The 54,693-nt window shown below is 63.1% G+C and carries 57 protein-coding genes and 3 tRNA genes (1 of these 60 only partly in view); 22 read left to right on the top strand and 38 right to left on the bottom strand.

Annotated elements, in window-relative coordinates; translation table 11 throughout:
• From IYY11_RS10060 to IYY11_RS10045, 4 genes are all read left to right on the top strand, one after another.
• Positions 1 to 156: the end of a DNA-deoxyinosine glycosylase gene (locus IYY11_RS10060; protein ID WP_312029719.1), read on the top strand. Its footprint begins 333 nt before the window's first position; 156 of the gene's 489 nt are visible here — the last part of the coding sequence; its start codon lies off the left edge, out of view; it ends in the stop codon at positions 154 to 156.
• 46 nt (positions 157 to 202) lie between these two features.
• Positions 203 to 1,762, top strand: coding sequence for a methionine--tRNA ligase (gene metG / locus IYY11_RS10055; protein WP_312029718.1), 1,560 nt, complete (start codon positions 203 to 205; stop codon positions 1,760 to 1,762).
• Between the two features lie 261 nt (positions 1,763 to 2,023).
• Complete coding sequence (locus IYY11_RS10050; RefSeq protein WP_246719832.1) at positions 2,024 to 2,512, top strand: hypothetical protein; 489 nt, start codon at positions 2,024 to 2,026, stop codon at positions 2,510 to 2,512.
• Positions 2,513 to 2,625: 113 nt separating this feature from the next.
• Positions 2,626 to 3,432 (top strand): methyltransferase domain-containing protein, encoded by an 807-nt coding sequence (locus IYY11_RS10045; RefSeq protein WP_196403725.1) that lies wholly within the window; start codon positions 2,626 to 2,628, stop codon positions 3,430 to 3,432.
• A gap of 9 nt (positions 3,433 to 3,441) precedes the next feature.
• On the opposite strand, the gene IYY11_RS10040 is transcribed toward IYY11_RS10045, so the two are convergent.
• The 3 genes from IYY11_RS10040 to IYY11_RS10030 form a co-directional block, all read right to left on the bottom strand.
• Positions 3,442 to 3,810, bottom strand: a complete 369-nt coding sequence (locus IYY11_RS10040; RefSeq protein ID WP_196403724.1) for a VOC family protein — start codon at positions 3,808 to 3,810, stop codon at positions 3,442 to 3,444.
• A gap of 73 nt (positions 3,811 to 3,883) precedes the next feature.
• Positions 3,884 to 5,026 carry a CapA family protein gene (locus tag IYY11_RS10035; protein ID WP_196403723.1) on the bottom strand — a complete coding sequence of 381 codons (1,143 nt, stop codon included), beginning with the start codon at positions 5,024 to 5,026 and terminating at the stop codon, positions 3,884 to 3,886.
• On the bottom strand, positions 5,023 to 5,289 hold the full coding sequence (locus IYY11_RS10030; protein ID WP_196403722.1) for a hypothetical protein: 267 nt from the start codon (positions 5,287 to 5,289) through the stop codon (positions 5,023 to 5,025). Before IYY11_RS10030 ends, IYY11_RS10035 begins: the two co-directional genes overlap by 4 nt.
• 257 nt (positions 5,290 to 5,546) lie before the next feature.
• Here IYY11_RS10030 and IYY11_RS10025 point away from each other — a divergent pair, with 257 nt between their 5' ends.
• The 4 genes from IYY11_RS10025 (at position 5,547) to mazG (ending at position 9,201) form a co-directional block, all read left to right on the top strand.
• Positions 5,547 to 6,338, top strand: a complete 792-nt coding sequence (locus tag IYY11_RS10025) for a TatD family hydrolase (protein ID WP_196403721.1) — start codon at positions 5,547 to 5,549, stop codon at positions 6,336 to 6,338.
• Entirely contained in the window at positions 6,335 to 7,129 is a 795-nt protein-coding gene (locus tag IYY11_RS10020; RefSeq protein WP_196403720.1) for an MBL fold metallo-hydrolase, read from the top strand. Before IYY11_RS10025 ends, IYY11_RS10020 begins: the two co-directional genes overlap by 4 nt.
• 513 nt (positions 7,130 to 7,642) lie before the next feature.
• Positions 7,643 to 8,308: a cold-shock protein gene (locus IYY11_RS10015; protein ID WP_026222959.1), complete on the top strand. Its 666-nt coding sequence runs from the start codon at positions 7,643 to 7,645 to the stop codon at positions 8,306 to 8,308.
• 71 nt (positions 8,309 to 8,379) lie between these two features.
• Entirely contained in the window at positions 8,380 to 9,201 is an 822-nt protein-coding gene (gene mazG / locus IYY11_RS10010) for a nucleoside triphosphate pyrophosphohydrolase (RefSeq protein WP_196403719.1), read from the top strand.
• Between the two features lie 47 nt (positions 9,202 to 9,248).
• Here the strand turns inward: mazG and hflX are convergent, their stop codons facing one another.
• The 7 genes from hflX to dusB form a co-directional block, all read right to left on the bottom strand.
• Positions 9,249 to 10,613 (bottom strand): GTPase HflX, encoded by a 1,365-nt coding sequence (hflX, locus tag IYY11_RS10005; protein WP_196403718.1) that lies wholly within the window; start codon positions 10,611 to 10,613, stop codon positions 9,249 to 9,251.
• Between the two features lie 4 nt (positions 10,614 to 10,617).
• Positions 10,618 to 10,881, bottom strand: a complete 264-nt coding sequence (hfq, locus tag IYY11_RS10000) for an RNA chaperone Hfq (RefSeq protein WP_026222957.1) — start codon at positions 10,879 to 10,881, stop codon at positions 10,618 to 10,620.
• A gap of 229 nt (positions 10,882 to 11,110) precedes the next feature.
• Positions 11,111 to 12,478, bottom strand: coding sequence for a sigma-54 dependent transcriptional regulator (locus IYY11_RS09995; RefSeq protein ID WP_196403717.1), 1,368 nt, complete (start codon positions 12,476 to 12,478; stop codon positions 11,111 to 11,113).
• Positions 12,478 to 14,766, bottom strand: coding sequence for a PAS domain-containing sensor histidine kinase (locus IYY11_RS09990; protein ID WP_196403716.1), 2,289 nt, complete (start codon positions 14,764 to 14,766; stop codon positions 12,478 to 12,480). Before IYY11_RS09990 ends, IYY11_RS09995 begins: the two co-directional genes overlap by 1 nt.
• A gap of 55 nt (positions 14,767 to 14,821) precedes the next feature.
• The gene (gene ntrC, locus IYY11_RS09985; protein ID WP_196403715.1) at positions 14,822 to 16,294 is read right to left on the bottom strand and encodes a nitrogen regulation protein NR(I); all 1,473 of its coding nucleotides are present in this window, start codon (positions 16,292 to 16,294) and stop codon (positions 14,822 to 14,824) included.
• Between the two features lie 28 nt (positions 16,295 to 16,322).
• Entirely contained in the window at positions 16,323 to 17,495 is a 1,173-nt protein-coding gene (locus IYY11_RS09980) for a nitrogen regulation protein NR(II) (RefSeq protein ID WP_196403714.1), read from the bottom strand.
• A complete protein-coding gene (dusB, locus tag IYY11_RS09975; protein ID WP_196403713.1) occupies positions 17,492 to 18,541 on the bottom strand; it encodes a tRNA dihydrouridine synthase DusB in 1,050 nt (349 codons plus the stop codon). Before dusB ends, IYY11_RS09980 begins: the two co-directional genes overlap by 4 nt.
• Before the next feature lie 100 nt (positions 18,542 to 18,641).
• On the opposite strand from dusB, the gene IYY11_RS09970 reads away from it, so the two are divergent.
• Positions 18,642 to 19,853 (top strand): bifunctional 2-C-methyl-D-erythritol 4-phosphate cytidylyltransferase/2-C-methyl-D-erythritol 2,4-cyclodiphosphate synthase, encoded by a 1,212-nt coding sequence (locus tag IYY11_RS09970; protein WP_196403712.1) that lies wholly within the window; start codon positions 18,642 to 18,644, stop codon positions 19,851 to 19,853.
• A gap of 240 nt (positions 19,854 to 20,093) precedes the next feature.
• Here the strand turns inward: IYY11_RS09970 and IYY11_RS09965 are convergent, their stop codons facing one another.
• The gene (locus IYY11_RS09965) at positions 20,094 to 21,212 is read right to left on the bottom strand and encodes a pentapeptide repeat-containing protein (protein ID WP_196403711.1); all 1,119 of its coding nucleotides are present in this window, start codon (positions 21,210 to 21,212) and stop codon (positions 20,094 to 20,096) included.
• Positions 21,213 to 21,655: 443 nt separating this feature from the next.
• On the opposite strand from IYY11_RS09965, the gene arfB reads away from it, so the two are divergent.
• Entirely contained in the window at positions 21,656 to 22,081 is a 426-nt protein-coding gene (gene arfB, locus IYY11_RS09960) for an alternative ribosome rescue aminoacyl-tRNA hydrolase ArfB (RefSeq protein ID WP_123176070.1), read from the top strand.
• 190 nt (positions 22,082 to 22,271) lie between these two features.
• Entirely contained in the window at positions 22,272 to 22,781 is a 510-nt protein-coding gene (locus IYY11_RS09955) for a CinA family protein (protein ID WP_196403710.1), read from the top strand.
• Here IYY11_RS09955 and IYY11_RS09950 read toward each other — a convergent pair.
• Positions 22,766 to 23,236 (bottom strand): type II toxin-antitoxin system RatA family toxin, encoded by a 471-nt coding sequence (locus tag IYY11_RS09950; RefSeq protein ID WP_196403709.1) that lies wholly within the window; start codon positions 23,234 to 23,236, stop codon positions 22,766 to 22,768. The genes IYY11_RS09955 and IYY11_RS09950 overlap by 16 nt on opposite strands.
• A 127-nt stretch (positions 23,237 to 23,363) precedes the next feature.
• Here IYY11_RS09950 and IYY11_RS09945 point away from each other — a divergent pair, with 127 nt between their 5' ends.
• The gene (locus IYY11_RS09945) at positions 23,364 to 23,858 is read left to right on the top strand and encodes a hypothetical protein (RefSeq protein ID WP_196403708.1); all 495 of its coding nucleotides are present in this window, start codon (positions 23,364 to 23,366) and stop codon (positions 23,856 to 23,858) included.
• Between the two features lie 224 nt (positions 23,859 to 24,082).
• Here the strand turns inward: IYY11_RS09945 and lipA are convergent, their stop codons facing one another.
• The 5 genes from lipA to IYY11_RS09920 form a co-directional block, all read right to left on the bottom strand.
• Positions 24,083 to 25,063: a lipoyl synthase gene (lipA, locus tag IYY11_RS09940; protein WP_196403707.1), complete on the bottom strand. Its 981-nt coding sequence runs from the start codon at positions 25,061 to 25,063 to the stop codon at positions 24,083 to 24,085.
• Between the two features lie 36 nt (positions 25,064 to 25,099).
• The gene (locus IYY11_RS09935) at positions 25,100 to 25,429 is read right to left on the bottom strand and encodes a hypothetical protein (protein WP_196403706.1); all 330 of its coding nucleotides are present in this window, start codon (positions 25,427 to 25,429) and stop codon (positions 25,100 to 25,102) included.
• 212 nt (positions 25,430 to 25,641) lie between these two features.
• A complete protein-coding gene (dnaE, locus tag IYY11_RS09930; RefSeq protein WP_196403705.1) occupies positions 25,642 to 29,103 on the bottom strand; it encodes a DNA polymerase III subunit alpha in 3,462 nt (1,153 codons plus the stop codon).
• A gap of 148 nt (positions 29,104 to 29,251) precedes the next feature.
• Positions 29,252 to 29,584, bottom strand: a complete 333-nt coding sequence (locus IYY11_RS09925) for a hypothetical protein (RefSeq protein WP_196403704.1) — start codon at positions 29,582 to 29,584, stop codon at positions 29,252 to 29,254.
• Between the two features lie 159 nt (positions 29,585 to 29,743).
• On the bottom strand, positions 29,744 to 30,082 hold the full coding sequence (locus IYY11_RS09920; RefSeq protein WP_026222954.1) for a phasin family protein: 339 nt from the start codon (positions 30,080 to 30,082) through the stop codon (positions 29,744 to 29,746).
• Between the two features lie 236 nt (positions 30,083 to 30,318).
• Between IYY11_RS09920 and IYY11_RS09915 the strand changes: the two genes are divergently transcribed.
• The gene (locus tag IYY11_RS09915; protein ID WP_196403703.1) at positions 30,319 to 31,989 is read left to right on the top strand and encodes a serine hydrolase; all 1,671 of its coding nucleotides are present in this window, start codon (positions 30,319 to 30,321) and stop codon (positions 31,987 to 31,989) included.
• A 44-nt stretch (positions 31,990 to 32,033) separates the two neighbouring features.
• Here IYY11_RS09915 and IYY11_RS09910 read toward each other — a convergent pair whose 3' ends face one another.
• Positions 32,034 to 32,759, bottom strand: coding sequence for a DnaJ domain-containing protein (locus IYY11_RS09910; RefSeq protein ID WP_196403702.1), 726 nt, complete (start codon positions 32,757 to 32,759; stop codon positions 32,034 to 32,036).
• 10 nt (positions 32,760 to 32,769) lie between these two features.
• Positions 32,770 to 33,477, bottom strand: a complete 708-nt coding sequence (locus IYY11_RS09905; protein ID WP_196403701.1) for a VWA domain-containing protein — start codon at positions 33,475 to 33,477, stop codon at positions 32,770 to 32,772.
• A 119-nt stretch (positions 33,478 to 33,596) separates the two neighbouring features.
• Between IYY11_RS09905 and IYY11_RS09900 the strand changes: the two genes are divergently transcribed.
• Positions 33,597 to 34,187, top strand: coding sequence for a DUF2478 domain-containing protein (locus IYY11_RS09900; protein ID WP_196403700.1), 591 nt, complete (start codon positions 33,597 to 33,599; stop codon positions 34,185 to 34,187).
• On the opposite strand, the gene IYY11_RS09895 is transcribed toward IYY11_RS09900, so the two are convergent.
• Positions 34,180 to 35,211, bottom strand: coding sequence for an amino acid ABC transporter substrate-binding protein (locus tag IYY11_RS09895; RefSeq protein ID WP_196403699.1), 1,032 nt, complete (start codon positions 35,209 to 35,211; stop codon positions 34,180 to 34,182). The genes IYY11_RS09900 and IYY11_RS09895 overlap by 8 nt on opposite strands.
• A 75-nt stretch (positions 35,212 to 35,286) precedes the next feature.
• Between IYY11_RS09895 and metC the strand changes: the two genes are divergently transcribed.
• Both metC and IYY11_RS09885 read left to right on the top strand, forming a co-directional pair.
• Entirely contained in the window at positions 35,287 to 36,471 is a 1,185-nt protein-coding gene (metC, locus tag IYY11_RS09890; protein ID WP_196403698.1) for a cystathionine beta-lyase, read from the top strand.
• 74 nt (positions 36,472 to 36,545) lie between these two features.
• Entirely contained in the window at positions 36,546 to 36,899 is a 354-nt protein-coding gene (locus IYY11_RS09885; protein WP_196403697.1) for a hypothetical protein, read from the top strand.
• Between the two features lie 5 nt (positions 36,900 to 36,904).
• On the opposite strand, the gene IYY11_RS09880 is transcribed toward IYY11_RS09885, so the two are convergent.
• From IYY11_RS09880 to IYY11_RS09835, 10 genes are all read right to left on the bottom strand, one after another.
• Entirely contained in the window at positions 36,905 to 37,375 is a 471-nt protein-coding gene (locus IYY11_RS09880) for an NUDIX hydrolase (protein WP_196403696.1), read from the bottom strand.
• A complete protein-coding gene (locus IYY11_RS09875; RefSeq protein WP_196403695.1) occupies positions 37,372 to 38,370 on the bottom strand; it encodes an inorganic phosphate transporter in 999 nt (332 codons plus the stop codon). Before IYY11_RS09875 ends, IYY11_RS09880 begins: the two co-directional genes overlap by 4 nt.
• A 9-nt stretch (positions 38,371 to 38,379) precedes the next feature.
• Positions 38,380 to 39,024, bottom strand: coding sequence for a DUF47 domain-containing protein (locus tag IYY11_RS09870; RefSeq protein WP_196403694.1), 645 nt, complete (start codon positions 39,022 to 39,024; stop codon positions 38,380 to 38,382).
• Between the two features lie 105 nt (positions 39,025 to 39,129).
• On the bottom strand, positions 39,130 to 39,873 hold the full coding sequence (locus IYY11_RS09865) for a DUF2865 domain-containing protein (RefSeq protein WP_196403693.1): 744 nt from the start codon (positions 39,871 to 39,873) through the stop codon (positions 39,130 to 39,132).
• Positions 39,874 to 39,901: 28 nt separating this feature from the next.
• Positions 39,902 to 39,978: transfer RNA gene (locus tag IYY11_RS09860), tRNA-Arg, on the bottom strand.
• 80 nt (positions 39,979 to 40,058) lie between these two features.
• Positions 40,059 to 40,135 (bottom strand) — tRNA-Arg (locus tag IYY11_RS09855).
• A gap of 9 nt (positions 40,136 to 40,144) precedes the next feature.
• The gene (locus IYY11_RS09850; RefSeq protein ID WP_026222953.1) at positions 40,145 to 40,453 is read right to left on the bottom strand and encodes an ETC complex I subunit; all 309 of its coding nucleotides are present in this window, start codon (positions 40,451 to 40,453) and stop codon (positions 40,145 to 40,147) included.
• Between the two features lie 64 nt (positions 40,454 to 40,517).
• Positions 40,518 to 40,594 (bottom strand) — tRNA-Pro (locus tag IYY11_RS09845).
• 83 nt (positions 40,595 to 40,677) lie between these two features.
• Complete coding sequence (locus IYY11_RS09840; RefSeq protein ID WP_409455242.1) at positions 40,678 to 41,139, bottom strand: DUF192 domain-containing protein; 462 nt, start codon at positions 41,137 to 41,139, stop codon at positions 40,678 to 40,680.
• A 40-nt stretch (positions 41,140 to 41,179) separates the two neighbouring features.
• A complete protein-coding gene (locus tag IYY11_RS09835; protein ID WP_246719830.1) occupies positions 41,180 to 41,791 on the bottom strand; it encodes a cold-shock protein in 612 nt (203 codons plus the stop codon).
• A 403-nt stretch (positions 41,792 to 42,194) separates the two neighbouring features.
• On the opposite strand from IYY11_RS09835, the gene IYY11_RS09830 reads away from it, so the two are divergent.
• On the top strand, positions 42,195 to 43,664 hold the full coding sequence (locus IYY11_RS09830; protein WP_210331298.1) for an aspartate aminotransferase family protein: 1,470 nt from the start codon (positions 42,195 to 42,197) through the stop codon (positions 43,662 to 43,664).
• Positions 43,665 to 43,701: 37 nt separating this feature from the next.
• Here IYY11_RS09830 and IYY11_RS09825 read toward each other — a convergent pair whose 3' ends face one another.
• Positions 43,702 to 44,592 carry a branched-chain amino acid aminotransferase gene (locus tag IYY11_RS09825; RefSeq protein ID WP_109025110.1) on the bottom strand — a complete coding sequence of 297 codons (891 nt, stop codon included), beginning with the start codon at positions 44,590 to 44,592 and terminating at the stop codon, positions 43,702 to 43,704.
• 135 nt (positions 44,593 to 44,727) lie between these two features.
• Between IYY11_RS09825 and IYY11_RS09820 the strand changes: the two genes are divergently transcribed.
• The 3 genes from IYY11_RS09820 to IYY11_RS09810 are packed head-to-tail and all read left to right on the top strand — an operon-like array spanning position 44,728 to position 47,420.
• A complete protein-coding gene (locus IYY11_RS09820; RefSeq protein ID WP_196403692.1) occupies positions 44,728 to 45,294 on the top strand; it encodes a MarR family transcriptional regulator in 567 nt (188 codons plus the stop codon).
• Positions 45,291 to 46,031, top strand: coding sequence for a response regulator (locus IYY11_RS09815; RefSeq protein WP_196403691.1), 741 nt, complete (start codon positions 45,291 to 45,293; stop codon positions 46,029 to 46,031). Before IYY11_RS09820 ends, IYY11_RS09815 begins: the two co-directional genes overlap by 4 nt.
• Before the next feature lie 18 nt (positions 46,032 to 46,049).
• Positions 46,050 to 47,420, top strand: coding sequence for an ATP-binding protein (locus IYY11_RS09810; protein ID WP_196403690.1), 1,371 nt, complete (start codon positions 46,050 to 46,052; stop codon positions 47,418 to 47,420).
• A gap of 12 nt (positions 47,421 to 47,432) precedes the next feature.
• Here IYY11_RS09810 and IYY11_RS09805 read toward each other — a convergent pair whose 3' ends face one another.
• The 4 genes from IYY11_RS09805 to IYY11_RS09790 form a co-directional block, all read right to left on the bottom strand.
• Positions 47,433 to 48,107, bottom strand: coding sequence for a TetR family transcriptional regulator (locus IYY11_RS09805; RefSeq protein ID WP_196403689.1), 675 nt, complete (start codon positions 48,105 to 48,107; stop codon positions 47,433 to 47,435).
• Positions 48,108 to 48,184: 77 nt separating this feature from the next.
• Positions 48,185 to 49,000 (bottom strand): pyrroline-5-carboxylate reductase, encoded by an 816-nt coding sequence (gene proC, locus IYY11_RS09800; protein ID WP_196403688.1) that lies wholly within the window; start codon positions 48,998 to 49,000, stop codon positions 48,185 to 48,187.
• Positions 48,997 to 49,500, bottom strand: coding sequence for a YbjN domain-containing protein (locus tag IYY11_RS09795; RefSeq protein ID WP_018408237.1), 504 nt, complete (start codon positions 49,498 to 49,500; stop codon positions 48,997 to 48,999). The genes proC and IYY11_RS09795 overlap by 4 nt, the downstream gene beginning before the upstream one ends.
• Positions 49,501 to 49,871: 371 nt before the next feature.
• The gene (locus tag IYY11_RS09790; RefSeq protein ID WP_196403687.1) at positions 49,872 to 50,366 is read right to left on the bottom strand and encodes a L,D-transpeptidase; all 495 of its coding nucleotides are present in this window, start codon (positions 50,364 to 50,366) and stop codon (positions 49,872 to 49,874) included.
• 344 nt (positions 50,367 to 50,710) lie between these two features.
• Between IYY11_RS09790 and IYY11_RS09785 the strand changes: the two genes are divergently transcribed.
• Complete coding sequence (locus IYY11_RS09785) at positions 50,711 to 51,586, top strand: methyltransferase domain-containing protein (protein WP_196403686.1); 876 nt, start codon at positions 50,711 to 50,713, stop codon at positions 51,584 to 51,586.
• Here IYY11_RS09785 and IYY11_RS09780 read toward each other — a convergent pair.
• From IYY11_RS09780 to IYY11_RS09770, 3 genes are all read right to left on the bottom strand, one after another.
• Positions 51,583 to 51,942, bottom strand: coding sequence for a protease inhibitor I42 family protein (locus IYY11_RS09780; protein WP_196403685.1), 360 nt, complete (start codon positions 51,940 to 51,942; stop codon positions 51,583 to 51,585). The genes IYY11_RS09785 and IYY11_RS09780 overlap by 4 nt on opposite strands.
• A 70-nt stretch (positions 51,943 to 52,012) precedes the next feature.
• Entirely contained in the window at positions 52,013 to 52,675 is a 663-nt protein-coding gene (locus tag IYY11_RS09775; protein ID WP_196403684.1) for an isoprenylcysteine carboxylmethyltransferase family protein, read from the bottom strand.
• Positions 52,676 to 52,741: 66 nt separating this feature from the next.
• Positions 52,742 to 52,963, bottom strand: a complete 222-nt coding sequence (locus IYY11_RS09770) for a hypothetical protein (RefSeq protein WP_196403683.1) — start codon at positions 52,961 to 52,963, stop codon at positions 52,742 to 52,744.
• 749 nt (positions 52,964 to 53,712) lie between these two features.
• On the opposite strand from IYY11_RS09770, the gene IYY11_RS09760 reads away from it, so the two are divergent.
• Positions 53,713 to 54,693: TolC family protein (locus IYY11_RS09760; RefSeq protein ID WP_246719828.1), on the top strand; the 981-nt coding region annotated here is incomplete at its 3' end.

Here is a 54,693-nt window from a genome sequence, read left to right as displayed (position 1 = left end):
AGCCTGTATCAAAGGCTGGTTCTACCCGAACTGTCGGTGCGCGCGGCGGCGATTGCTTCACGCCGACTGCCCTCGACGAGTCCCGCACATGCAACGCTGACATTCGCCCAAAAGCAGGAAAAATGGCGATCCGCACTCGCCCCATTTCTCGATTAGCTCTAGGGCGCTTCCCCGCGCCCAAAAACCGCGCTAGACCCGAGCCATGCCTGAACGTCCCCCTTACATGATCTCGACGGCCATTCCCTATGCGAATGGCGCGCCGCATATCGGCCACGCCTATGAGCGCATCGCCACCGACGCCTTCGCCCGATGGAAGCGGCTCGACGGCTATGACGTGCTGTTTGTCACCGGCATGGACGAGCACGGGCAGAAGATGCAGCGCACGGCCGAGAAGGAAGGGCTGACGCCCCTGGCGCTCGCCGACCGCACGGCCGCGCAATTCGCCCGGATGGGCGAGGCGCTGAACGCCCGCGCCGACGACATCGTGCGCACGACGCAGGCGCGCCACAAAGAGACCGTGCTCGAAATGTGGCGGCGGATGGAGGCGAACGGCGACCTCTATCTCTCCAAATACGCCGGCTGGTATTCGGTGCGCGACGAGGCCTATTACGACGAGGACGAACTCACCGAGCGGGACGGCAAGAAATTCGCGCCGACGGGCACGCCGGTCGAATGGGTGGAGGAGGAAAGCTGGTTCTTCAAATTGTCGGCCTATGCGGAGAAATTGCTCGCGCATTATGCGGCGCATCCGCATTTCATCACGCCCGAACACTACAGAAACGAGATCGTCGCCTTCGTGAAGCGCGGGCTGACGGACCTCTCGGTGTCGCGCACGACCTTCGACTGGGGCATTGAAATTCCGCCGAGCGCACACACCAGCGCCAAGCATGTGATGTATGTCTGGGTCGATGCGCTGACGAATTACGTAACAGCTACAGGATATCTTACGGAAGGCGGAAATAGAGCGCGCTTCTGGCCGGCCGACGCGCATGTCATCGGCAAGGACATCACCCGCTTTCACGCCATCTACTGGCCGGCGTTCCTGATGTCCGCAGGCGCGCCTCTGCCCAAGCAGGTCGTCGTGCACGGCTTCCTGTTCTCCAAAGGCGAGAAGATGTCGAAGTCGGTCGGCAATGTCGTCGATCCGATCGATCTGGCCGAACGCTATGGCGTCGACCAGCTGCGCTACTTCTTCCTGCGCGAGATTCCCTTCGGCCAGGACGGCAATTATTCGCACGAGGCGATCGTCAACCGCATCAACGCCGATCTCGCCAATGACCTCGGCAATCTCGCGCAGCGCTCGCTGTCGATGATCGCCAAGAACTGTATGGGCGCCGTACCACGTAAACACGCGCTTACGGACGCGGACAGAGACATTCTCGCGCAGGCGGCCGACGTTCTCGCAAAAGCGCGCGCCGCCATGGAGGATTACGCGCCGCACCACGCGCTGGCGGAAATTTTCCGTATCGTCGCCGAGGCCAATCGCTATTTCGCCGGGGAAGAGCCCTGGGCGAAGAAGAAGAGCGACCCTGCGCGGATGGAGACGATTCTCTACGTCACCGCCGAGACGCTGCGCCGTCTGGCGATTCCCCTGCAGCCGTTTATGCCCGAGTCCGCCGGCAAGCTTCTCGATCTCCTGGGCGTCGGCCCGGACGAGCGCGATTTCGCGCATGCCGAAGAGACGAACGCCCTGCAGGAGGGCGCGCCGCTGCCGCCGCCGACGCCGGTCTTTCCGAGATTTGTGGAGGAGGAGGCGAGTTAGTCCCGCTCCAGCAGGCGGGGAGCCGCCGCCGCACTCGCCATGCGCTCACCATAATCAGCCGTTTCAAATGGCGGCGGCGCAGCGGCGCGCAAATGACCTTCGTCATTGCGGGCTTGTCGGCCAAAGCGCGGGCGTGCAATTATGCACGTCCGGGCTCCTTGTGAAGGAACTCGCGCCGCTCGGTCGAGCGCCCGCGCAACAATATCCGCCTTCGTTGTGTCGTATCTCGGACGGCTCTTTTCTTACAGAGGAACTCATGGAATGGCGCGTGGCATTTCAACAATTCTGACGGCGGTTATCTTCGGCGCGATCGGTTTCGGGCTCGGCATCTACGCTGCGCCGACCGAAGGCGTCGCCAATCTGAAAGCCGCGATCGAGGGCCGGTTCAAACCGGCGCCCGCCGAGGACGCTGCGCCGGCCGAAGCCCCGGCGACTCCCGCCGAGTCGGACGCGGCCGCCCAACCCGACGCCTCGGCCCCGCCTGAGACGCCTCCGGCTGAGCAGCCGGCGGCCGTAGAGGCTCCAATGGAGAGCGCGCCTGCGCCCGCTCCGGCGCCGTTGACCGAAGCGCCGCCGCCGCCTCAAGCCGCGCCCATGGCGATGCCGGAGGCCGCTCCGGCCCCGGCCCCAGAGGCAGTGGTCGAGCAGCCGGTCAAGCCGAAGCCCAAGCCCAAGCCCAAGCCTAAGCCCAAGCCCAAGCCGAAGCCCGCAGCTCCGGTCGAGGCGCCGGCTGAACAGCCGGCGCAGTAAGCGCCAGTCGCCGCCGCCCGGCCCCTGTTTCGCTCACGAGCAGGGGCGGATCGCGCGGCGGCGCCTGGCTCGCTCCAGGCGCTTCTGTCTCTGCTCAATGAAGGAATGTCGCCGTGACCAGCGACACAGCGCGCTTCGTCGGCGACATTCCCTTCTTTTACGACCGGGGCCTCGGCCCGGTGCTCTTCGAGGATTACGCCGCCGATATCGCCGACCGGATGGCCGCGAGCGCCCCCATCGACGTGCTCGAAACGGCGGCAGGCACGGGAATCGTCACGCGCAAGCTGCGCGACGCTCTCGATCCACAAGCGAAGCTAACCGCAAGCGACCTCAATGCGCCGATGCTCGAAGTGGCGAAGACGAAGTTCGGCGCCGCCGAGCACGTGATTTTCCGTTCGGCCGACGCGACTGCCCTGCCGTTTGACGACGAAGCCTTCGACGCAATCGTCTGCCAGTTCGGACTGATGTTCTTTCCCGATAAGGACCGCGCGCATCGTGAGGCGCGACGGACTCTGCGACCGGGCGGCCGATATCTCTTCAGCGTCTGGGATGCGCCACGCTACAATCCTTTCCCTCGCCTGGGGCTCGAGGTGATCGAACGATTTTTTCCCGGCGATCCACCGCAGTTTCTAGCTTTTTCCTGCGCTGAGGTTGATCCTATCAAGGAATCGCTGCTCGACGCCGGCTTCACGGACATCACCATTTCCGTAAGGTCGCGCGTCAAGGAGGTCACGGATCCGACGTCCTTCGCGAGGGGACTCGTTTTCGGCAGTCCGCTCTTCGAACAGCTCCGCGAGCGCGGCGGCGTGCGCCCGGAATCGCTTGTCGAGGCCCTGGCCGAGCGGCTCACGCAAGAACTCGGCGAGAACCCCATGCGCCTGCCGATGCAGGCGATATTCTATGAGGCCAGGGCGGCATAGGGGCGCGCGCTACTGCGGCTGCGTCATCAGCTCGAGCACATGGCCGTCGGGGCTTTTGAAATAGACTCCTCGGCCGCCGTTCCAATCGTTGAGCTGACCGTCCGTGAATCGACCCGGCGCGCTTCCGAAGGCGACGCCTTCGTCCTTCACGCGCCGGAAGATCTCATCGAACTCATTGTCGCTGACGTGGAAGGCGTAATGGTTGGAGCCGAAGCCCTCATCCTTGTCGAACAGCAGGGTGAGCTCGCTATTGAGTTTCACCGGCGCGAAATGGCCCTTGGCGCCGTCGTAGCGCAGACCGAAAATCCGTGCGAACCAGCGCGCCGCGGCGTCATTGTCGCGTGCCGGCACGATGGTGTGATTGAGAATGATGGCCATCGATTAAGCTCCGCCGATCTCTTGATGGATTTCAGATGGGGAGCCGCAGCCTTCCTGTCATGAGCGTCGCGGCTCATTTGCCGCCGGACCAGGAAGCTGACAGCGCGCCATCTGGTTGGCGCCGGACACGAACGCCGAATAGGGCGCTCTCGCGATCGAGCGTTTGCGCGAGCCATTCGGCGTCGGCGGCTGACGCCCGTTCGAGACGAAAGCGCCGGACATGCAGCGGGATCAGTCTCAGTTGGATGAGATCGCCGTTTGTAGCGAGATCGACAAAATACATCAGGGATAAATCGCCGCGATAGCGTTCGTAGCCGCTGATGCCCTCGTAGTCGTTCAGGAAATCGCCGCAGCCATAAAGCGCCAGACGGTTATGATGGACTTCGAATCCCTTCGCATGATGTGACGAATGTCCGTAGACGACGGACGCGCCGGCGTCTTCGATCAGCCGATGCGCGAATTGTCTGTGGGCGTTCGAAACGCCATAGCCCCAGTTCGAGCCCCAGTGGATCGACATCACCAGAATATCTTCGCTGCGCGCCGCGTTCCGCGCCAGATCGCAGGCGAAGGCGGCGCTTTCCGCAGAAAGGTCGGGCAGAAGATTGACGCCGGGCGACGACGGCGTCGCCGCCCAGTCGAGAGGCGTCCCGCTGTCGGGCAGGGCGAAGGACAGCACGACCACCCGGCCCTTGCTCGGGATCTCAATAATCGCCGGCCGCTGCGCATGGCCGGCGGAGCGTCCGGCGCCGGCGACGGCGATATTCAGATGCTCGAGCGCGCCGAGCGTCTCGAGGAGGCCGCTAGGCCCCCAATCCAGAACGTGGTTATTGGCGAGCGCGCAGCAATCGATCCCGGCTACGCGCAGACATTCCGCATTCTGTGGACTGACGCGATAATTGATCGCCTTGTGTTCGGCCGTCTCGCTGCGCGTCACGCTCGTTTCGAGATTGACGATGCGCGCGTCAGGCGCGTGCGCTTCAAGCTCGGCGAGCGCGTCGCCCCAGATATAGGAAAGGTCGGCCGGCCGCGGAATCGGCCCAGACGCCGCTTCGGCCAAACGAACATATTCTTGCGCCGACGAAACATATTCCTCATAGAGCTTCGGCGGGCAGGGCGAGGGCAGGATCTGATCGACGCCTCGGCCGATCATCACGTCGCCGCACAGGAAAAGCCTTGCGGTCTGCGCGCCTCCGCGCGGCGGCGCGGCGACGCTCATATCGTGGGCGGAAGATTCTCTTCGTCGTCGCCGGCGACCAGTGAGACGATTTCTCCCGCAACGTCCTTGAGCGGCGCGCCGGCGCCGAAGACGTCCCGATCGCCCGACATCCACATCGCCGCCTCCTCGACGTCAGCGATCGTCGGCCGCAGGTCCATGATCGCCGACAGCGTCGCGTCGTCGATGTCGCCGAGGACGTCCGTCACGTCCTTGATCGTCGCCAGCGGGCGGCCGTCGCCGTCCTGCGCGGAAGACTGCGTCAAGTTTTTGCTCCTCGCGCTTGCAACGTCCCGCCCGAGCTTGATCCGTTACGGTCTCGCATGATGCCGGCGATGAAAAAGGCGCGTTGCATAGCCAAGAAAATATAGCGCCGCGCATCTTAGCCGCGAAGGAGCCCCAGGCTAAATATTTGTGTTTTACGCCACCCGAGCCATATTGCCGCATAGGTCCAAACGCGTCATCAAGCACTCGGCGCGCGCGCCCGGGGCCATTCCGTGTTGCTCTTTCCTGACCGAGTCTGATGCTCATCGATACCCATTGTCACCTCGACTTTCCCGATTTCGCGCCCGAACTCGCGGAGACGATCGCCCGCGCCAAGGCGCGCGGCGTCGCGAGAATGATCACGATCTCGACGCATCTGTCGCGCTTCGATCGCGTGAAGGCCGTCGCCGAAACCTATCCGGAGGTCTTTTGCACCGTCGGGACGCATCCGCACCATTCGCACGAAGAGGCCGAGCCGACCGTCGAGGCGCTGGTGACTTTGTCGCAGCATCCAAAATGCGTCGGATTGGGCGAAGCGGGCCTCGACTATCACTATGACCATGCGCCGCGCGACGTAGCGCAGCGCATCTTCCGTATTCACGTCCAAGCCGCGAGGGAAACCGGCCTTCCGCTGGTCATCCATACCCGCGACGCCGACGACGACTGCGCCGCGATTCTGAAGGACGAAATGGGGAAGGGGGCTTTCCCCGCCCTGCTCCATTGCTTCACGAGCGGGCCCGCGCTCGCCCAAACGGCGCTGCAGCTCGGCCTCTATATTTCCTTTTCTGGCGTCGTGACCTTCAAGAACGCCGAATATCTGCGCGAGATCGCCCGCGACGTGCCGCTGGAGCGCATGCTGGTCGAAACTGACGCGCCCTTCCTTGCGCCGACGCCGCATCGCGGCAAGCGCAATGAGCCGGCCTTCGTCGTCGACACCGCGCGCGTGCTCGCCGACGTCAAGGGAATCAGCGCCGCCGAACTTGCAGTCGCCACGACCGAGAATGCGCTGCGGTTGTTTTCCAAAATGCCGCCTCTGGACGCCGTCGCGTGAGCCTCAGAATCAGGATTCTCGGGTGCGGCTCGTCGGGCGGCGTGCCGCGCGTCGGGCAGGGCTGGGGAAAGTGCGATCCGGCCAATCCGAAAAACCGGCGCCGACGCTGCTCGATTCTCGTCGCGCGCGGCCCCGCCGACGCAGCGACGCAAGCGCTCGTGGACACCGGACCCGATCTGCGCGAGCAACTCATCGACGCAGACGTCAAGCGGCTCGACGCGGTCTTCTATACCCATCCCCACGCCGACCACACCCATGGCGTCGACGACTTGCGCGGCCTGGTCATTCTGAGCGGTCGGCGCATCCCGGCCTATATGGACGAGCCGACTTCGCGGTCATTCGCCACGAAGTTCGACTACATCTTCAAGACGCCCCCGGGCAGCTTTTATCCGCCGCTGATGACCGAACATCGGCTGCATCTTGGGCGCGCCGAGACGATCGACGGACCCGGCGGCGCGATCGTCGCGACGCCTTTCCGCCTCGACCATGGCGACATGGACGCGCTCGGCTTTCGCTTCGATAACGTGGCCTACACGCCGGATCTTCACGCGATTCCGCCAGAGAGCGTTCAGTATCTGGAAGGGCTCGATCTCTGGATTATCGACGCGCTGCGCCATCAGCGGCACGGCACGCATCTTTCGGTCAGTCAGGCGCTGGAGTTCATCGCGCATTTCAAGCCCAAACGCGCCGTTCTGACGGATCTGCACGTCGATCTCGATTACGACGCGCTGGCCGCGACGCTGCCGGAAAACGTCACGCCGGCATTTGACGGAATGGCGCTCGACGTCTGACTCGCGGACGCATCACCAGAAATGATATCTGTTAGTTCCATAATATCGATTATGCGAATCGTGGATGAGGGATGCGGCTGGCGCCGTCCGCTCTTGCCTTTCGCTCGTCTGAGATTCTGCGTCGACGTCATGCCGGACGGAACGCGGCGGGCGTCCTCGGATGACGCTTCGTGTTGACACTGCGGCGCGTGTGCAGCGCATGGCGCGTCAACCCCACACGCGGAGCTCATCTAAACTCCTGCAATCGCGAACATTCCCGCCGGCGCAGGAATTTGACCTAGATGTCAAACCGTGGCGACTGTTTGGATTTTTGGATCACCCCACGGAATTCGCTGGCCTTAGGGGGCGAAACTCTGGTAAAAGGCTCGCTGCGCGGGACTATATGGCATTCAAGAGGCACATCATCGTCGTTTCCGGGCGGGCGCGTTTTTTGAGACGCGCCAACTGGAGCGGTTGGGCGCACAAGGTTGGCATAGCGGTCTTGCCGTTTTTGGCGGAGACGAGCAGGTAGACATGAGCAAAGGTAGAGATTTTCGGGGCCCCCGCAAGCGCGGATTTGATGACGACGCTCCGTATAGCTATGATTCGCCGCGCACGAGCCGGGCGCCGCGATCTCCCTTTGGCGGCGGATTTCCAGATTCGCCGCCTCCGATGTCGAACGAGCCAGCAGTCGACGCCATCGTGAAGTGGTTTAAGACTGACAAGGGCTTCGGCTTCGTAGAGCTTGCCAATGGCACCGGCGACGCGTTCCTCCATATCGGCGCTGTTCAGGCGGCGGGATACGACACGCTGCCGCCCGGCGCGAAATTGCAGGTGCAGGTCACGAGCTCGGTGAAGGGCCAGCAGGTGGCGCGCATTCTCGAGGTCGATTTGGCTGGCGCCGCTGAGCGGGCGCCGCCGCCGCCGCCGCGCGCAGGCGGCGGTTTTGACAGCCCCCGGCCCCGTCGTCAGGCGCCCGATCCGTCGACCGCCGTTCCGGTCGCCGGCAAGGTCAAATGGTTCGACGAGACGAAAGGCTTCGGCTTCGTGCAATCGGACGACGGCGGCAAGGACGTGTTCGTCCATATTTCGATTCTGGGCCCATCCGGCGTGAACCGGCTCGCCGAGGGGCAGCCAGTCACGATGCAGGTCGTCGATACGGCGAAAGGCAGAGAAGCGCTGTCGATCATCCTGGATTGAGCCTCGCTCCGTAGATCCGTGCGCCGCGATCCTCCTTGAGGGCCGCGGCGCTTTTCTTTTGGGAAAACCTCATGTCCGGTCGACCGCACGGCGACGTCGCCAGACTGATCGAAATCATGGCGGCGCTGCGCACGCCCGGCAGCGGTTGTCCCTGGGATCTCGTTCAGGATTTCCGCTCGATCGCGCCCTACACGATCGAGGAAGCCTATGAGGTCGCTGACGCCATCGAGCGCAACGATCTAACCGATCTCAAAGATGAGTTAGGCGATCTCCTCTTGCAGGTCGTCTTCCATGCCCGAATGGCGCAGGAGCAGGCCGCTTTCGCCTTCGAGGACGTCGTCGACGCGATCTGCGACAAGCTCATTCGCCGGCATCCGCACGTTTTCGGCGACGCCCAGTCTCTTGACGCGGACGGCGTGACCACGCAGTGGAGCGCAATCAAAGCGCGCGAGAAGGCGGCGAAGCAAGGCGCGCCGCCGGCCAGTTTGCTTGACGGCGTGCCGCTCGCCCTGCCCGCGCTGACGCGCGCCCTCAAGCTGCAACAAAAGGCCTCCGCGGTCGGCTTCGACTGGGACGACGCGCAGCAGGTTCTGGGCAAAATCCGTGAGGAAACCGAGGAGGTCGCCGCGGAACTCGCGACTCCTGGCGCGGAAGCTTCGCCGGCGCTTGAAGAGGAGATCGGCGATCTGCTGTTCGTGGTCGCCAATCTTGCGCGTCACGCCAGGGTCGATCCCGAGCAGGCGCTGCGCTCCGCCAACACGAAATTTGAGCGGCGCTTCCACCATATCGAGCAGCGTCTCAAGGAGATGGGCCGTTCGCCTGAAGCAGCGTCTCTCGACGAGATGGAAGCCCTGTGGGTCGAGGCGAAAGGCGCGGAGCGCAAGCCGCGCTGACGGCTCTCGCGGACGTCTGAATATTGCGGCCCCGCCCGTTAGACGATTTAGCGCTCCGCGCCGGCTTCGCGGATCATTTCGGCCTGCGGAAAGCGCCTCGCGAGGCCCTCCGAACGTTCAGGATCGATACGAACGACGAGATGGACGCCGCCCTCCGGCAACGCTTCGCGTTCGAGCACTTCGGTATGGGCATGAAGCCAGGCGAGCCCCTCGCCGTCGGCGACGTCGAGGTCCATTTCAAATCGAACCCGTCCCGCCGCCAGGGTGGACTCGATCCTTGCCAGCAACGCATCGAGCCCCTGCCCGGTCAAGGCTGACACCAGCGTCGGTCGCCGTTGAGGCTCGATCCCGCTCACCGCGAGTTGCAGGGCCGAAAGCCGATCCGGATCGAGCGCGTCGATCTTGTTCCAAACTTCCAAAATCCGCCCTTCAGCTTCGCCTTTGAGACCGAGTTCGCTCAGGATCGACTCGACGTCCTTCGCCTGCGCTTCCCAATCTTCGTGCGCGACGTCGCGAATATGGAGAACCACGTCGGCGAGCGTCACTTCCTCGAGCGTCGCCCTGAAGGCCGAGACAAGCATGGTGGGCAGATCGGAGATGAAGCCCACCGTGTCGGAGAGCAGAATGCGCGCGCCATGCGGCAGTTTGATCTGGCGAAGCGTGGGATCGAGGGTCGCGAACAGCATGTCCTGCGCCAGCACCTCGGCCTTGGTCACGCGGTTAAAAAGCGTGGATTTTCCGGCATTGGTGTAACCGACGAGCGCGACCACCGGATAGGGAACGTCGCGCCGCGTCTTGCGATGCAGCGCGCGCGTGCGCTTCACCTTGTCGAGATCGTGCTCGATGCGCCGCATCCGCTCCTCGATCAGGCGCCGGTCCGTTTCGATCTGCGTCTCGCCGGGGCCGCCGAGAAAGCCGAAACCGCCGCGCTGGCGTTCAAGGTGGGTCCAGGAGCGGACGAGCCGCGACTTCTGATAGGCGAGATGCGCGAGCTCCACCTGCAGCGCGCCTTCCTTGGTTCGGGCGCGCGCGCCGAAGATTTCGAGAATGAGCCCGGTCCTGTCGATGACCTTGGCGTCCCACGCCCTTTCAAGATTGCGCTGCTGCACGGGCGAGAGCTGGCAGTCCATGCTCACCAGCGCGGCGTCCTTCGACTTGACGAGTTCGCCGATCTCTTCGACCTTGCCCTTCCCCAGATATGTCGCCGGTCGAACCTCGTTCAGCGATATGGGGAGTTGACCGACGACATCGAGGTCGATCGCCTCGGCAAGCCCCACCGCCTCCAAGAGACGCGCCGCCGTGTCGCGCGCACGCGCCGCGCCGCCTTGAGTCGCATAGGGCCCAATGACCAATGCACGGGCCCCGGCGCCGTTCGGCGTCGTCCCGTGATCTTCTCCGCTGTCAGCCTTCAATCGCCTACCGCTGCTTGTCGGCCTGGCCCTCGTCGTCGCCCGGCTCAAACATTTGTATGGGGTGTCCGGGCATGATCGTCGAGATGGCGTGCTTGTAGACGAGCTGAGAATGCCCGTCTCGTCGCAACAAGAGGCAAAAATTATCGAACCAGGTGACGATTCCCTGGAGCTTGACGCCATTGACGAGGAAGATCGTGAGCGGGACTTTATTCTTCCTGACGAAATTCAAAAATGTATCTTGCAGATTCTGCGAACGCTCTGACGACATCGGCTGTCCTGTTCTTTTTTGTGAGCCGAGCGGAATGACGCCGCCCCCAGGGGATCGTTCTTCTTTTTTCGCCGCCGTGGTCATTAGAACCTTTCAAATGGCGAAGCGCAAGGCGCAAGTCGTGCGCTTTCCGCCGCCAATTCATGGCAAGAGTTCGGCTTTAACTCCGCGCCGATCCTCGCCGCAAACATAATGCAACGCCTTAAGTAGCTTATCTAAGTTAATGTTTCTATGACTCTACCGACAGCGACTTAAGTTTTCGGTGTAAGGCGGAGCGCTCCATGCCGATGAACTCCGCCGTTCGGGAGATATTCCCGGAGAAGCGATTGAGCTGAGCGACAAGGTATTCGCGCTCGAAAACCTCCCGCGCCTCTCTGAGTGGCAGGCTCATCAGTTTTTCGCCGCGCACGCCGGCCGGAGTCGCCGGCACGAGTTCGCCGACATCGGCCGGAAGCATTTCGGCCGTGATCGTCCCGCTGGAATCGCCGGACGTGAGGATCATCAAGCGCTCCACATTATTTCTCAACTGTCGGATGTTGCCGGGCCAGTCATGCAACTGCAGGATAGCGAGGGCGTCTTCCGAGATCCGTCGGCGCGGCATGCCGGAAGCGAGCGACATGTTCTCCATGAAATAGTCGATGAGCGCCGGGATGTCCTCGCGCCGCTCCGCCAGCGAGGGAATCCGGATCGGCACCACCGCGAGGCGATGAAATAGATCCTCGCGCAGCGTTCCCTCTTCGATCGCCGACGCGAGATCGCGCGCCGAGGACGAGATAATGCGCACGTCGACCTCGACCTTGTTCGATCCGCCGACCCGCTGAAAGGTCTGATCGACCAGCACGCGCAGGATTTTCGCCTGGGAATCCTTCGGCATGTCGGCGATTTCGTCGAGAAACAGCGTCCCGCCATGCGCCTCCTCAAGCGCGCCGACCTTGCGCTCGCCGTCGGCGCCTTCGCGGCCGAACAGCTCGATTTCCATGTTCTCCGGCGTGATCGTGGCCGAATTGATGACGACGAATGGCCCGCCGGCGCGACTCGACGCCTCGTGGATGCAGCGCGCGGCGAGTTCCTTGCCTGTCCCAGGCGCGCCGGTGATCAGCACGCGTGAATTCACAGGGGCGACGCGGCCAATGAGCTGCTGCAGCTGATGCGCCGCTGGGGAATCGCCGACGATGCGGTCGAAGGCTCCCGCGCGCTGGCGCAGCGCGGATAGTTCGCGCCGCAGCTGATAGGCTTCGAGCGCCCGTTCGGCGACGAGCACCAGCCGATCCGCCTTGAAGGGCTTTTCAATAAAGTCGTATGCGCCGATCTTGATCGCGCTGACCGCGGTTTCGATATTGCCGTGGCCCGAGATCATGACGACGGGCAAGCCCTTGTGCTGCTTCTGCGCGAGTTCGAGCACCTGGAGGCCGTCCAGCCGAGACCCTTGCAGCCAGATGTCGAGAAAAACGAGATGCGGACGCCGGCTCGCGATCGCCGCGAGCGCTTCGTCGGAGTCTTTGGCGGTGCGGACTCCGTGCCCTTCGTCGCTCAGAATTCCGGCGACAAGCTCTCTGATGTCCTCTTCATCGTCGACGATCAAAATATCGCTGGCCATTATACCCCGCTCTGTCCCGGCACACTTGCATGCGCCGGCGCTTTTTCAGCCTGTGCGTCAGCCGCGCGTGACTCCTCTTTCGAGGACGTCTCCGCGGCGAGGGGCACGATGAGCCTGACGCAGGCCCCCCGACCCGACGGCGCGTCCAGCAGCTCCAGCCGGCCTCCATGATCCTCGACGATCTTGGCGACGATCGGCAGACCCAGTCCGGTGCCGTCCGATCGCGTCGTCATGTAAGGCTCGAGCAAGCGCTGCCGGTTCATCGCCGGGAAGCCCTTACCATTATCGATCACGTCGATTTCCGCCATGCGATCACGCACATTCAATTTGATTTCGACTCGTCCCTTTACTTGAGCGTCTTTATCTTCACGTGCGGCGACGCCTTCGACGGCGTTCTTCACGATATTGGTGAGCGCCTGCGACAGCAAGCGGCGATCGAACTGTGCGATGACGGGCGTCTCAGGCAATTCTTCGACGATATCGAGATCGGCGTTACCGACGCGCATGAGGAACGCGACCTGCCGAATGCATTCGTTGAGATCGTCGCGCGCCGGGCGCGCCTTCGGCATACGCGCAAAGGAGGAAAACTCGTCGACCATACGCTTGATGTCGTCAACTTGGCGCACAATCGTGTCTGTGCATTGGTCGAAAATTTCTCGATCTTCCTGGATGACCTTGCCGTATTTGCGACGCAGCCGCTCGGCCGAAAGCTGAATCGGCGTCAACGGATTCTTGATCTCGTGAGCGATGCGCCGTGCGACGTCCGCCCAGGCGGAGGTGCGCTGCGCCATCACGAGGTCGGTGATGTCGTCGAGCGTCACGACGTAGTTGTGATGTCCCGCATCGGCGCGCGCCGAGGTCACTCGCACATTCAAGGTGCGCTCGGCGACGCCGCGCTTGATGATGATCTGGCTTTGAACGGCGCGCGGAAAAACTTCCGCCGCGTCCTTCAGGATGGGGACGATCTCCGGCAAGACCGACGCCACCGGGGCGCCGACGGTCGCCTGCCCCGTCGGGTCTACGAGCGACAATTCCTCGGCTGAGCGATTAAGAATCGTGACGACGCTTTCCGAGTCCACGCCCATAACCGCGACCGGCACGCCGGAGAGCACGGCCTCGGTGAATTCGCGACGTTCGTCATTGATCCGATTGGCTTCGATCAGCCGGTTTTGCTGAAGATTGAGCTCGGTCGTCATATTATTGAAGACGTCGCCGAGGCGCGCCAAGTCGCCATGCTGCTTGTCGACGTTGACGCGAACGTCGAGATTGCCGGCCGATACCTCGTCGGTTGCGGCGATCAGGTCCCGGATCGGCGTCACCAGCCGATCGGCGAAATCCAGTCCGAACCAAATGGACGACAGCAACATGATCGTCGTCAGGAAGGCGTACATCAGCACGAATGCCCGCTGCACGGCGGCGCGATAGGCGTCGAAGACGTCATAACTGCTGATCAGGTTCTGGGCCTGTTTGGGAAATTCCACGGCGATCGGGTCAATTGGCCGGGTGACGTAAAGGAACGTGTCCTGAAAGGCGTTGAGCGCGCGCAACGCGACGAAGCTCTTGCCGTCATCGATAACGAGGCACAGAGGCTCCCCGCGCCGCGCGTCGTCGAACTCGGATTGCGGCGGGGCGATGATGATCGAGGCGGCGTTCTGCGCCACGTCGACGCGGTCGAGAATTTCGCCGTTGGATTTCACCAGCGCCGCGACGGAGAAGCCCAGAAAATACGCTCGTGACTGAAATATTTGATGAAAATACGGACGGTCCGAGTTGTAGAGAATGGCCGCGCGATCGAGGTCCGAAGCCGTGAGCTGCGCCTCCTGCAGTAGCGCCCGGCACTGACTCTCGCGGAACACGGCCGCGGCTTCCGCCGTATTGTGGACGAAGACCTTGACGCTCGACATGAAGGCAGGATTGAGCACACGCTCCAGCGTCAGCGATCCCGCCACGGCGAGCAGAATCGCCGGAATCAAAGCAATGACCGCGAAAAAGCCGACCGTGCGCACGTGAAGGCGCGCCGCCGCCTCGCCGCGCCGCCAGACGCGGTAGAGGCGCCAGGCCTTGACGACCACCATCGCGAGCAGGACGGCGACGAAGACGCCGTTGATGATGAGCAACGGCAAGAGGCGGTCGTCTGTCGGCGATATCGCGCCGAATTCGGCAACGACCAGGAATGTAGCCAAAGCGCAGCCGACGGCGCCGATCACGATGATCGGGCCGAACCAGCTGCGAAATGGCGTTCTGCCTTTCGCCTTTGGCGGAGAAGCCGAGTCTCCGGTCAGGGCCATGGCGCCTGTATAGGCTCCGCCCGCGCCGGTTGCAATTGAACGGCCAGAAGAGTCGCTATCGCGGTGAACGCATCAGGCGGATGTCGAGATCGTTGACCTTCTTGCGCAGCGTATTGCGGTTCAGTCCGAGCAATTCCGCCGCTTTGATCTGATTGCCGCGCGTCGCCGCAAGCGCCGCGGACACCAGCGGAATTTCGATCTCGCGGATGATCCGGTGATAGAGGCCGGGCGGCGGCAACTGATCTCCGCAATCGCGGAAGAGCTTGGCGAGGTGGAGCTCGACGGAACTCGAAAGCGTTTGTCCGTCGGACAATTCTTGCGAGGTCGCGGCGGCGGCTGAGCCTTTGTCGCCCGGGTCGGCCTGCCGAATCTCATGTTCGAGCTCGGTCTCGACGAGCTGATCGGAAATGACTTCCTGCGGGTGCAGCGCGGCGAGCCTGCGGATGAGGTTTTCGAGCTCGCGGATATTGCCCGGCCAGCGATATCTCTTCATCCGGTCGAGCGCGGCCTGGTCGATGTATTTCTGCGGCAGTCCTTCGCTCGCCGCCACCTTGAAGAAGTGATGGACGAGGTCGGGGATGTCCTCCGCGCGCTCGCGCAGCGGCGGCAGCCGAAGCGGCACGACGTTGAGGCGGAAGTAGAGATCCTCGCGGAACAGGCCCTGCTGGATCAGGATCCGCAGATCCTTGTTGGTGGCGGCGATGATTCGGACGTTGGTCTTGATCGGCGTGCGTCCGCCCACGGTCGTGTATTCGCCCTGCTGCAGCACGCGAAGCAGCCTGGTCTGCGCCTCCATCGGCATGTCGCCGATCTCGTCGAGAAACAGCGTGCCGCCCTCGGCCTGCTCGAAGCGGCCGGCCGATCGCTGGTTGGCGCCAGTGAAGGCGCCCTTCTCATGGCCGAAGAGTTCGCTTTCGATCAGATCGCGCGGAATCGCCGCCATATTCACGGCGACGAAGGGGCCCTTCTTGCGCTTTCCATAGTCGTGCAGGGCGCGGGCGACGAGTTCCTTGCCGGTTCCCGACTCGCCATTGATCATGACCGTGAGGTCGGTCTGCATCAATCGCGCGAGCGAGCGATAGATTTCCTGCATTGCGGGGGAGCGGCCGACGAGCGGCATGCCCTCGATTTCGTCGTGGCGGTCGTCTTCGGGCCGTTTGCGGGGCTCGGCCATGGCGCGGCCGACGATGCCCACAAGCTCCTTGAGGTCGAAAGGTTTGGGCAGATAGTCGTATGCGCCCCGCTCCGACGCCCGAATGGCGGTCATGAACGTGTTTTGCGCGCTCATGACGATGATCGGAAGCTCAGGACGAAGCTTTTTGATGCGCGGCAGAAGCTCGAAAGCGTTCTCGTCGGGCATGACGACGTCGGTGACGACGAGGTCGCCCTCGCCCGACTGCACCCACCGCCACAAGGTCGCGGCCGCGCCGGTGGTGCGCACTTCATAGCCCGCGCGCGAAAGCGCCTGCGCGACGACCGTGCGTATGGACGCGTCGTCGTCAGCGACCAGAATTTCTCCTCGCGTCATTGCTTCGGTCTCCCGCCTTTGCGAGATGTCATACACGCCGTTCCTCACGTTGATCGGGCCGCTTTGCCCTGTACATCGGCATCAAAACCCGAAACGTTGTCCGTCTGGGGAGGGACTCGCACTCCACGATGCCGCCGTGGTCGTTGACGATCTTCGCAACCAGTGCAAGTCCGAGGCCAGTTCCTGTCGACTTGGTGGTGACAAAGGGATCAAAGAGATGCGCGGCGATGTCTTCCGGAACGCCGGGGCCATTGTCGCGCACACAGAATTCGAGCGGCAGTCCAATGGGGCTTTTCTCGCCAAGCGCGCGCAGGCTGACCCCGGGCCGGAAAGCGGTCGAGAGTTCAATCTCCCCATCGACGGCTTCGCCGACGGCTTCCGCCGCGTTCTTCACGAGATTGAGGAACGCCTGCACCAATTGATCGCGGTTGGCGTAAACCGGCGGCAGCGACGGATCGTAGTTCTCGACGAAGCGAACGTTGCGGGCGAATCCGCTTTGGGCGACGCGCTTCACGTGGTCCAGCACCGAATGGATGTTCACCTGCTCGCGCTGCAATGGACGCGCGTCGGAAAAAACCTCCATCCGGTCGACTAGACGCACAATCCGATCGGTCTCGTCGCAGATCAGCCGGGTCAGCGCGCGGTCCTGATCGCCGAGCGCCGATTCGAGCAGTTGTGCGGCGCCGCGAATTCCGGACAGCGGATTCTTGATTTCATGCGCCAGCATCGAGGCCAGCCCAGAAACCGAGCGAACGGCGCCACGATGCGTCAGTTGCCTGTCTATTTTGTCGGCAATTGTCCGCTCCTGCAGCATGACAAGCACGAGCCCGTCGCCTTCGGGCAATGGCGCGCAATGAACGTCGACGCGTCGGTCGACTTCCTGGCCTGGGCGGCCGAGATCGACCTTGTATTCGTTGATCGTCGCGCCACGTTCGCGAACCTGCTCGATGAGCGCGGTGAGCGGCGATCCGAACGGCAGCAGCCGATCGAGCGACTGACCGATGAGCAGAGGCTTGCCGAGTTCGAAGAAGGCCTCCGCGGCGGCGTTGGCGTCCTCAATGACGCCATCGCGGGCGACGGTCAGAATCGCGTTGGGCAGAGCCTCAAGCATGCATGATCGGCCGGCGTCATTGATAATCTTGAGCGGCTCGTAGCCGCCGCAATGCGCGCTATTGCGTCGAGGGCGGTCGAAAACGCTCATGCCGCGATCCCCTGCTCTGCCGGCTGCGCCCTCAGAAAAATCTGCTCAATCAGCCGCGCCGCTTCGTCCGGCGAATCTGTGGTGACCAGCGCGTGACGCGCATCGGCTGCGGCATGTCCCGCCAAGCGACCCACCAGGCGATCGACATAGGCGGCGAGATGTTTGCGCGCGTGCCTCAACCCTGCCGATGCGCCCATCGACGCCAGCAGGCCTTCGAGGTGTTCGCGCGCGATTTCGGCGCGCTGCGCCAATGTGGGCGGCGCGCGCCGTTCGCCGGTCTGCAGAAAATGCGCGATATCGCCGACGATCCAGGGTTGCCCCAGGGCCGCCCGTCCGATCATGACTCCGTCGGCGCGCGAATGCTCAAGCATTTCGACGGCGTCGTCTTCGCCGGCGCAGTCGCCATTGGCGATCACCGGAATTCGCACGGCCGCTTTCGCCGCCGCGATCGCCCGCCAATCGGCGCGGCCGGCATAAAACTGCTGGCGCGTGCGCCCATGCACGGTGATCATCGCGACGCCTTCGGCCTCCGCGCGGCGCGCCAGCTCCGCGACGTTTCGGGTCGCTTCATCCCATCCCAGCCGCATCTTGACGCTCAGCGGCACGCATATTGCCTCGCGTGCTGCAGCGATCAGCCGCGCCGCTTGATCGAGATCGCGCATCAGCGCGGCGCCCGCGAGGCCTCCGGTGACACGCTTGCAAGGACAGCCCATGTTGATGTCGATCCAGTCAGCTCCAGAGGATTCGGCGCTTCGCGCGGCGGCCGCCATTTCCGACGGCTCGCGCGCGGCGATCTGAATGACCCGCGGCCACTCGCCGGCGCATTCCAGCCGCATCGCCGTTTCACGATCGCCGCGGGCGACGCCAGCGGCCGTCACCATCTCGCTCACCGTCGCCGACGCCCCCAGACGTGACGCGATGCGGCGCATGGTCGGGTCTGTCACGCCGGCCATCGGCGCGAGCAGCGCGCGACCCGTCAGCGTGATCCCGCCAATGCTCAAAGACGAAGGGGCAAAGCCAACGCCTAGTTTTTTGGCAATAGCCATCTTGCCCACATCATAAGCAGTTCCCTTCGCACTTGCAACATAGCATTTCTCTGGCCCGTCTGCATTTGACGGCGTTGGCGAAAACCGACAGAGAGCGGCCATGGGCGCCGCTCACGTCATTCCTTCCATCGCCATCCTGATCGTCGCCGGAGGCCGCGGCGCGCGGGCGGGCGACGGCCAGCCCAAACAATACCGGCCGCTCGCCGGCATGACGCTGCTCGCCCGCACGCTGCATGGGCTGCATATGGCCATGCCCCAGGCCGCGCTCAAGGTCGTCATCCATAAAGACGACCTCGAGCATTATGCCGCGAGCCTCGCGGAGCTTTGCCCTTCCGATCGGGCGCGGCTCGCGCCGCCGGCCTTCGGCGGCGCAAGCCGGCAAGAAAGCGTCAGGAACGGCCTTGAGGCGCTCGCGACTGAAGGCGCGCCGGACATCGTGCTGATTCACGACGCGGCGCGACCTTTCGCGGACGCCGCGCTCATCGCCCGCGCGATCGAGGCGGCCACGATCCATGGCGCCGCCGCCCCCGGCGTGCCGCTCGCCGACACGATAAAGCAGATCGACGCCGCCGGCGTCGTCGTCGCGACGCCCGACCGCGCGAGGCTCCGCGCCGTGCAGACGCCGCAGTCGTTTCGCTTCGATCTCATCATGTCAGCCCATCGCGCTGCGGCCGCCGGCGGGCGCGACTATACCGACGACGCCATGATCGCCGAAGCCGCCGGCGTGAAGGTGCATATTTTCGAAGGCGACGCCGCCAATTTCAAACTCACGACGCAACAGGACTTCGCCCGCGCCATGGAGCAGTTGAAGCAACCCGCATTCGCCGATCTGCCCGACATCCGCATGGGTCAGGGCTATGACGTCCACGCCTTCGGGCCAGGCGATTCCGTCTGGCTCGGCGGCGTCGCGGTCCCGCATACGCATGGCCTCGCCGGCCATTCCGACGCCGACGTGCTGTCCCACGCCATCACCGACGCCATTCTCGGCGCCATCGCCGAGGGCGACATCGGCGCGCATTTCCCACCGTCCGATCCGCAATGGAAGGGCGCGGCGTCGTCGATCTTCCTGGCGCGCGCCTGCGAACTCGTGCGCGCGCGCGGCGGCGCGATCGCCAATGTCGACGCCACGATCATTTGCGAATCGCCGAAGATCGGCCCGCACCGCGAGCGGATTCGCGAAAGCCTCGCGGCGACGATGGGCCTCGACCTCGGCCGCGTCGCGATCAAGGCGACGACGACAGAGCGGCTGGGATTTACCGGCCGGCAGGAAGGCATGGCGGCGCTGGCGATCGCGACGGTAAGGCTGCCGTGAGAGGATGACGTGTCATCCGGCGCGACGTTGCGCGCGATCGGGAATCTGGACGTGGCCAATATGCTCGAGTGTTGCTCTGGATTCCCGATCAGGCCTGCGGCCTGTCGGGAATGACAAGCGGAGCGTAATTGCGAGCGAAGCGAAGCAATTCGATTGTGCTAAGAAGTCTGGGTCGCTTCCCGTGTTGCTGCGCTCGCGACCGCAATGCCAACTATTACGAAGAGACGCGCATTATTCGGCCTACGGATCGTCTCCTGCACGGCTAACCTCCCCCAGGCCACTCTCGCTCCAATGCGCTGGTCGGACGAATTCTTTGGGAATCCTTGTTCTTTCGTCGCCGTAGGCACCATCGAGCTGTCTTTGTGCCAAGCCTTTCGCTCCGCGGAAATCTGCCCCATGCACACAGGCTTCACCGAGATGTGCCCTTTCTAGGTTCGCTCCTGACAGGTTTGCACCCTCTAGGTGGGATCTCTCTAAATCTGCACCATTTAAATACGCGCCACTGAGCGTCGCGTCTTGAAGGTTGGCTTGCCAGAGAATCGCGTCTTCAAGATGGGCGAATGATAAAAACGAGCCTTCTAGATGCGCATCCCTGAAAAATGCACACTTAAGAAATGACTTTTCAAGGAGGGCTCCTTCAAGGTTTGATCTTGAAAAATTTGACTCTTCAAAGTTCAGTCCCCGTAAGTTGACACGAGCGAGATAACAGCCAGCAAAATCGAATTCATTAAACCTGACGTCACCCGCGTCCACTTTCGTACGTTCGATCTCTCGTTGTTTTTCCGAACGCCGACCGATGACTGTCAAAGCAGCTTGAATATCAACGCGAGGCCGTAGTTGCACTACGTGTATCTTAGGCTGCGCCTTTTCTTCATCTGATTCACTGTTAGGTGTCTTCGTTAGGATTTCTTCTACGCCAACCGAGCTTAGTCTCGGGCGTTCGGCATTTTGTCGCACATATGCAGATAAGATTTCGGTTATTTGACGATGCAACGGCGGGTAGTCCCGTGCGAGTTTTTCGAACGCATAAATCGCGCCGAGCCGGACTTCGACATGAGGGATGGTTCTCAATCCCCTATGTTCCGATTTATGCTCTCGCGTCGCACCCAGTTGATCGACCGCTTTCATCAACAGACTTGTGTAAAGCTCCTCCTGAGCGATGTGCCTCTGCCGGTCGGCGATCCATGTTCGCCAGATGAGGAAAGGCGCGCCAACGAAAGCACCCACGCCGACAATGAATTTATTGACCTCTTCCGCGCTCCCAAATCCAATCAAATAGACGGCGCGCGCAACGACAAAGAGCCCAAAGAAGCTGGCGCATACGGCAAACCATTTCGGCGGGTCTTTGAGAAAACTCATCGCCGCCGATATGGGCCAGCCGTGTTCCGGTAAGGCCGACCACAATTCGCGCCATTTCCTCAAATTGAACCTCATTAGCCGCCTGAAAGTGATTCGATAGATCGTGCGAATCTTACTTGCGTACCGCACCAAGGCGAGCCGCCAATTCCTTTCCTCCCCAATTTACCGCCAGTCGCATCGTCCAAACGACGACCGCGCGGCGGATTGTCATTCCCGACGCGCGCTTGCGCGCGATCGGGAATCCAGAGGCGCAACAAGTATCCTCGTTATTGCTCAGGATTCCCGGTCAGGCCTGCGGCCTGCCGAGAATGACGCCCGAGACATCCTGCCTGCCGGCCATGACACAAAGCTTTGCGAGTGGTTGCTTCCCCTGCGGCGCGGACGCAATGACGACGGGCCCGCATGACCTGCTATAAACCGGCTTTGCAGACCCGAGGCCCGCCATGATCCGCGTGACCGATAGAATCGCGCTCCACGAATGGGAAATCGTGGAGGAATTCGCGCGCGCGTCGGGGCCCGGCGGGCAAAATGTGCAGAAGGTCGAAACCGCCGTGCGGCTGCGCTTCGACATCCGCAATTCGCCCAGCCTCGCCGATGACGTGAAGGCGCGGCTGGCGCGCCTCGCCGGCCGGCGGTTGACGAAGGACGGCGTCATCCTCATCGAAGCGCGCCGCCATCGCACGCAGGAGCGCAACCGCGCGGATGCGCTCGATCGCCTCATCGACCTCATCCGCATCGCCGCGGCTCCGCCGCCTCCGCCGCGAAAGAAAACACGTCCGACGCTCGGCTCGAAAATCAGGCGGCTCGACGGCAAGAAGCAGCGCGGCGACGTGAAGGCGCTGCGCGGCAAGCCGACACATGAGTTATGATCAGGCTGATCCGTGTTAGGCCATGTCATTCCCGGCAGGCCGAAGGCCCGACCGGGAATCCAGGACCGATCCAAGAACGCTGGTTTTGCTCTGGATTCCCGATCGCGCGCGTTGCGCGCGTCGGGAATGACACTTGAGCCGTTCAAAAGATTTCGTATGAGATACGTAATGCGCATTTACGAGATACGTAATGAGTGAACATACGACTTACATAAAAGCTAATGCGCTTCTCGACAGAGCCCGCGCCAAAGCCCTGCGTCTGGCGAGCGCCGAATCCTGCACCGGCGGGCTCGTCGCCGCGGCGCTCACCGAAATCCCAGGTTCGTCCGACGTGTTTGACCGCGGCTTCGTCACCTACTCCAACGCCGCGAAAGCCGACATGCTGGGCCTCGCGGACGCCTTGCTCAAAGCGCATGGCGCCGTCAGCGCCGAGGTCGCGCGCGCCATGGCGCTGGGCGCCATCGATCGTTCGCTGGCCGACGTCGCTGTCGCGGTGACGGGCGTCGCCGGACCCGGCGGCGGTTCGCCTGAAAAGCCGGTGGGGCTGGTTCATTTCGCCTGCGCCCGGCGCGACGGCGGCGTCGACCATGTCGAGCGGCGCTACGGACCGCTGTCGCGCGCCGAGATCCGCGCCGCCTCCGTCATGCAAGCGCTGGACATGATGATGGACGCCGTCGACGCGGCTCAGCGGCGGCCGTAAACCTCGTCGGCGCGCGTGGCGAAAGCGTCCGCATATTTGTGGAACGCGCGATCAAACATCGCGCCCATCACAAAGCCAAGCGCCGGACTCTTAAATTCATAGGCTATAAAGAACTCGACCATCGACCGCGGCGCGCCGCCGCTCACCGCCGGCTCGTCGCGAAACGTCCAGCGATTGTCGAGTTTTCGAAACGGTCCCTCGGCGCACTCGACGCGGATGTCCAATTTGTTGGAGTCGCAGCAGACGCGGCTCACATAGCGCTCGCAGATCGCTTTGAAGCCGACCTGCATCTCGATCAGCGACACCTCGACCCCAGGCGAGATCTCCGATCGTCGGCGGATGCGGACGCCTTCGCAGAGGGGCACGAATTGCGGATAGGATTCAACGTCGCGCACCAGAGCGAACATTTCTCCTGCGCTGTGCGGGACGTAGCGACGGTTGCGAAAACTCTTCATGAGCCAAGCTTCTAGTTCATTGACGAGAGCGGCAAAAGTCGCGCCGTCATGCGGCTGGAACAATTGCGTCGCATCGCAGTTCTATCGACGAGCTCTCGCTGGCTCCTAATATTCTACGGAGGAAACAATGGCCAACAAATCCGATTTCACACCCGATGAATGGAAAAAACTGCTCGAATCGCCGCTGCTGGCCGGCTTCGCCGTAAGCGCCGGTGATCCGAGCGGCTTTATCGGCACCCTGCAGGAGGGTTTCGCGAGCGCCAAGGCTTTGGCCGCCGCAAAATCCGATCCGAACGCCGATGCGCTGATCAAGGCGGTGGTCGACGATCTGCTCACGCCGGACGGACGCGCCGCGGCCCGCGACGGGGTGAAGGGCGTTGTCGACGGGGCCAAAGTGGAGGAGTTCAAGGATCGGGCGCTCGTCGAGCTGCGCCGCACCGCCTCCATCCTCGATTCAAAGGCGCCCAGTGAGTCGAAGGCGTTCAAGGACTGGCTCAACCATATCGCCAATCTGGTGGCGGAAGCGGGCGTCGAGGGCGGCTTTCTGGGCTTTGGCGGGGTGAAGGTCACCGACGCCGAACGCGCGACCCTGGCGGAAATCTCCACCGCGCTTAGCGCTTAATCTACCTCCGCTTTTCGGGGGAAAATTGCAAAATCGGGGGAGGAGCGAGCCCCCTCCCTGTCCCTCCCCCGCTGCGCGGGAGAGGGGACGCAAATGAGCCGCATTTCGGAAAGCTCGATGAAGCGCCGACTCTAACTCCCTCTCCCGCGAAGCGGGGGAGGGCTGGGGTGGGGGCCTAAGCCGCGCCCACATGTTAATTCCGCATGTCCGCGTCGACCCCCCGTTTACCGTTCCGCGAGCCGCTGTTCGCGCGCCGCGCGCAGCTTGGCGAAATCATCACCGGCATGATGCGACGAGCGGGTGAGCGGCGAGGCGGCGACATAGAGAAAGCCCTTCGCGTAGGCGAGCGTCTTATAGGACTCGAATTCCTCCGGCGTCACGAAGCGCTCGATGGCGTGGTGCTTGCGCGTCGGCTGCAGATATTGGCCTATGGTGATGAAGTCGATGTCGGCCGAGCGCATGTCGTCCATCACCTGCATCACTTCGAGACGGCTCTCGCCGAGCCCCACCATGATTCCGGATTTAATGAAAAGCGAGGGGTTCAGCTCCTTGGCGCGCTGAAGCAATCGCAGCGAGTGGAAATAGCGCGCGCCCGGCCGCACGGTGACATAGAGCGACGGAACGGTCTCGAGATTGTGATTGAAGACGTCCGGGCCCGCCGCCACCACACGCTCCAGCGCGCCAGGCTTCCTGAGAAAGTCCGGCGTGAGCACCTCGATCGTCGTTTGGGGACAGGCCGACCGGATGGCGGCGATGGTCTCGGCGAAATGACCGGCCCCGCCGTCATCGAGATCGTCGCGATCGACGGACGTCACGACGACATGCGAGAGGCCCAAAGCCCGCGTGGCTTGGGCGACCCTGCCCGGCTCGGTCGAGTCGAGCGGCGTCGGCAGGCCGGTGGCGACATTGCAGAACGCGCAGGCGCGCGTGCAGATCTCGCCCATGATCATGAAGGTGGCGTGCTTTTTCTCCCAGCATTCGCCAATGTTGGGACATGACGCTTCCTGGCACACGGTCGTGAGCCCGGCGTCCTTCAACAGGCCGCTGGTTTCCGCCCAGGCCTTCGAACCCGGCGCCTTGACGCGAATCCACGACGGCTTGCGCAGAATGGGCGCGTCAGGACGGCCCGCCTTTTCAGGATGACGCAGAGGCGGCTCCCCCCGTTTCTTTCGGGGGTCGTCGTTCAAGAGATCAAGCACGGTCAAGGGCGGAGAGTCTCCTCTCTCACCAAGCTAGGCATATCAATGGCGGACGGCAATGTCCTCGGGAGATCTATCGGCGTGAGGCAGCGCCCGGCACGCGACGCAGAACAGCGCCGCGCCGACCGCGCCGGAGATCAAGACCGCATCTGCGCATCGCTGCCCCACGCCGGCGCGAACGGCGAGTTCGGCCGCCACCCATGCCCCCGTCACCCCCGAGAGCAGCAAAGCCCCGGCTCGCACGTCGGCGTGCATCACATGCGAGAGCTTTGTCGTACTCCAGCCGATAAGCCCGCCAATGAGCAGGAGGGCGAGGAATTGCGCGTTGGGCGCGCCAACGATCGCGGCTGCGGCGGAGAGCAACGCGTCCATGAGTGCCTCCCGGCGGGGTGAGGAAGGATGCAATTAGAGCTAACGGCCCATTAACGATCTTAACGGGCTTTTGTTCCCAGCGTTCCCATGGAAAGATCAACCCTGCGGCGCGCCCCTGCTCGCGAACGCCAAGCTGCTTCACGGCAATAAATCTTATTTCGAAAAATCAAAAGTTTATAACTTAAACTTATAGTTTAAGTTTAACTGGTGCCCTATAGATATTCGACTTCCAAAACGCCCGGTATGGCGCGCAGCGCGCCAGCGACGTCCGGAGTGATCGGATAGCTTCCGGGCAGTCGGATTTCAATTTCCTCCCGCCCCGAATCGCGCTTCAAAAGAATCGACACCTCGCCGTCGCCGCGGCCGGTAAGCCGCGTCTTGATCCCGTCGAGCGGCCCCTCGTCACTGACCACGACCCGCAGTCCCTTCTGCGCGCGCGCCGCCGCCGCCGCCAAAGGTTCGACCGAAACGATGCGCGCCCGGACGTCCTCGCCCTCAACCGCGGCGGAGAGGGTCACGAGCACAGCCGCGCCCTTCTCCAAAAGGTCGCGATATTGGGTCAGCCCCTCCTGGAAGAGGATCGCCTCATATTGTCCGCTGACGTCCGAGAGCTGCAGTATCCCCATCTTGGACCCGGACTTGGCGCGCCTTTCGGTTCTGTCCAGAACCACGGCGGCGAGCCGGCCCGCAGTGGCGCCGCGCTTGACCGAGGCGGCGAATTCGCTCCAGCGAGACACGCGGATCTTGGGTAAAAGGCCGGCGTAAGCGTCGAGCGGATGGCCCGAGAGGAAAAAACCGGCGGCTTCATATTCGCGTCGCAGCGTCTCGGCTGCGGGCCAGGGCGGCGTCTTTGGAACCGCAAGGTCCGCAGCCTCGGCTTCGCCAAAGAGCGCATTTTGTCCGGCCTTGCTGTCCTCGGCGTGCCTGTTCGCGGCGGCGAGCATCGGCTCGATCGCCGCGAAAGCCCTGGCGCGATTAGGTTCGATTTCGTCGAAGGCGCCGCAGGCCGTGAGGCTCTCCAGCGTCTTCTTGTTCACTTCGCGCGGGTTCAGCCGTCTCGCGACGTCGGCGAGGCTGGCAAACCGGCGCGCCCCGCGCGAGCGCACGAGAGACTCGGCCTGCGCTTCGCCCACGCCCTTGAGCGCCGAAAATGCGTAGCGGATCGCGAGCCTGCCTTCGGCGCCCGGCGCAACGTCGAAGTCGACGCCCGACTCATTGATCGACGGCGGTTCAACCGCGATGCCCATGCGCCGCGCCTCGTCGCGGAACTCCGCGAGCTTGTCGGTCTGGCTCTTGTCGAAGGTCATCGAGGCGGCGAGGAACTCCGCCGGATAATGGGCTTTCAGATAGGCCGTCTGATAAGTGATGAACGCATAGGGCGCCGAGTGTGATTTGTTGAAGCCATATTCGGCGAATTTGGCGCAGGCGTCGAAAATCGCGTCGGCGATGGGTTTGGCGACGCCATGTTCCGTCGCGCCGGAGACGAAGCGTTCGCGCTGGGCGTCCATCTCCGCCTTGATCTTCTTGCCCATGGCGCGGCGCAGAATATCCGCCTGCCCCAGGCTGTAGCCGGCGAGATCCTTGGCGATCTGCTGCACCTGCTCCTGATAGGTGATGACGCCGAACGTCTCCTTCAGGATCGGTTCGAGCTCGGGATGATCATATTCGATCGGCTCGTCGCCAAGCTTGCGGGCGCAATAGGTCGGGATATTGGCCATGGGGCCCGGCCGATAGAGCGCGACAAGCGCGATGAGGTCCTCAAAGCGGTCGGGGCGCATATCGACCAGCGCCTTCTTCATGCCGGCGCTTTCCACCTGGAACAGGCCGACCGTCTCGCCGCGCCGCAGCAATTCGAAAGTCGGCTCGTCGTCGAGCGGGATGGCGGTGGGATTGATAGAAACTCCGCGCTTTTCGAGCAGCGAGACGCAGGTCGAGATGACGGTCAGAGTCTTAAGGCCCAGAAAGTCAAATTTGACCAGACCGGCGGGCTCCACCCACTTCATATTGAACTGGGTCGCCGGCATGTCGGATTTTGGGTCGCGATAGAGCGGCGTCACCTCATGGAGCGGGCGATCGCCGATGACGACGCCCGCGGCGTGTGTGGAAGCGTTGGAGTAAAGCCCCTCGAGCGAGCCGGCAATTTTGAATAGGCGGCGAACTCGCTCGTCCTCTTCGACGGCCTCGCGCAACTTCTCTTCGCCAGCCAAAGCCTCAGAGAGCGTGACGGGCTTCGCCGGATTCTGCGGCACGAGTTTGGCCAGCTTGTCGACCTGGCCTAGTGGCATTTCCAGCACACGGCCGACGCTGCGCAAAACCCCGCGCGCTAGAAACGAGCCGAAGGTGATGATCTGAGCGACCCGGTCGGCGCCATAGCGGCGCCTGACATAGTCGATCACCTCGCCGCGACGTGATTGGCAGAAGTCCACGTCGAAATCCGGCATGGAAGTGCGCTCTGGGTTGAGAAAACGCTCGAAGAAAAGCCCGAAGCGGATGGGATCGAGATCCGTAATGGTCAGCGCATAGGCGACGAGCGAACCCGCGCCGGAGCCGCGTCCCGGTCCGACCGGAATTCCCTGGGATTTGGCGTATTTGATGAAGTCGGAGACGATGAGGAAATAGCCCGGAAAGCGCATCTTCTCGATGACGGAAAGTTCGAAATCGAGCCGCGCGGCGTATTCTTCCCGCGTTCGGCCCGGCGCCGGCCCATGCCCGGTAAGGCGCTGCTCCAGCCCCTCGATCGCTTGCCGGCGCAGCTCCTGCGCCTCGATGTCGTCGAGAGAGCCCGCGTCGCCTGCCGCCTGCACGAAGCGCGGCATGATGGGCTTGCGCGTTTGGGGCCGGAAGCTGACGCGACGGGCGATCTCCAGCGTGTTGGCGGTCGCCTCTTGGAGATCGGCGAACAGCGCGCGCATTTGCGCGCGCGTCTTGAAGTAGTGCTCCGGAGAGAGGCGGCGCCGCTGATCCAGGCTCGTTACGACGCCTTCGGCGATGCAGAGCAGCGCATCATGCGCTTCGAAATCACTGGGCTGAGCGAAATAGGGCTCATTGGTGGCGACGAGCGGCAAGCCGCGACGATAGGCAAGGTCCAGCAGTTGCGGCTCCACGTCGCGTTCAGAACGCAAATTGTGGCGCTGGAGCTCGATATACAGCCTGTCGCCGTAGAGACGCTCGAGTGTTGCGAGGCGCGCGCCCGCCTGCTCCGGCCTGCCCTGCGCCAGGGCGCGGTCCAAGGCGCCGTCGGGTCCGCCGGTCAGCGCGATCAACTCTTCGGCGTCGGCGGCGAGCGCGTCGAGCGTCAGATGCGGCTCGTCGCCCTGCTCGACTTCGAGAAAGGCGCGCGAGGCGAGTCGCATCAAATTGCGATAGCCCGCCTCGGTCTTGGCCAGCAGCACGATATTGGCGAAACGGTCGTCTCGCGCCGAGACTGCGCCGCCCTTGCCGTCGGCGAAGTCGACCCGGAGCTGTGCGCCTGCGATCGGTTGGAGGCCGGCCTTCGCCGCCTTCTCCGAAAATTCCAGGGCCGCGAAGAGATTATTGGTGTCGGTGACAGCGAGCGCGGGCTGGAGATCGCGCACCGCGAGATCAATCAGCTTGCCAAGCGAAAGCGCGCCCTCGCGCAGCGAATAGGCGGTGTGGAGGTGAAGATGCACAAAGCCGGCGTCGGCGGCAGGCATGGTCGCAGGCCTTGGGGAACGCGGGGCGGATCGGGTCGAAGTCTACAGTTTGGCGCCCCGTCCCGGAACTCCTCGCGCGCCGCCGTCCCCAGATAGCGTGAAAAGCTGCGCCCGTCCCGACGGTTTCAGGTCTGGGGCGGAAAGCAGTCTATCGCTGCAAAACCGCGAAGCGGTGAACGTTCACGCCATATTCGGTGAGGAGCCGGTGCATCGCGGGAGAGAGGCGAACCACACGAGACGCGCTCAGATTCGAGCTGCAGTCGTTCTTGAGGCCGACGTATTTTGCGTGAAGGGCGTTCGCCTCGCCTTCGCCGACGGTTGAGCGGACCTGCTCAAGCACGGCGCTCACTTCCGGGCCGCTATATTGCTGGACCAGGGAACAGCCGATGCGCACATCCTGCGCAGTCGCGGGCATTGAAGCGCTCAGAAGAAACGCGCCAAACAGGGCGACGGCGGCGACGGCCGGCTTTCCATGACTCATGTGGTGCTCCTTGGCTAAAGACGGCCGTTCGGACTTTGCCTGACCACAGGTCTCGGCGTAGAGCACGAACGGCGCTCAGTCTAAAGCCCGGCGGAGGCGACGGCCTCCCCGGGGCTCATGTGTCCTAGCCGCGCTTTGGACGAACGTGTTTAGCGCCTATTACTCGGCCGGGCTATAGACTTTCGCGGCAGACTCGATCGGCTTGAACGCTTCCTTGGCGAGCGAGGTGTAGAGCTCGCCGAGCTTGGTCGCTTCGGCCATGAAATCCTCATAGGCGCTCTTGGCGAAATCGGACTGAAGCTGAAGCGCTTCGTCGATCTTCTTGACCGCGATCAGCTTTTCGGCCAGGACGCGGCTCTTTTCGAAGGATTTCTTGGAATAATCGGTGGTCTCGGCGGCGATGCTCTGCCAGCCCTTGGTCACCGCGGCCGCAGCGGCGGACACGGCTTCGAACTGCTCTTTGCCGAGCTTCTGAACGCTGTCGAAATTAGCTGCCATGGGTTCGTCCTCATGATTTTGGCGCAAAGGCGCCCTATGCGGCGCTATGCGCCTGCTCACGACTTTTTTATATGCAATGCACAAATTAAAGTCAATAAAAATGTTGCGGCGCAATAAACGTTGCGCGAGGCTAGCGCTTAACCAGCGGGTAACTGCAAGCCCTTAAATTGCCAAATCGTCACTTTTGGCGCGGCTGGGCGGTTGCGCGAACAACAGTGAAGTCAAGGGGCGCGTTTATGCTGAGATCGAGTTTGTCGGACCGCCTGCCGCGGCCCCGCTCCCTCGCGGCAAGCTTTGCCACGATCACGGTCCTCGTCACAATGTCGGCGATCCCCGCGGAGGCGCGCGGCAGACATCATTTTCATCACCGCAGCGCTTCTGACGACCGCAATTCGGCCGTTCGGGCGCGCGCCAACGCCAATAGCGATCCTGCCATCGGCGAGCATCGCGGCTTTTCGGCCATCGTCGTCGACGCCAACAGCGGCCGTGCCCTCTATGCCCGCTCCGAGCACGAGTTGCGCCATCCCGCCTCGGTCACAAAGGTGATGACGCTCTATCTTCTGTTCGAGCAGCTCGAACAGGGGCGGCTGCGCCTCGACTCGCCTCTGATGATTTCGCAACACGCGGCGGCGCAGGCGCCGTCCAAGTTGGGCCTGCGTCCTGGACAGACGATCAGCGTCGACAATGCGATCAAGGCGGTCGTCACCAAATCGGCCAACGACATCGCCTGCGCGATCGCCGAGAACGTCGCGGGCGACGAGCATAGTTTCGCGCAGATGATGACACGCAAGGCCCATGCGCTCGGGATGCGCAACACCAATTATGAAAACGCGTCGGGACTTCCAGATCCAAATCAGGTCACGACGGCCTATGATCTCTCGGTGCTCGGACGCGCCATCCAGGAGCGCTTTCCGCGCTACTATCGCTATTTCTCGACGCCGAGCTTCGCCTACAACGGCGCGCTGCACCGAAATCACAATCATCTCCTCGGCCAGGTCGAGGGCATGGACGGGATCAAGACCGGCTATACGCGCGCGTCCGGCTTCAATCTTCTGACCTCCGTGCGCCGTCGCGGGCATCACATCGTCGCGGTGGTGATGGGCGGCAAGACCGCCTACGGGCGGGATCGCATCATGGCGGGGCTGATCGAGGAAAATATCGACGGCGGCTCTTCCGTAAGAACTGCTGCGGCGGTGAGCGAAGATCCGCGCGCCATCGAGGCGCAAGAGCGACTCGCTTCTGAGCGCGCGCAACGCGCCGAGCGCGCCGCGGAGCGCGCACAACAGATCGCCGCCGAGCGCATGGCTTATGCAGAGCCTCAGGAAAATTCGGCTGCCGAGCCCGAACCATTTGGCCGCCAGCTGAACGCTCCGGTTCCGGCGGCGACCATTCCGCAGCAGGAGAACGCCGAACGGCCAGCGGTTCGTCCGGCCTTCGTTTCTGGCGGGCAGAAGCGAACGAGCGACGACAGGGATGCGGAACGCAGGGGCGCGTCTCCCGGCGCAAAGGGCCGCGCCGGCGCAACGCCAGTCGCTGCGCGCGACGGCTCGACGACGAACGGCGCGCGTAAAATCGACGTTACGCCCGTGTCGACGACGCCTTCCGCCATTCGCGGCAGCGGCGCAAAATCACAGTCCAAAGCGGACGCCGCGCGTCCCGGGCGCCCGGGCTGGATGATTCAGATCGGCGCGACCGACGATCAGGATAAGGCCAATCAGTTGCTCGTGCGCGCTCGGAGCCAGCTGCAAGGCTTTCCCGCGACCGCCAAGGCCTTCACCGAGAAGGTTCAGAGAGGAAGCGAAACGCTCTATCGCGCGCGTTTCGCCGGCCTCGAGGAAGACACGGCTCAGTCGGCCTGCAAGGCGCTCAAGCGCTCCGGCTTCTCCTGCTTCACGACGAAGAACTGATCATGTCCGCGACTTGGGACCACGACTACAGCGCGCGACGTGCGTCAGTGCTGGTGACGCCGCATCAAGACGTCCTTGGCCTCGTTTACCCTGGCCGCAAGATCCGTCGTTCCGCCAAGATCTGGATGAAGCTTCTTCATCAGATCACGATGGGCGCGCGCAATGTCCGCCGCCGCCGCGCCGCGCTTGAGGCCGAGGATTTCGTAAGCCTCGTCTTCCGAAATCGCGCCCGTACGACGCGCGCCGCCCTCGCCCGGACGAAAACCCCCCGAGTTTGCGTGCGTATCGCTTGCCGAACGCCAGCCGGAAAATCGGCGGTCCAGATAAGCCTCTAAGAGCCTGGCGCCGTCGGGATCGTCTTGGCGGCAAACGCCGTAAAGTTCGAGGAGCGCAGGCCGCGCCAAGGAATCGAGATGCGCGCCTTCGTGCTGCCCGGCCAGAATCACGCCCCGTATGGCTCCCGTGGAGTGGTCGAGCTCCATTTCGATCATCGCTGATCGAACCCGCGATACGCCGCCGGCGCCTGTCCCCGCTTTGCGAAATCCGCTCAGCGCGCCCCCGCCGAGGCCCATGAGCCAAACGCCGACGCCCAAGAGCGCCATGCCTAGGTCGAGGCGTCCCCGCATCAGAAGCAAGGCGCCCATGGCGAGAGCAAGGAAGCCGCCCCCGCGCTTGAAAATCACCGCCAATAGCGCCGGCGACGTCTTCGTGTAGGCGTTCAGCGCCATAATCGTCAGGAGCAGGGCGATGATTCCGATCAGAATGGGCATCCTTTTGTCCTCAACCGATCTGAGACAGAAGCAGGCGCGCCGCTCCCTCGCCTTCGTCGGCGCGACGCTCCAATTCGCGTCTGCCGCCCACCGCATACGCGGCCGCGGCGGCGAGAAGCTCCGCCAAACGCCGCGGAGCAGTGGCGTCAAACGCCGCATAGGCGCCGCCCGTCAGGCGTGCGATCTCACGATAGGCCTGCTGTGCGGCTGAGTCCTGGCCCTCCTGGAACATGAAGGCCTTGACGCCGAGCAACCCGAGTTCGCCTGCCGTCGCCGCGAGGGCGTCGAGCCGCTCTTCCATGGCGTCGCCGATGTAAATAAGCGCGCCCACGCGTCCCGCACGCGATTCATCGAGAGCGTGACGCAGAACCTTGCCGATCTGCGTGCGGCCGCCGCGACAAGCAATGCGCGACATCAGCGCGCCGAGACCCTCGCCTGCTGAGACGAAGCGCGAGGCGCGGCATTCCCCGAAGCCGCGGAAGTAGACGAGTTGAACATCCAGTCCGCCCTGCGCGGCGGTCGTGCGGAACATCTCGCCCTGAATCGATTGGGCCATGTCCCAGGTCGGCTGTCTGCTCATTGTGGCGTCCAGCGCGAAAATCAGGCGCCCGCGCGACGCGCTCGCCGCGACGTTCTTAGCCTTGTCCAGGAAGGCGTCTATCGGCCCCGATTGCGCAGAGCCTTGAGCTGCCGGCGGTTTAGGTGAATGTTCGCCCACTGCGGTTCACGTCGTTTTATCGGACGCTCTCTATCAAATCGGCCGCGCGCTCTGATAAACAAGAGGCTAGGCGCGCAACCTGAAACATAGGCGCTTTCAGCGCGCCCGGCGAGGATTCGATGTCGATCCCCAGCGAAGAATCTCATGCCTTTAACGAATCGCCGCTGTCGACCGCGATCGGATGGACGCGCATCGCGGCCCTGCCCGCGGAAGACAGCGTTCGGGTCCAGTCCCTCATGCAAGCCTTCGCCGAAGAGCTGATGCGGGATGGCGTGCGAGTCGGCGGCGTGACGCAGACGCGCGTCGCCGAATCCTCTGGCCGATCGGCGATCATGTTGCGCGACGTCGCCACCGGCGCATTTTATCCGATCTCGCAGGACCTCGGCCCCGGTTCGGTCGCCTGCAATCTCGATACGAGCGAACTGGCCCTCGCCTGCGCGGCGATCGAGCGCGCGGCGCGCGATGGCGCGCAGCTGATCGTGGTCAGCAAGTTCTCCAAACAGGAGGCCTCGCGCGGCGGTCTCTGTGACGCCTTCCGAGCGGCGATGACCGCGCGCATTCCGGTCATCGCGGCGGTCTCTCCGCATTATCGCGACGAATGGCGCGCCTTCGCCGGGCCGCTGGCGGAAGACATCACGCCCGAGCGCCAGGCGCTCGCGGATTGGTGGGCGAAGCTACGCGCGCCGTCGCCGGATCGAACGTCTATCTGACCGGCGGCGCATACATCAGGCCGCCCTTGTTCCACAAAGCATTCAGCCTGCGCTCCATCGCGTAGGGCGCGCCCTGCCCGAGATTGCGCTCAAAAACGTCGGCGTAATTGCCGACATGTTTAACGATCCGGTAGGCCCAGTCCTGAGAGAGGCCGAGATCGTCGCCATGGGCGCCGTCGACGCCGAGCAGCCGCCGTATTTGTGGATTTTCCGAAGACAAAGCGGAGTCGGCGTTCGCCTTGGACACCTCCAGCTCCTCTGCGTCGATCATCGCGAAAAGCGTCCAGCGAACGATGTTCAGCCACTGATCGTCGCCTTGGCGCACAAGCGGGCCGCGCGGCGACTTCGAAACAAGGTCCGGCAGAACCGCGTGATCTGCAGGGGCGGTCAAGCCGATGCGGACGCCATGCAGCGTGGAAACGTCAGCCGTCAGCGCCTCGCATTTCTCCTCGTCATAGGCCTTGGCCGCGTCCTCGAGGCTCGGGAACAGCTTTGGATCATATTTCGCCTTGCGCGTCCGGAAAAAGTCGGCGACCGCGAGTTCATAGGGCGTGCCCTGCTCGATGCAGATCGATGCGCCGTCCAATTCTTGAACCGAAGCTGATCCGCGCTTCCGTCGCACCAAAAACCCTTGTCCGTCATGCATGAATACGGCGGCGTAGATCAGCTTTTGGCCGGCGTCGCGGGACTGGGTCCACGGCGACGCGCTGACGAGCAGATCGACGGCGCCAGCCTGCAACGCGCCGGCGCGCTCTTTCTGAGAAAGCTCAATGAATCGCGCCTTGGCCGGGTCGTCGAGGACGGCGCTCGCGACGGCCCGGCAGAAATCGACGTCGAAGCCACGCCATTCGCCGGCGCCGTCGCGTTGAGCAAAGCCGGGCGCGTCGGTGACGCCGCAGGTCAGGTAGCCGCGCTTCATGATCTGCGCGAGCGTCGGACCGACGTCCGTTTGCGCCCGGGCGCCAACAGCGAACAGCGCTCCGGCGAAGGCCGCGAGGAAGGCGAAAGCTGTGCGGCGGATCATGGCGGGCTCGGCATCCGGCGGAGGATATACTACGGTCGCGCGGCGTTCACGCAAAGACGAGGCGTCAGAGGCGGCATGTCCGAAGAAAAAAGAAAAGCAAGGCGCAAGTTAAAGCCCGCCACTCTGGTGACGCAAGCCGGCCGCACGCCATTCGATCATTTCGGCTTCGTCAATCCACCCATTTACCGCGGTTCGACGGTGCTGTTCCCAACGGTCGCGGCGCTCGAGGCGTTACGGCAGCCTTACACCTATGGCACCAAGGGAACGCCCACGACTCGCGCGCTCGAGCAGGGCTGGAGCGAGATCGCCGGCGCTGCGGATACGGTGTTGACGCCCTCCGGCCTTGCCGCGATCGGGCTGGCGCTTCTCACCGCCACGCATGCGGGCGCGCACGCGCTCATCGTGGATTCGGCCTATCAGCCGACGAGGACCTTCTGCGACGGTCTCCTCGCGCGCTTCGGGGTCAAAGTCGACTATTACGATCCCTTGATCGGCGGCGGCATCGCCGCGTTGATGAAGCCCGAAACGACCGCGGTGCTCGTCGAGTCGCCCGGCTCCCAGACCATGGAAGTTCAAGACATTCCCGCAATCGCCGCGGCCGCCCACGCCCATGGCGCCTGCGTGATCGCGGACAACACCTGGGCGACCCCTCTATTCTTCCCGCCGCATGAGCGCGGCTGCGATCTCGCCGTCGAAGCCGGCACCAAATATCTGGCTGGCCACGCAGATCTCCTCATGGGGCTGGTTTCCGCCAATTCTGCGTGGGCGAAGCGCCTGCGCGCCACCTTCAACGCCTTCAGCATGGGGTCCAGTCCCGACGACGCCGCGCTCGCCTTACGCGGGCTGCGCACCATGGCGCTACGGCTGCGCGAACAGGAGCGCGCCGCCCTCGACATCGCGCAGTGGCTGGAGGACCGACCGGAAGTTTCGCGCGTGCTGCATCCCGGCCTTGCGACGCATCCCGGCCACGCGCTGTGGAAACGAGATTTTACCGGCGCCTCTGGCGTGTTTTCGGTTATCCTCAAAGAGACTTCAAAAAAGGCGGTCGCCGCTTTTGTCGACGGATTGGAATTGTTCGGTATCGGATTCTCATGGGGCGGCTATGAAAGCCTTGTCCTGCCCTTCGACTGCTCTTCTTACAGGACGGCGACGCGCTGGACTCCGGAAGGACCGGCGCTGCGCTTCTCGATCGGACTGGAGGACGTCGCGGATCTGAAGTCGGATCTCGAGGCGGGGCTCGCTCGGCTCAACGGCTCGTGAAGGCGGCGCGCTCCAGCGCATTCAAGGTTTTCGCATTCCTATCGTGAAAAGATGTGTTGAAGAGGAGAAGCAATATGTTGGCCGTTTCCCGGGTTGCCGCCTATGTGGCCGTCTGCAGTTTTTTGATTGCGGGCGTCGCGCCGGCGCTGGCGGCCAGTGGTCAAGACTTTCCGAACTCCACATGCGCCTGCAAGTCATGTGGCCAGAACAAGTCCGACGTCATCGGCAAATGCCCCGACGTCTGCAAGGACAAGACGGTCTACGACAAAGGCGACAAGGATGCTCCCCCAACAGCAGCCAAGAGCCGCTCGGCCAGAAAAGACAAGACCGCCAAAGTCGCCGAACCTACAGGGTTTTGTAAGGCCCCCCGCATGAAGCTTCCGAAAGGCTGGATGCGCGCCGATCCGCCGCCGGCGAAAACGCGCTAGGCGCGCTAGGCTTTTGGCGGAGTCGACGCGCCGCAGAACGCCAGCATCAGGTCGCGCAATTCAGGCTCCTCCACGAGTCCGGCGGCGACGATGCACTCGAACCATCGGGTGGCGCGCTGCTTCTTCTCGCGCCATTTCTTGCGTTGCCTTTGTACGCGTAGAGAAAACACCTCTACGCAGCAGTCGACGGTCGCGCCGCTGTCGAGGCGTTTTTCATAGCGGAAATCGCCGAGCTTGGCTTTGTCCGTCTTGCCGATGAGGCCCGCCTCCTGCACCGCTTCGATCGCCGCGACGATATGCGGTTTGCGGCCTTTCATCGGCCAACCCTTCGGAATCACCCAGCGCTTTGTATCGCGGGAGGTGACCAGCATGATCTCCAGGCGGCCACTGTTGATTCGCCAAGGTAAAGCCGCGTATTGCGTGCGAAGGACAGAACCTGCGCCGACGCGCTTCTTTTTCGCTTTGGGCGTCTTCATGCCGCGAACCTCGCAAGCATGTAGAAGGCGGCGGCGAAAAAGGCGGCCATCGGCATGGTGATCACCCATGCGACGACGATGTCCTTCGCGACATTCCAGCGGACCGCCGCCACGCGCCTCGACGCGCCCACGCCAATGATGGCGCCGGTGATCGTATGCGTCGTCGACACAGGAACGCCCAGCGCCGTCGCGAGGAAAAGAGTGATCGCGCCGCCCGTCTCGGCGCAAAACCCTTGCACCGGCGTCAGGCGGGTGATCCTGGATCCCATTGTGCGCACGATTCGCCATCCGCCGAACAAGGTTCCAAGGCCCATCGCCGCCTGACAGGCGATGACAACCCAAAATGGCACGTAGAACTCGCCGCCGAGCGCCCCGTGCGAATAGAGGAGCACGGCGATCACGCCCATGGTTTTCTGCGCGTCATTGCCGCCATGGCCCAGCGAATAAAGCGAGGCGGAGGCGAATTGCAGGATGCGAAACAGCGAATCGACGCCGCCCGGCGTCCGGCGTACGAAGATCCAGGACACGAGCAGGATCAGCGCGAGCGCCAGGATGAATCCGAGGGCCGGCGACAATACGATCGCTGCGCCGGTCTTGAGCAGCCCGTTCCAGACGATCGCGGAAGCGCCGACCTTGGCCACGCCGGCGCCCACGAGACCGCCGACGAGGGCGTGCGAACTCGATGACGGAATCCCCAATCCCCATGTGATCAGATTCCAGACGATCGCCCCCATCAGCGCGCCGAACACCACGAAATCATCCACGATATCGGGCGAGACGATGCCAGAGCCCACAGTTTGCGCCACGTGAAGCCCAAAAAACAGGAAGGCGATGAAGTTGAAGAAGGCGGCCCACGCTACTGCGAATTGCGGACGCAGAACGCGGGTTGAGACAATCGTCGCAATGGAATTGGCGGCGTCGTGCAGACCGTTCAGGAAATCGAAGATCAGAGCGACCGCGATCAGTCCAATGAGATACGCCGAGAAGTTCTGCAAGCGTCGTCCTTAAGTGTGTTCGATGACAATGCCGGCGACGCGGTCGGCGACGTCCTCGAAGCCGTCCACGACCCTTTCGAGATGGCCGTAGATTTCCGCGCCGACGATGAACGCCATCGGGTCTTTGTGGCGGTGGGCCAGAAACAGCTCCTTCAAGCCCTGATCGTGGATGGCGTCGGCCTCGTCCTCAATGCGGGTGATCTCCTCGCTGAACGCGTTGAGCCTGCCGGCATTCTGGCGCATCAAGCGCAGCAAGGGTATGGCGCTGCGCGTAAGCTCCGCCGACTGGACGATAATATCGCCCATGCGACGCATGCCCGGCTCGAAATCTCGCGTCTCATAGAGCAGCGTCGCCTTCGCCGTTTGATGCATTTGGTCGATGGCGTCGTCCATCGCGGTGACCAGGTCACGGATGTCGCTGCGATCAAACGGGGTGATGAACGTGCGGCGAACCGCCAGATGGGCCTCGCGGACGATGGCGTCGGCCTCATGCTCTTGGCGACGGATTTCTTGGCTGCAGACGAACACGCGGTCCCCGCCGTTCAGCAAGTCGCGCAACGCGTGGGATCCCGCGACGAGCGTCTCCGCATGTCGCTCGAAAAGATCGAAGAAGCGCTCCTCTCTCGGCATGAGCGCCTGAAACCAAGACAGCATGGCGCTCTCGCCTCCCGCGAATCTGTCACAAAACCGTCATAAACGAACTCGCGGCACATAGCCGGCGCGGCTTCGAGTGTAAAGCGCGAGACGCGCGCGGCGCGACTATTTTGGCGGGCGCGGCGTTTTATTCAGCGCGACCGACCCGTCATGGGGGGCGCGCGCCTCGTCCGGCGCGACGTTGCGCGAAAGCACACCTCGCAGCCGCGCCCGGATCTGGCGCGAGGCATGACTGACGCTCACCAGGCTTGAGCGGCTGTAAATGAATGCGCCCTTCTCGCCGACGACGATATCGCCGGTTTGCAATGTCGGATCGCGGCGGGACAGCCCAAGGTAATAGTCTCGAGACGCGGCCGGATCGTTGCACGCGCATCTTGTCGTCAGCTTGTCGCGAAAGCTGAACGCCGCCGGAAGCGCCGAATAGAGCTGCCCTTTGGCGTTGCGCGCCTGCTCGATGCTTGCGCCCTGATAGAGCTGCACGCGCGCTGACGGACAGGCGAGTTCGCAGGAGTGCTGGCCGGAAATTCGCGATAATTTGACGAGGGGAAAATAATAGCCGTCGCAGGCGCGCACGCAGTAGCCGCCGCCGGACATCGAGTCCGTTTCGGCGGTGTTTGTCGGTTCGGGTTTGGCGTAATGGACTGAAGTCTTCGGCGGGCGCCGCGGCTGCCGCGGGCGCGCACGCATGACCCGCCAGGAGCGGTGGGACGAGAACGCCGGAGGGTGATCGGGTCCGAAGAGGAAATCCAAAAAATCGCCTTGAGCCGAAGCGTCAAAGGGTGAGATGAACGCCAAGGCGAAAGCCAGAGCGCCGGCGATCCCTGTCGCACCCAGGCGGTTGAGCCGCATGCGCCGTCCCCGTCTACTAAACTTCGACTGGCGACCCCGGCAGGATTCGAACCTGCGACCTACTGCTTCGAAGGCAGTTGCTCTATCCAGCTGAGCTACGGAGCCGTCGACGGCGCAGCTTTCGCCGCGGACCGTATCAGTTCGGCCAACGCGGCGCCAGCAACGCCCGACAGGGTAGTCATATATGGCGACCCCGGCAGGATTCGAACCTGCGACCTACTGCTTAGAAGGCAGTTGCTCTATCCGGCTGAGCTACGGGGTCGAAACAGCCTCAATGCGTCCAGAGACCGATGCGGCTGGTCTTGAAATTATCTGAATAGGATGCGCCGCGCCGGGCCGCCAGATTGGGCTTCGGCTCCTCGACCCGGTAGGCGAGGCCGCTGCGCTCCGCGTAGGCGATCGCCTCCTCCTTGGTGGAAAAATTGAGCCTGACCTGCTGGCGCATGTCACCGGAGCTGGTCCAGCCCATGAGCGGCTCGATGCTGCGCGGAAGCTCCGGCTCGAAGTCAAGCCGCCACATGTCCGATCCCGGACCGGATTGAGTGGCGCTCGGCGCCGGAAGATAAATGCGTGCGGTCATAGGGCCTCGTCGTTGGCTGCGCTCGTAGACGCATCATGAGAGCGGCGCGCGGCGGTCTTCGCGCTGGTCGGGGCAGCAGGATTCGAACCTGCGACCTGAAGTACCCAAAACTTCCGCGCTACCAGGCTGCGCTATACCCCGCCGGACCAAGCCGCGCCTACGGCGGCTCTGCCCTCGCTCGAATTTCGCTACCACGCACGGCCGCCCCTCACAAGGGAATGCGACTATCGCTTGAACATGCGGTGCTGCACCTGGTCCCCGGGCGCGAGCGACATTTTCCGCGCGGCGCCGGCGTTCAGCTCCAGCACCGCATAGGCTGGCGCAGGCGAAGTTATGATTCGTTCCGACATCGGCTCCGTGTCGGCGGCCACGCCCACCACCCGCCCGTCGCGCCCGATGAAAACCATATCGAGCGGAATGTAAGTATTTCTCATCCACATCGAAACAGGCCCCTCGGCCTTGAATTCGAACAGCATGCCGTGATCGGCGGGCATCGACTTGCGGAACATGAGGCCGCGGGCGCGCGCCTTGGGCGTGTCGGCGACTTCGACTTTGAAGTCATGTTCGCCCGTCGCCGTCACGATGCGCATGAGTTCAACGGCGGGCTCGGCCCGCGCGACTGTCGACGCGACCAGCGCCAGAAAGAGCGACATGATCAGGGTGCGGAAGATTTGCGCAGTTCTCATTCGGGTGGGCTCCAAAGAGCCTTGCGCAGCATGGACGTCTTCAGTGCGACGGGACGCTTTTGGCGTCAAGCGGCCGCACTTCGGCCGCCATCAGACCCTTGGGACCGTCGCCGTAACGCACGAGAACGCTATCGCCGGGCTTGAGTTCGGTCATGCCGTAGCGGCGCACCGTCTCCATGTGCAGAAAGATGTCTTCGGTGCCTTCGCCGCGCGTGAGGAAGCCGAATCCCTTCATACGGTTGAACCATTTGACGATGGCGATCTCATAGCCGCCTGTCGGGACAACCTGAACATGGGTGCGCCCGGCGCAGGATTGTGACGGATGCACCGCAGTGGTTTCGTCCATCGCGATGACGCGAAAGACCTGCATGCCCTTGCCGCGTTTCTGCGCCTCGCAGACGACTCGCGCGCCTTCAAAGGCCGTTTGCATGCCGCTGCGGCGGAGAATGGTGACATGCAGGAGAATATCGTCGGAGCCGTCGTCGGGCACCACGAAACCATAGCCCTTGGCGACATCGAACCATTTAATCCGTCCCGCGACTTCGACCAATTCGAGACCGGTCTCATCGGATTCTGTCGCGCTTGCTGTCAAATCATCTTGAAAAGTCTCTTTAGCGCTCACCGACCAACTCCCCGTGCTGATCCAGAGCATTCGATTGGCGCGCGCTGGCAATTATCCTGAAGCGCGAATCACCCCGCGTCGCTCATGAATCACTTTTAACAAGATAACACCCGCGGCGCGCCATCCAACCGGCAAATTTGGTCCACCAACGAATGTCTGTGGATACGCGCGCCGTCGCTGCGCGAATTGGCGAAGCCATTGTCGCTGAAACTGAAACATGCGCGCGCGCCACGGCGCGTGCAGCGAGTTTGCGCAATAAACGCAGATTCTGTCGCGGATAAAATCGGCGGAGAGGTCCAAAATCTATGAACCTGTGGCCCATGCGCCACATCGAAGGGGATTTGACAAACGCGCCCCGGGCGCGCAATCGGAACCCGGCGAGCCTCGCGCGCCCTGTCGCCTGCCCGCCATTTCCTCGGTTGGAGCGCCGCCAATGACCAACTCGTCGACCGCGCCAGCGAACGCGCCCAAGACTGTCTACGCTGCGGGAAGCGCCTCTGCGCAAGCTGATCCTCGCTATGACCTCGCCGCGCTTGTGGCGTCCCGCGAGAGCGATCGCTTTTCGCTGCATACAAAACACCTCAATGAAATGTGGGTGCGCGTTCTCAAGACGATCGGCTATGACGTTGGCTTCACCCGGGGCGTTGGGCCTTATCTGTGGGACCGCAAGGGCGAGCGCTATCTCGATCTGCTCAGCGGCTGGGGAGTATTCGCGCTCGGACGCAACCATCCGGCGGTGCGCGACGCGCTCGTCAGCGTGCTCGACGGCGAATTCGCCAATCTCGTGCAACTTGACGTTTCAGTTCTGGCCGGCGTTCTCGCGGAAAAACTGCTCGCCTACGCGCCCTGGCTGGAAAAGGTCTTTTTCGCCAATTCGGGCGCCGAGGCGGTTGAAGCGGCGATTAAGTTCTCGCGCGCGGCGACGGGTCGGCCGGGAATCTTGCACTGCGCGCATTCCTTTCACGGCCTGACCTATGGTTCGCTGTCAATGAACGGCGACGAAATTTTCAAGAAAGGTTTTGGACCGCTGCTGCCGGACGCGCGCGAGGTCGCGTTCGATGATCTCGACGCGCTCGAACGCGCTTTGGCGCGGCGCGACGTCGCCGCCTTCTTCGTCGAGCCGATCCAGGGCAAGGGCGTCAACATTCCGCAAGAAGGCTATCTCCTCGGCGCGCAGGCGCTCTGCCGCAAATATGGAACGCTGTTCGTCGCCGACGAAATTCAGACGGGAGTGGGCCGGACGGGCCGGTTCTTCGCCATCGATCACTATTCGGGCGTCGAACCCGATATGATCGTTGTCGCAAAAGCGCTTTCCGGCGGCCATGTGCCGGTCGGAGCGGTGCTCACGCGCAAATGGATCTTCGATAAGGTCTTCGACCGCATGGATCGCGCCGTGGTGCACGGCTCGACCTTCAGCAAGAACGATCTCGCGATGGCGGCCGGCATCGCGACGCTCGACGTGCTGAAGAATGAGCGAGTGATGGAGAATGCGGCCAAGACGGGCGACCGTCTGCTCGCATCCTTCCAACGAATGGCCGCCGGCTACGAGCTCGTCGCCGACGTGCGCGGCAAGGGCCTTATGATCGGAATCGAATTCGGGCCGCCGAAGTCGTTCAAACTGAAGGCCGCTTGGAATCTTCTGGAGACAGTGAATTCAGGCCTGTTCTGCCAACTGATCTCCATCCCACTGTTTCGCGATCATAAAGTGCTGACGCAAGTGGCCGGACACGGCAATCACACGATCAAGCTGCTGCCGCCGCTCACAATTTCCGATGAAGATTGCGACTGGATCGAGCAATCTTTCGACGCGGTCATCGCGGACGCGCATAAGGCGCCTTCCGCCGTCTGGTCGCTCGGCAAGACTCTGGCGGAACACGCGATTAAGGCGCGAATGAGCGGCTGACCGCTCTTGAAGCGCCCTCGCGCGCGCAGAGTCGCGCTCAAGCCGCCGGCGAAGGCTGCTTTTCCACCTCGCGCGAATAGTCTTCGATCAGCGCGCGCGAAAGCTCGCCAGGCGTGAAGCGATAGACGCCGATTTCTGAAACGGGCGTCACTTCCGCGCCGGTGCCGCAGATGAGGCACTCCGAAAACGACGCCAATTCCTCAGGCATGATCCGGCGTTCGACGACGTCAACGCCGCGTCGCTTCGCGAGGTCAATCACCGTGCGCCGGGTGATGCCGTCGAGGAAACAATCGGCGATCGGCGTATGCAGCGCGCCGTCCTGAACAAAAAAGACGTTTGCGCCGGTGCATTCGGCGACTCGGCCAAGCCAATCGTACATCAGCGCGTCGGCAAAGCCGCGCCGCTCCGCGCGGTGCTTCGAAATGGTGCAAATCATATAAAGACCAGCGGCCTTCGCCATCGAGGGCGCCGTCAGCGGATCGGGCCGCCGGTATTCGGCGATGTCGAGCTTGATGCCCTTCATCTTGGTCTCGACATCAAACATGCTTGGCCAATCCCAAACGGCGATGGCGACGTTGATCGTCGAATTCTGCGCCGCGACGGCCATCATTTCGCTGCCGCGCCAAGCCACCGGACGCACATAGCAGTTCGAGAGGCCATTGGCCTTGACGGTCTCATGCTTTGCGGCGTCGATCTCTTCGACGCTGTAGGGAATCTCGAAATCGAGGATCCGCGCGGACGTCTGGAACCGCTCGGAATGTTCGCGCGATTTGAAGATCGTCCCGCCGTAGGCGCGCTCGCCTTCGAAGACGCAAGACGCGTAATGCAGCCCATGCGAGAGAACGTGAAGCTTCGCTTCGCGCCACGGAACGAGCGCACCATTATACCAAATGAATCCGTCGCGCTGATCGAAGGGCGGAAGCGACATGGCGAACTCCGGGAAGACGCGATCGAGAGGCCAAACAAGGCGCTGCGACGCTTGGTCAGCACTAGCTATCGGTCAGATTTATGTCAATATAGTTGACGTAAATAGCGCGCGCCAAAACGTCAGGCAATAAATAGCGTGGATGAACTCGTAGCGAAAAAAATCTCCGAGCCGCCCGGCGTCGCCGCCTGGCCGAATACGGCCGCGGAAGCGGCCGTCGCGGGCGACGGCGACGGCGACGCGCTCGAGCTCGTGGAATTATTTTTTTTCGCCTATCGTGATTTCGTGGGAGACGCCGACCGGCTGCTCGAGAACTACGGGTTCGGACGGGCGCATCACCGCGTGCTCCATTTCGTCAACCGTCGCCCTGGCCTCACCATCGCCGCGCTGCTGGATATATTGAGAATCACCAAGCAGAGCCTCAACCGCGTGCTGAAACAACTTCTTGAGGCGGGTTTCGTCGAGGCGCGCGCCGGCGTTGTCGACCGCCGCCAGCGCCTTCTCTATCCGACCCCGCAGGGCGCGACGCTCGCGCGCGATCTCGCGGCGCTGCAATCGGCGCGTTTCCGGAAAGTCATGGACGAGCTCCCGCCTGCGGCGCGCGGCGCCGCCTCAAAATTCCTGTTCGCGATGATCGACTCCGGCGAGCGCGAGCGCGTTCGAGCGCATCTTGCATGTGCGAAAGCAGCCGGCGCCGCGACATGACGGTTTTTCCGCAACGCGCCGCGCCGCACGCGAAAGCGGCCCATATCCTCGTCGTTGACGACGATCAGCGCATTCGCACCCTGCTGTCGCGCTATCTGATGAAAGAGGGCTATTTCGTCAGCGCCGCAGCCGATGCAAGGGAGGCGAGCGCCAGAATGCGCGACATCGCCTTCGATCTTATCGTTCTCGACGTCATGATGCCTGGCGAAAGCGGCACGTCCTTCGCGGCGCGGCTGCGTGAGAGCGCGGAACCGCTGCGCTCCGCGCCCATCCTGATGCTGACGGCGCTTACCGAGACGGCGGACCGCGTCGAAGGGCTTGAAGCCGGCGTCGACGACTATCTCGCCAAGCCTTTCGATCCGCGGGAACTTTCGCTGCGCATCGCGAGCATATTGCGCCGCGCGCGGCGCGCAGATCCCACGGGACCAAAGCGTTTTGGCGATTTCGTCTTCGATCCGTCGCGCGGCGAATTGCTGCAGGACGGCGCGCCGGTCCGACTCACGACGCGCGAGCGCGATCTGTTGCGGGCGCTGGCCGAAAGCGGCGGCGCCATTGTCTCGCGCCAAACTTTGGCGCAACGTGACCCCGCTCGAAGCGCAAGCGAGCGTAGCGTCGATGTCGAGATCGCCCGATTGAGGCGCAAGATAGAGACCGACCCGAATGCGCCGCGCTATCTTCAGACGGTGCGCGGGCACGGCTATCGTCTGCTCGTCGACCTGCTGCACGCCAACCGCTGAAATGATAGAGTCGTCACGATGACCGTCGTCTTACCGGAAGTTCTCGCCGCGCCCCGCAATCTGTGGCGGCGCTTCGCCAACTGGCTGCATGACCGCATGCCGAAGGGGCTGTACGCCCGCGCGCTGCTGATCGTGATCCTGCCGGTCGTGCTCCTCCAGTCCGCCGTGGCCTATGTCTTCATGGAGCGGCATTGGGAGGTCGTGACCTACCGTCTTTCCGCGGGGATGGCCCGGCAAGTGGCGGCGCTCGTCGATATCTACCAGACGTTCCCGGACGATCCCGACCACGCGCAACTGCGCCGCATCGCCGCCTTCGATCTCAATATGGAGATTGCGGTTCTCCCCAAGCAGGACCTGCCTGGGCCGGCGCCAAAGTCGTCGTTGTTCTCGCTGCTGGACAAGGCGCTCACGAAGGAGCTCACGCGTAAACTTAAGGAGCCTTTCTGGATCAACGCCGCGCTTCCCGGCAGTCTGATCGAAATCCGCGTCGCGCTCAACGACGCGACGTTGAGAATGCTCGCTACGCGCACGCACGCATACGCCTCGAACTCCTATATTTTCTTCATGTGGATGGCGATCGCCTCAGTCATCATCCTCGCCATCGCCACGTCATTCTTGCGCAATCAGATCCGGCCCATTTTGCGGCTGGCCCGCGCCGCCGAGGAGTTCGGCAAAGGCCGCGATGTCGCATTCAGTCCGCGCGGCGCACGCGAGGTGCGTCAGGCGGGAGCCGCGTTTCTCGACATGAAACGCCGTTTCGAACGGGCGATCGAGCAGCGCACGACGATGCTCAATGGCGTTTCGCACGATCTGCGGACCATCATCACGCGTTTCAAGCTTTCGCTCGCGCTGATGCGCGACTCGCATGAAGCCGCCGAAATGCGCAAGGATGTCGACGAGATGGAGCGCATGGTCGAGGCCTATCTCGCCTTTGCGCGCGGCGACGGCGACGAAAAATCCTCCCCCACCGATATTGCGGCCATCCTCGACGAACTGAGGGCGGACACTGTGAAGCGCGGTCTCGCGGCGTCCGTGAAGATTGAGGGCGATCCAAAAATCGTCGCGCGGCCAGCGGCGATCAAGCGGCTGCTCGTCAACCTTGTCGGCAATGCGCAGCGCTACGGCAAGCGGATCGAACTGTCAGGGATCAATGACGGCGCGACAATGACCGTGCATATCGATGACGACGGGCCCGGCATCCCCGTCGAGCGTCGCGAGGACGCTTTCCGGCCGTTCTACCGGCTCGACGAATCTCGCAATCAGAACGACGGAAACTCAGGGCTGGGCCTCGCCATCGCACGCGACATCGCGCGCGGTCATGGCGGAGACATCACGCTCGACCGCAGTCCGCTCGGCGGCTTGCGCGCGACGGCCAGTCTCCCGCTCTAGAACTCTATCCAATCACGCGCGCGCGTTGGGATAGCCGCTGTCGTCGTCGTGGTAATCGCGTCCGCGCCGCGTCCGCCAGCCGAACAGACTTTGCGCGAAGGAGTAGAAGGGCCGCGTCAGCCTTGCGAAATCCTCCGCCCGATCGACATAGCGCTCGCCGCGCGTGAGTTCGCGATCGAGCGTCGACAGGGCGTCATGAATGTCGCCCGCGAACCAATCCTCGAGCACGCGGCTCCAGGCCAACGCCAACCCCTGCAGTTTGAGCGAGCCGACGGGGCCCTCGCTGTCGATATCCGCCGCCTCCAGCATGAAGCGCATCGAGTTCACGGTTTCGCGGTTAAGCGCCGCGGCGGTGAGCGGATCGCGCGCCGCCCAGCGGCCGACGCTCGCCAGCGCCTCACGATGCGGTTCGAGCGAGTCGAGCCGGCGGCGCAATACATCATAGAGCCGCTCGCGCGCGGGTTCGTGCGAGGCTTCCTTGGGCGCCGCGTCGAGAACCTCCCGGTCGATGCGCCGAGAGAACGCCCCCATGATCGCGCCCTTCGATGGAAAAAGTTCGCGCAGATCGGCAAGCGAGATGCCCGCCTCATGGGCGATGTCGGTGAGCGTCACGTCGCTGAATTCTCGCCGCGTGGCGAGCCGGAGCGTCGCATCGATCACTCGGTCGCGGGAGCCGCCGCTGGTCATGTCTGTCTCCAGGTCCGAAGGAATTTTCTAGTCAGTATTCTATTGTCGCCGGGCGGCGGGACAAGGCGCGCGCCGTCTCAACCGGAAAGTTCCCCTGCCCGGCGCTTCGCCGCAGCTACGGCGCGGCGCATCAGCGCGGCAAGGCCGTCTGGCGCCTCAAGAACCTCGAGCGCCGCCGCCGTCGTGCCGCCTGGCGACGTCACGCGCCGGCGCAATTCGTCAGGGCCCGTCTCGGGCTGTCGGCGCATCAGTTCGCCGGCGCCTTCGACCGTCGCGCGGGCGAGCCGCGCCGCGAGGGCGGCCGGGAGACCGGCTTCGGCGCCGGCGGCGGCAAGGCATTCGGCGAAATAAAAGACATAAGCGGGACCCGATCCGGAAACCGCCGTCACGACGTCGATCAGCGCCTCGTCATCAACCCATTCGACGCCGCCGACGGCGCTCAGCAATGCGTCGGAGAGCCCGCGCTGAGCGACGCTCGTCGCCGCGCTGGCGTAGGCGCCGGTGACGCCGCGCCCGATCGCCGCCGGCGTATTGGGCATGGCGCGCACCACGGCTTGCGTCGGCAGGCGCGCGGCGAGGTCCGCGATGCGCTTGCCGGCGAGGATCGACACGACAACGGCGCCGCCCGCAACGAAAGGGGCCGCCGCGGCAGCGCCCGCATCGAGCGCCTGCGGCTTAACGGCGAGAACGACGGCGTCGCACGGAGACGCTGCGCCATTCAGCGCGTAGCCCTGCGCGGCGCACAGCGCCTGTAGCCGCTGGGAGGGCTGCGGCTCGACGACTGACACGGACACTAGATCCTGCGCGGCCCAGCCCTCGAGTAGCGCCAGGCCCATGTTTCCGGCGCCGATCAGAGCGACCGACTTTCCGCGCAGCCCGTCCGCGTCGGTCACGCCTCGCCTTTCGTCTCGAAATTGGCGGTGGCGAGGGCTTCCCTCGCGTTCTTTCCGGCCCAGAGCACAAATTGAAAGGCTTGATAATGCCGCTCACACGCCTGCAGCGCATTGTCGAGCAAGGCCGCGCATTGCGTCGCCGAGGGCTGCGCCCCTCCCGTCAAGATAAGGCCATGACGGTGCATCGCGACGCCCTCCTTCGGCCAGAAGTCGAAATGCCCAATCCACATCTGCTCGTTGATCGCGTTGACGAGCGACATCAGTTCACCGCGCCTGCGCTCGGGAGCCTTGAGATCGAAGGCGCAACTGACGTGCAGCGTTTCGAGCTGCGGAAGCCAAGTAAAGGCGACGTGATATTCCGTCCAAGCTCCGGCGACGGAAATGGAAATCTCGTCTTCATCGTCTCGATCGAAGGACCAATCATTGGTGGCCGCCAGTTGCTCCACAACATCCACCGGATGTTCAGCGCGTTCCGTTTCTTTTTCCGTTGCGATCAGCATGTGCCAACCTTTTTCTCAATGTCAGCATAACGCGGCGACTAAAAGACAGGCGACGATGCGTCGTGGAGCTTTGCGTGAGGGCGCCTCCTTTTCAAGCGATTGATTCAAAGTCGAATCATCTCTTGCGATCACTATACTCCACACAAGAACTCCGACGCCAAAAAAGCGATCGTCGGACAGTGTTGGGGCGGAGACTGCGGGATTCGCGTGCCTGCGTCCATGGCGCAGCCGCCCTCTTCCACAGCTGCGCGCGCCAAAAAAAGCTCTGGATAAAGGACGAAATCGCGCGGCGGGCGAGAGCGCGCGGAGAACGAAAAAGCCTCGTCCGCACGTTCGCGGGCGAGGCTTGCGCTTTTTATGGGTCGCCTGGGCTAGCGCGTCATCATGACCGGCGATCCGACGTCGACGCGATCGTAGAGGTCGGAAACGTCCTCGTTCAACATTCGGATGCAGCCGTAGGAGGCGGCCGTGCCGATTGACGCGCGCATCCTCTGGGTCGTGCCGTGAATCGCCACTTCGCCGCTGCTGAGCGTCAAAGCGCGCACGCCCATCGGGTTGCGCGGCGAGCCGCCGCGAATGAAATTCGGGAGTTCCGGATGGTCGGCCTTCACCACCGCTGGCGGAACCCAGTCGGGATTGACATATTTTCCCTCGATGGAGGTCGCGCCCGACCATTCCTTGCCACGCTTGGGAACGGCGACGGGATAGCTGATGGCGACTCCGGTGTCGACGACGTAGAACAGCCGGCGCTGGCCAGCGCTGATGACGACGGTGCCGGGAGCGACATGGGGAGAGAAAGAGACGATGTTGCGCGCGTTCGCGTCCTGCGGAAGCGCGGCGACGCCGAGGCCGACGACGGTCGTCATCAAAAACGCCTGAAGCGTTCCGGTTGACGTTCCAGCTGACGTTCCGGTTGACTTGGCGGTGTGGGATCGACGCAAAAAAGCAAACAGTTTACGCATGACGCTACACCCTACGTGTTGAAGCCTAGACAGCGACTTCTCGAATGGCGGCAGTCTAACTTTCGCCACGATCTTGTCGAAACGTTTCGCGTTTTCAGGTTATGGCTTAACGTTAAGATACTTTGGGATGTTCTATCCTCGCGACCGCTTCGCTTCAGATCATCGCTTCAAAATTGCGCCATCCTTTCGTCGAAATTCATGCGCATTGCGCACTTGCAGGGTAACTGGCGCGGGCGCGGTAATAAGGCATGAGCGAGACAGCCGGACCGCCGAAGATTTTTGATCGCGCGCTGCTGCGGCGGCGCTTGCGCCGGGCCATGTCAAAAGGCGCGCCGGATTTCCTGATGACGCGCGCCGCCGAGGATCTGCTCGATCGGTTGCTGACGGTGAAGCGCGAATTTCCGCGCACGCTCGATCTCGGTTCGCCAAGCGGACATTTCGCGCAAGCCGTCGTGGCGAGCGGCCGTGCGCGGCCTTTGCGCGCGGGCGGCCATGCCGGCGACGTCATCGCTGACGAAGAAGCTCCGCCCTTCGCGCCGGGCTCATTTGATCTGATCGTCTCGGGCATGTCGCTGCAGTGGGTCAACGATCTGCCGGGCGCGCTGGCGCAGGCGAGACGCATGCTTGCGCCGGACGGACTCTTCCTCGCCTGCCTCGCCGGCGGCGCCAGCCTCGTCGAGCTTCGCGCCGCGCTCGCGCAGGCCGAAGAGGAAATCACCGGCGGCGCGAGTCCCCGCGTATCGCCTTTCGTCGACGTGCGCGACATGGGCGGACTGCTGCAGCGCGCCGGCTTCGCCCTGCCCGTCGCCGACGTCGACAGCTTCACGCTGCGCTATGATTCGATGTTTGCGCTGATGGGCGATCTGCGCGCGATGGGCGCCGCCAACGTCCTTGTCAAACGGTCTCGCAAACCCCTGCGGCGGGATGTCGTGGCGCGCGCGGGGCAAATCTACGCCGAGCGCTTCTGCGACGCCGACGGACGCGTGCGCGCGAGCTTTGAAATCATTTGGGCGTCGGGTTGGGCGCCGCACGAGAGTCAACAAAAGCCGGCGAAGCCCGGCTCCGCCATGATGAGTCTCGAAGACGCGATGAAATCGGCCCCCAAGAGCGACTCCTCAATCTAAGGCGCGACCTCCACCTCGACGCTGCGGGTTTTGACGGGCGCGGGCTCCCATGGACGCTGATAGGCGAAGACGATTTCGGCGCGTCCGGGTTTGAGCGCGCGGATTTTCCAATGACGCACGCTGGGGCTGCCGACCATGCGCCGCCGACCGCCGCCGCGGCCGCCGTCGGATATCGCCAGAATGTCGAGATCACGGCTCGCGCCCTGATCGATGCGCCAGGAATAGCCGGTCGTCGCATTCTCCTGCAGCGAAAAAATCGCGCTGCCGCCCGGCGCGAGTTTTATGACGTCGCCGGCCTGCGCCGGCAGCGCGACGAAGACACTGAGCAGCAACAGGCGCGACAGCAGACGCTTCATGAGTTTTCCTTTGCCGCGTTGGCGAACCGTCGTGAAGCTGCGGGCGCCGTCCACTTCCAAAACTCGCAAGCTAATATACGCCCGGAATAAGCCGCGCCGTTCGGGCGCGATAGGCCGCATAGGCCGAGCCGAACTCCGAGCTCAACAGGCGTTCCTCGGCGTTCATCCGCGCGACAAGCGGCGGAATATTCGCCAACGCCATGAGGACACCGACCGCTGTGTTGAAGCCCAGTCCCCAGCCGAGCGCCGAGATCAGCAAGCCGAGATAGCTCGGATGTCTGATGCGGCTGTAAAGTCCCGTGGTGACGAGTTCGTGGCCCGGCTGAATGGCGACGAGGCCGCTGAAGCGGCGCCCGAGCACGGCGACCGGCCACAGCCGCAACACGCCGCCCGCCGCGAGCAGCGCGACGCCGAGCCATCGTATGGCGTCGCCGTCCAATCTCCACAGTCCCTGCCGATCGGCCCAGGCGGGCAAATAGGCACCGAGAAGCCCGATGACGAGAAAGGCCGCGATGACCCATCGATTGCCGCGGTCCTCGCGCAGGCCGGAGCTGAGATTGCCGCCGACGAAGAGCGACGCGACTCCAAGCGCGAGCGTGACGACGACGAGCGCCGTCCGCGCCGGATCGGCGAAGTAGGCGTCGAGCCCGCCGGCGCCAAGGATCGCCAGCGCGAGGTAGAGACCGACAGACAGCGCGACGGAGAGCGCGCGGATCAGCAACGGATGCGACATCAAGTCGTGCTCCCGCCCCTGTCTATCACCAATTATCCGCGCGCAGAACCAACGCCGGCGACCAACCTATTTGCTGCGCTTCGAGGTCGCCTGTGCGCGCGTCGCGAACCAGACTGACGACTTTAGCTGGCCAGGGCATTTTCCGCATGTCACGCGACCTTTCGGGCTGACGTAAGCGCAAAGCCCGCGCGCGAGGCACTCGTCCGTCGTCACGGGGCGCGCGATCGCCACAGACAAGAACATGCCGCCAATGCAGGCGGAGATCGCGAGGATGAGGAGATTTCGCATAACGGACTCCTTTAAATTGAGAAAAGTTCGAACGCCTCGCTAATGAGCGCGGCCCGCAATCTGGGAAAGCAAACATAATTCTCTCGAGCCGTGATCCTCCATTCGCGCCTTACGTCACGAAATTTTTTCGCCTATCGACCGCTCAAGCAAACAGCGCGAGCGACGCGTATCGCCCTCCCGGACACTGACGCGCGACCGCGAAGAGCTAGATCTGACGTGCCTTTCGGCCGGCTCGATCGAGCGGGCCGCCGCGCCCGGCAAGCTCCGGCGCAACGCCCCCGACGCCATCCCCGTTTCAATAATCGGGCGTCTCGCCGTGAGCCGCGAACCGGCAAGTTGCTCGGGGCCGATCTGCTTGCGGAGGCTTTGCGTCGGATTGCGGTCGCTGCTCAAAGAATAGGCATCGCCGCCCAAATAATTCTCTCCAATAAATTTTGTCATTGAACGCCGTTTCAAATTAACCAAACCAGTTTTTTATGAAAAGAGCTCAAGTCTGGAGCAAGCGCTGTGTCATTTTTGCCACTTCAACAATAAATGTCGGCCGATCAGCTTTGGTCACCTTCCTGTGACGCGTTGCTGCTGGTACTATCATCGATATACGCAACGTATCTGATTGGACGAATGAAATGGGATCAGGTCTGCTGCGCCCACACGTTCGCTCCCAATTTTCAAAAGCGGCGTAAGAGCCCGGAAGGCTCATTCCGGCGTTGAGCGGTGCGCTTCGCGCTGGAGCGAGAGAGTGGGATTTCATGAAATCGTTCGGCGCGCTTACAGTCATAGCGGCAGGGGCAGGCCTCGCGTTGGCAAGCGCAAGCGATGTCTCTGCCGAAACAATTTCCTCTGCGCTCGCTCGGGCTTATGCGGGTAACCCGGACCTGAACGAGCAACGCGCCGACGTGCGTGCGCGTGACGAAGATGTCTCGAGCGCCTGGTCCGGACTGCGTCCCAACGCCAATATTCAGGCAAGCGTTGGCGCGCAGCGCTCGAACCTCAGGATTCCAGTGCGACTGCCGGTGATCAATCAGCGCATCCCGCTTACTGATGAATATACGGGATATCCGCGTGGCGCCACGCTGAACGTCTCGCAAAATGTCTTTGATGGCGGTCGCACGGAGAATTCGGTGCGTCGCGCCGAGTCGAGCGTATTCGAGTCGCGCGCCCTGATGCGGCTTTCTGAGCAGGAGATATTGCGTAGCGGCGCGACCGCTTTCATGGACGTGATGCGCGACGCGGCGATCCTATCGCTGCGCAAGAGCAACATCGCCGTGCTCGATCTACAGTTGCACGATACGGAGAAGCGCTATCAATCCGGTGACGTGACGAATACCGACGTGTCGCAGAGCGAAGCCTCCGTCTCCCATGCGCGCTCAGAATATTTTGCCGCCGAGGCGCAATTGAAAAGCAGCGCCGCCGTTTACCGGCAGATAATCGGTGTGGAGCCGAAACGTCTCGAGCCGGCCCCATCGGTTGAGCGGATGTTGCCCAAATCAGTGAAGGATGCGATTGACGTCGCGCTTGTCGAACATCCCGCCATCGTCGCGGCCTTACATCGGGTGGACACCGCGGAGTCGGCGGTGAAAGTCGCCGAGGGCGCGCTTTTGCCCACGCTGTCGGTCAATGCGCAAGTATCCCAGCAGTATGACTCTTTCCTTGGACTGCCCGGCTCGCGGCAATTTTCGGCGGGCGTCAACGGCGCGCTCAATGTCCCCCTCTATCAAGGAGGAGGGGAG

Source organism: Methylocystis sp. H62, from assembly GCF_015709515.1.
Taxonomy (GTDB): Bacteria; Pseudomonadota; Alphaproteobacteria; order Rhizobiales; family Beijerinckiaceae; genus Methylocystis.
Note: the sequence above shows the minus strand (reverse complement) of the source record. Positions and strands in the feature narration are given on the sequence as shown.

Excerpts from the sequence above, each read along its gene's own strand:
- metG (WP_312029718.1), top strand. The coding sequence starts at position 203 with ATGCCTGAACGTCCCCCTTACATGATCTCGACGGCCATTCCCTATGCG.
- IYY11_RS10050 (WP_246719832.1), top strand. The coding sequence starts at position 2,024 with ATGGCGCGTGGCATTTCAACAATTCTGACGGCGGTTATCTTCGGCGCG.
- IYY11_RS10040 (WP_196403724.1), bottom strand. The coding sequence starts at position 3,810 with ATGGCCATCATTCTCAATCACACCATCGTGCCGGCACGCGACAATGAC.
- IYY11_RS10035 (WP_196403723.1), bottom strand. The coding sequence starts at position 5,026 with ATGAGCGTCGCCGCGCCGCCGCGCGGAGGCGCGCAGACCGCAAGGCTT.
- IYY11_RS10025 (WP_196403721.1), top strand. The coding sequence starts at position 5,547 with ATGCTCATCGATACCCATTGTCACCTCGACTTTCCCGATTTCGCGCCC.
- IYY11_RS10015 (WP_026222959.1), top strand. The coding sequence starts at position 7,643 with ATGAGCAAAGGTAGAGATTTTCGGGGCCCCCGCAAGCGCGGATTTGAT.
- mazG (WP_196403719.1), top strand. The coding sequence starts at position 8,380 with ATGTCCGGTCGACCGCACGGCGACGTCGCCAGACTGATCGAAATCATG.
- hfq (WP_026222957.1), bottom strand. The coding sequence starts at position 10,881 with ATGTCGTCAGAGCGTTCGCAGAATCTGCAAGATACATTTTTGAATTTC.
- IYY11_RS09995 (WP_196403717.1), bottom strand. The coding sequence starts at position 12,478 with ATGGCCAGCGATATTTTGATCGTCGACGATGAAGAGGACATCAGAGAG.
- IYY11_RS09990 (WP_196403716.1), bottom strand. The coding sequence starts at position 14,766 with ATGGCCCTGACCGGAGACTCGGCTTCTCCGCCAAAGGCGAAAGGCAGA.
- ntrC (WP_196403715.1), bottom strand. The coding sequence starts at position 16,294 with ATGACGCGAGGAGAAATTCTGGTCGCTGACGACGACGCGTCCATACGC.
- IYY11_RS09980 (WP_196403714.1), bottom strand. The coding sequence starts at position 17,495 with ATGAGCGTTTTCGACCGCCCTCGACGCAATAGCGCGCATTGCGGCGGC.
- dusB (WP_196403713.1), bottom strand. The coding sequence starts at position 18,541 with ATGGCTATTGCCAAAAAACTAGGCGTTGGCTTTGCCCCTTCGTCTTTG.
- IYY11_RS09970 (WP_196403712.1), top strand. The coding sequence starts at position 18,642 with ATGGGCGCCGCTCACGTCATTCCTTCCATCGCCATCCTGATCGTCGCC.
- IYY11_RS09965 (WP_196403711.1), bottom strand. The coding sequence starts at position 21,212 with ATGAGTTTTCTCAAAGACCCGCCGAAATGGTTTGCCGTATGCGCCAGC.
- arfB (WP_123176070.1), top strand. The coding sequence starts at position 21,656 with ATGATCCGCGTGACCGATAGAATCGCGCTCCACGAATGGGAAATCGTG.
- IYY11_RS09955 (WP_196403710.1), top strand. The coding sequence starts at position 22,272 with ATGAGTGAACATACGACTTACATAAAAGCTAATGCGCTTCTCGACAGA.
- IYY11_RS09950 (WP_196403709.1), bottom strand. The coding sequence starts at position 23,236 with ATGAAGAGTTTTCGCAACCGTCGCTACGTCCCGCACAGCGCAGGAGAA.
- IYY11_RS09945 (WP_196403708.1), top strand. The coding sequence starts at position 23,364 with ATGGCCAACAAATCCGATTTCACACCCGATGAATGGAAAAAACTGCTC.
- IYY11_RS09935 (WP_196403706.1), bottom strand. The coding sequence starts at position 25,429 with ATGGACGCGTTGCTCTCCGCCGCAGCCGCGATCGTTGGCGCGCCCAAC.
- dnaE (WP_196403705.1), bottom strand. The coding sequence starts at position 29,103 with ATGCCTGCCGCCGACGCCGGCTTTGTGCATCTTCACCTCCACACCGCC.
- IYY11_RS09925 (WP_196403704.1), bottom strand. The coding sequence starts at position 29,584 with ATGAGTCATGGAAAGCCGGCCGTCGCCGCCGTCGCCCTGTTTGGCGCG.
- IYY11_RS09920 (WP_026222954.1), bottom strand. The coding sequence starts at position 30,082 with ATGGCAGCTAATTTCGACAGCGTTCAGAAGCTCGGCAAAGAGCAGTTC.
- IYY11_RS09915 (WP_196403703.1), top strand. The coding sequence starts at position 30,319 with ATGCTGAGATCGAGTTTGTCGGACCGCCTGCCGCGGCCCCGCTCCCTC.
- IYY11_RS09910 (WP_196403702.1), bottom strand. The coding sequence starts at position 32,759 with ATGCCCATTCTGATCGGAATCATCGCCCTGCTCCTGACGATTATGGCG.
- IYY11_RS09900 (WP_196403700.1), top strand. The coding sequence starts at position 33,597 with ATGTCGATCCCCAGCGAAGAATCTCATGCCTTTAACGAATCGCCGCTG.
- IYY11_RS09895 (WP_196403699.1), bottom strand. The coding sequence starts at position 35,211 with ATGATCCGCCGCACAGCTTTCGCCTTCCTCGCGGCCTTCGCCGGAGCG.
- metC (WP_196403698.1), top strand. The coding sequence starts at position 35,287 with ATGTCCGAAGAAAAAAGAAAAGCAAGGCGCAAGTTAAAGCCCGCCACT.
- IYY11_RS09885 (WP_196403697.1), top strand. The coding sequence starts at position 36,546 with ATGTTGGCCGTTTCCCGGGTTGCCGCCTATGTGGCCGTCTGCAGTTTT.
- IYY11_RS09880 (WP_196403696.1), bottom strand. The coding sequence starts at position 37,375 with ATGAAGACGCCCAAAGCGAAAAAGAAGCGCGTCGGCGCAGGTTCTGTC.
- IYY11_RS09870 (WP_196403694.1), bottom strand. The coding sequence starts at position 39,024 with ATGCTGTCTTGGTTTCAGGCGCTCATGCCGAGAGAGGAGCGCTTCTTC.
- IYY11_RS09865 (WP_196403693.1), bottom strand. The coding sequence starts at position 39,873 with ATGCGGCTCAACCGCCTGGGTGCGACAGGGATCGCCGGCGCTCTGGCT.
- IYY11_RS09850 (WP_026222953.1), bottom strand. The coding sequence starts at position 40,453 with ATGACCGCACGCATTTATCTTCCGGCGCCGAGCGCCACTCAATCCGGT.
- IYY11_RS09840 (WP_409455242.1), bottom strand. The coding sequence starts at position 41,139 with ATGAGAACTGCGCAAATCTTCCGCACCCTGATCATGTCGCTCTTTCTG.
- IYY11_RS09835 (WP_246719830.1), bottom strand. The coding sequence starts at position 41,791 with ATGCTCTGGATCAGCACGGGGAGTTGGTCGGTGAGCGCTAAAGAGACT.
- IYY11_RS09830 (WP_210331298.1), top strand. The coding sequence starts at position 42,195 with ATGACCAACTCGTCGACCGCGCCAGCGAACGCGCCCAAGACTGTCTAC.
- IYY11_RS09825 (WP_109025110.1), bottom strand. The coding sequence starts at position 44,592 with ATGTCGCTTCCGCCCTTCGATCAGCGCGACGGATTCATTTGGTATAAT.
- IYY11_RS09815 (WP_196403691.1), top strand. The coding sequence starts at position 45,291 with ATGACGGTTTTTCCGCAACGCGCCGCGCCGCACGCGAAAGCGGCCCAT.
- IYY11_RS09810 (WP_196403690.1), top strand. The coding sequence starts at position 46,050 with ATGACCGTCGTCTTACCGGAAGTTCTCGCCGCGCCCCGCAATCTGTGG.
- IYY11_RS09805 (WP_196403689.1), bottom strand. The coding sequence starts at position 48,107 with ATGACCAGCGGCGGCTCCCGCGACCGAGTGATCGATGCGACGCTCCGG.
- IYY11_RS09795 (WP_018408237.1), bottom strand. The coding sequence starts at position 49,500 with ATGCTGATCGCAACGGAAAAAGAAACGGAACGCGCTGAACATCCGGTG.
- IYY11_RS09790 (WP_196403687.1), bottom strand. The coding sequence starts at position 50,366 with ATGACGACCGTCGTCGGCCTCGGCGTCGCCGCGCTTCCGCAGGACGCG.
- IYY11_RS09785 (WP_196403686.1), top strand. The coding sequence starts at position 50,711 with ATGAGCGAGACAGCCGGACCGCCGAAGATTTTTGATCGCGCGCTGCTG.
- IYY11_RS09780 (WP_196403685.1), bottom strand. The coding sequence starts at position 51,942 with ATGAAGCGTCTGCTGTCGCGCCTGTTGCTGCTCAGTGTCTTCGTCGCG.
- IYY11_RS09775 (WP_196403684.1), bottom strand. The coding sequence starts at position 52,675 with ATGTCGCATCCGTTGCTGATCCGCGCGCTCTCCGTCGCGCTGTCTGTC.
- IYY11_RS09770 (WP_196403683.1), bottom strand. The coding sequence starts at position 52,963 with ATGCGAAATCTCCTCATCCTCGCGATCTCCGCCTGCATTGGCGGCATG.